Genomic DNA, 56181 nt, shown 5'->3' with positions numbered 1-56181 from the left:
TGCGCCAGCGATGATCGCTACGCCGACGATGTCCACCACATGGGCGGCTGCCTTTTGGGCGACAACATCTCCTGGGCATCGGTCATGTTCGCCTACAACACCTTGCCACCAGATCCGGAACTGGTTGGCGAGCGCTGGCGTGAAATGTGGTTCGAGCGATTGCAGGGCAGCGGCCTGTGGTTGGACAAGTGGCTGCGACGACAGCGCCGGGATGCCTACTGGCGACACGGCTCGGTGAACGAAGACTATGCGGCGATCCGCTGTCCTGTGTACTCGGTCAGTGGCTGGACCGACGGTTACTCGAATGCTGTTTTTCGCCTGATGAGAAATCTGCAGTGCCCTCGCAAGGGCCTGATCGGCCCTTGGAGTCACATGTATCCGCATCTTGGCGTGCCCGGTCCGGCGATCGGCTTTGTCCAGGAACTCTTGCGGTGGTGGGATTATTGGCTGAAAGGCCGCGACACCGGAATCATGGATGAACCGAGGCTGCGCGTGTGGATGCAAGACAGCGTCCGGCCGACAACGCATTATCCCGAGCGGCCCGGTCGATGGGTAGCCGAAAACACCTGGCCAAGCCCCGATCTGCGGGACCGGAGTTATCGTTTCTCGCGCCATCTTCTGGTCGACGGCAACGAGGAGCCGACGCCGCTCCACCATACCGTGCAGTCACCGCTGACGGTGGGATTGTTCGCGGGGAAGTGGTGCGCCTATGGAGCCGGGCCCGATCTGGCCCACGACCAGCGCGAGGAGGACGGCGGGGCGCTGGTGTTCCAGAGCGAGCCGCTTGCCGAGGATCTTGAAATCATGGGGTCACCGCTGGTCGATCTGGAAGTCAGTGCCGAGCGGCCGGTCGCGATGGTGGCGGTCCGCTTGTCGGACGTCTCTCCCGATGATCGAGCGACGCGTGTCACCTACGGCTTGTTGAACCTGACCCATCGCTACGGCAGTGAAGATCCGCAACCGCTGGAGCCGGGCAAACAATACCGGGTGCGGGTCGAAATGAACGGTATCGCCCACGCGTTTCCGCGCGGTCATCGACTGCGTTTGTCTGTTTCGACCTCGTACTGGCCGCTGGCCTGGCCGCCGCCCGAACCGGTGCGGTTGAACGTCTTTACCGAGCACTGTCGTCTGACGCTGCCGGAACGGCCGCCGCGGGAGAGTGATCAGGCCCTTGCGCCGTTCAAGGAGCCGGAAGCGAGTGCCCCGGCGCCGGTGTCCACGCTGATCGCGCCGGACAACAACTGGCTGGTGCACCGGGACCTGGCCGCCGACCGATCGACGCTGGAAGTGATCGACGATCGCGGTAGCATGCGTTTCGACGACATTGATCTCGAGGTGCGCTCGCGCGCCGTGGAACGTTATTCCTCGACCGCCGACGATTTCCGAACGCCGCGGGCCGAGACGTTCTGGGAGCGCAGCCTGGCGCGCGGCGATTGGCGCATCCGCACGGTAACCCGCATGGTGCTCACCTCCACCGCCAGCGAGTTTCTCCTGCATGCGACGCTGGACGCCTACGAGATGACGCCCGATGGTGAAAAGCGCGTCTGTTCCCTCAATTGGGATGAGACCATACCGCGTCTGTTGATCTGACTGTTCGGCGTGGCCGAATGCACGCCGCGTTCATTGCGACTCTGCTGCAATCGCGGCGATGAAGAAATCAGACCTTCCGCACAAGACCTGTCCCGTTTGTCGGCGACCGTTTATCTGGCGCAAGAAGTGGCGCGCCTGCTGGGATGAGGTCCGCTATTGTTCGGAACGCTGCCGGCGTCAACGCTTGCGCGCTGGGGGTTAATTCAGCTGGCCCGTACACGATTGCGCCCGCGCGCCTTGCACCAGTACATGTTCTGGTCGGCCCGGCGCAGCAGCGTGTCGAAGCTTTCCTCGGGCGCGGTCATCTGGGTCACGCCGATGCTGGCCGTCAGCGGGGCAGACTGATCATTAAAGCGCAGGTCAAGGGCCTCGATGCGGCCGCGAAGATTCTCGGCCAGCGCAGCGGCCTGGTCGAGGCTGGTATCGGGCATCATCACCAGGAATTCCTCACCGCCCATGCGATAGACCTGGTCGGACCGGCGCAGCCGCTTGCGGAGCAGATCCGCGACTTCGCGCAGCACCTGGTCTCCGGCGTCATGACCGTGTTGATCGTTGATCTGCTTGAAGTGGTCCAGATCCATCAACAGCAGACTCAGCGGCTTGTCCTGCCGAAGCGCCAGCGCTTTCATTCCGGCAAAGTTCTCGTAAACGAGCGTGCGGTTGGGCAGGTCGGTGAGGGTGTCGGTCACCGCCAGATAGCGCAGGTCCAGTTCCGCCTTTTCCCGGGCCCGCTCATAGACATAAGAGAGCACCAGAATCGCGAGCGCAGCAATGATCAGGTTGGCGGTGTAGGCGATCTGATCCGGGTTGCGCGGCAGGCCGAAGCGGTGAAGGGCGACGGCCATTGCCCCGAGTAGTGAAACCACCGACAGGCCGAGACCGATGCGGCGACCCAGCAGAAACATCAGCAGAATCGGCAGGACCAGCGCCCAGATGAAGACCGAGGAAGCGGCGGCTGGCAGGGCCACCACCACCCAGACTGAAACAATCCAGGGCAGGGCCACGGCCAGGGCCCAGACGTGAATGCGCCGTGTCCTGCGCACAAACGGATAGGCAACGACGCAAAAGGCTGCGAACGCGAACTCGATCACGGCCGCGGCCACGATGCCGCGCATCCAGTTCAGCGTGCCGAAGAACAGCCCGCCGAGAAACGTAATGACCAACAGCGCCAGAAGCACCTGCCTTCGCTGCCGATCCCGGTGATGCACGGCGAGCAGGGATTCAGTCGTTGATTTCTGAGCCGGTTCGATCACTTTCCGTCAATGTAATCGCGGTCGTCGAAGCTGCGCACCCAGGCAGGCCGGAGCAGCGTCAGCATGGTCAGCACTGCGCCGTTGAGAAAACCCTCCGGCAGCATGATCATCGGCAAAAACAGCAGGTAGTCGTTGCCGACCCGGCTCCAGGGCTGGGCGCCCAGCAAGAGTAACACCAGCACCATGGCGGTCAGGTCTTTTGTCGCAGCGCGTGGGCCGGCAGTGTACAGCGAACCAGGTCGAGAAGATCCGGACTTGCCTTGGCGCGGGCGGCCGTGGAAGATGACGGCCGAGCATCACGGAGAATGCGAATGTCGAGGAAATGGATCGCCGCCTGGCTGCTGCTGGTCTTGCCGATGCCGGGTGCGGCGGACGGACCGGCAACCTGGGAGCAAGTGATGGCTCAGCAGGCGTCTGCGGCCGACCTGACCGTCGCCTACGGAGGGCGGCGCGAGCAGTTCGCGGAGCTGCGGTTGCCTGAAGGAGGCGGGCCCCATCCCGTGGTGGTGATACTCCACGGCGGTTGCTGGCTTCCGGAATTCGATCTGGCCCATATCCGGCCCCTGGCCGACGCCATCACCGGTCTTGGATACGCCACCTGGAACGTGGAATATCGACGTCCGGCCGAGCAGGAGCACGGCTGGCCGAAGACCTTTCTGGATGCCGCCGCGGCCCTGGATGCTCTGCCGGAGGTGGCCGGACAGTTCGATCTTGACCTCGCCGGGATCACGCTCCTCGGTCATTCCGCCGGCGGGCAGCTGGCGCTGTGGCTGGCGGCACGGCCGACTTTTGAGCCCGGGCATCTTTTGTACGCTTCGAATCCGCTGCCGGTCGAGCGCGTGCTGGCGCTGGCGCCGATCACCGACCTGGCTGCCTACGCGAGTGAAGAGGACGGCTGTCCGGCCGGCGCCCGTCGCGTGCTGGGCGGTGCGCCCGGCGAGCAGCCGGAGAGGTATCGCGCGGTCAGCCCGGTCGACAACCTTCCCGGCCCGGTCGGGGTTGAACTGATCCATGCCGACAGCGATCGCATCGTGCCGCTGGATCAAAGCGAGCTGTTCGCGAGCCGGATGAAGGCAGCCGGTGGTAAAGCTCGGGTCCATCGACTGGCCCCACCGGCGGGGCACTTCGAAGTGTTGTTGACCGATGGCGCGGCCTGGCGGCTGCTGCAGGCCCTTTTGACCGACTAAAGCCAGTACTCGTCGATCAACTCCAGGAGTTCGTCGCGGGTGATGGCGTTGTCGTGGTTGTGGTCGAACTGCTCGAAAATGCGCGAGCTGATGCGAATACCGTGCTCACCGATCAGATATTTGACCAGTTCGCGAAATTCGCCGCGCGACAGCACGCCGTCGCCCTTGCGGTCGAATTCCTTCATCAGGACATCAACCAGTTCCTCTCGCTTCATGATCAAAAACTCTCGATTCGGATTCGGCCCCTTCTGGCGGGGTAGCGTTCGGCCCCAGATTATAGGGCTGGGACAGGAACCGGGGGTGGACTGTCTGGATATTGGGCGATGAAAAACTTTTCACGCCGCTGCGTGCCAGAATAAGTCTGGCTTGATCACGGCAGCCCCAGGATGATTTACGACGATATTCTCCAGACCATCGGCCGCACCCCGGTGGTGCGCATCAATCAGCTCGGCCCCGACCACGTCGATCTCTACGGCAAGCTCGAGTTTTTCAACCCGATGGCTTCGGTCAAGGATCGCCTGGCGCTCGCGATCATCGATGAGGCCACGCGCAGCGGCCAGCTCAAGCCCGGCCAGACGGTGATCGAGGCGACGTCCGGCAACACCGGTATCGCCCTGGCCATGGCCTGCGCCGCGCGCGGCCACCCGTTCGTGGCGGTGATGGTCGAGACCTTTTCGGTCGAGCGCCGGAAGCTGATGCGCGCGCTGGGGGCCAAGGTCATCCTGACCCCGGCGGCCGAGCGCGGATCGGGCATGGTGCAAAAGGCCCGGGAGTTGTCCGAGCAGCACGGCTGGTTCCTGGCCCGGCAGTTCGAGAACCCGGCCAACCCCGCGTATCACCGCAACACCACCGGTCCGGAAATCCTGCGCGACTTCGCCAACCGCCGGCTGGATTACTTCGTCACCGCCTGGGGCACCGGCGGCACGCTCACCGGCGCCGGGCAGATGCTCAAGCTGGCCCGACCCGAACTGCAGGTCATCGCCACCGAGCCGGCCGGCGCCTCACTGCTGGCGGGCAAGGAGTGGAGCCCGCACAAGATCCAGGGCTGGACGCCGGACTTCGTCCCCGAGGTGCTCGATCGCGAGGTCGCCGATCAGATCGTGCCGGTGACCGATGAACAGGCGCGTGAAACCGCCCTGGCCCTGGCCGCCAAAGAAGGCATCTTTACCGGGATTTCCGGCGGCGGCTCCGTCGCTGCAGCCCTCAAGGTGGCCGAGACTGCGCCGGAAGGTGCTTCCATCCTGGCCATGGTCGCCGACACCGGCGAGCGCTACCTGTCGACCTTCCTGTTCGAAGACATCGCCGAAGGCTCCGACGACGACTGGCTGGCTGGTCTGGGCGAGGACAACTCGGCCTGAGCGGATTTCAAGCACCGGCTGCTTCATCGGCCGGGTTTCTGGACAACCTGACGGCCGGCAAGGCCCTGGCGCATTGCTGTCGCATGCGACAACGGCACGCCATGGCAGCTGGCTGTCGTTGGCCAGGCCGCACAAAACGCTTGTAATCGGTTCCGCGCAATACGGCGCGATCACGAGGAACCGAAATGAGCAACAATAATTACCCAGGCGGCTCAGCGCCGGCTAACGGGAATACCAGAATGCAAATCACCGCGCGCAGCGGCATCGAGTGCTGGTTTGATGTGGACGGTATCGTCGTTCGCTACTGGGCTTCGGCCTGGACCGGCCGCGAGATTGTCTCGGTGGTCGAAGGCGAGACCGAGCGCGTGGTCTCCGACAAGCGCAGCTTTGGCTTCCACACCCCGCACGATTTCGACGTCGCGGGGCATCGCTACCGACTTGAGCTTCAGATGAAGCTGGGGTCTGCGGAGTTGCGGCTGTTTCGAGACGGTGAATTGATCGACTCGGATCTCTATGCTGACGAGACGATTCGCCTTGATCCGGCCACCGGGCGTCTGGATTGGCACTTTGCCTTAAGGAAGCTGTTCGTGCCCATGCTGGCTGGGCTGGTTGTCGGACTTGGCTTCGGATACCTGGTGGGAGGGCTGCTGAAATGAGCGTCTCCTGGATCCCGGTCCGCGATATTCTGGCCTGGCTGTTGCCCCGCTGCATGCCGGTGACCTGGGCCTGGCTGGTCTTCACTCAGCAGGCCCTGGCGACGCTGGCTGAGGGAGGTGCCTGATGGAGATCTCCAGCGAGCGCGTACGCCAGGAGCGCCAGCGGCGCGGCTGGACCCAGCAGCAGCTGGCCGAAATTGCCGATCTGAGCCTGCGCACCGTCCAGCGGGTGGAAAACCAGGCCGCGGCTTCCAACGAAACGATCTCGTCGCTGTGCGCGGTGCTGGAAATTCCGCGAGAGGAGCTGCTGCGCCAGGATGTCGATGCACTGGCCTACCAGAAAGCGTTGCGCCGCATGCGCTGGCTGTTGTCGGCAGCCGTGGTTGCCGGGGCGGCGATGGGATCAGGTGGCATGCTGCTGATGAGCTATCTGCTCGGGAGCGGCTGAACAGCGCGAATCGGCGCTGGTTCGGGATCGGAATGATCGCCTTGTGAAACGCCGATGCGGCCACGGCCGGCCGCCGGAAACCGATAACCCGCCGAACCCCGTCGGCCTTTCGGGCGCTGAACCGAAATCAGATCAGAACCACATAATGTGAAAGTGATGTGAAGTTCTGCTAGTCTTTTCTCCTTGTAACGTACGTTGAGGGCGTACAAGGGAGGAGCAATCAGACGCTTCTGGCGCAGGTATCCGGCAGTGTGGATCGGCTGTCTGGTGGGGATTTCGAGCCTGCTCGTGTGGGCCCTGCTATGGTTTCAGTTCCAGCAGGCACGCGAGTCGCTGACCGGTCGCGAGCTGGCCCGGCACGAACTGGCCTGGCAGTCGCTGCTGGCCAACATCGACAGCCGTGCCCGGATCTGGTTCAAGGTCTTTGCCGACGTCCCGCAGGTCCACGAACTGATGGTTCAGGCGCAGGACCCGGGCTTGCGCGATCAGGCCCGGACCGATCTGGTCGCTTGGCTGGAACCCTATTTAGGGCAGATGCAGGCCGCCGGTGCCAGCATCGTCCACTTTCACCTGTCCGACGGCGAAAGCTTCTATCGCACCTACCAGCCCGACCGTTTCGGCGACAATGTCTTCGAACACCGCCACACCGTCCGCCGGGCCAACCAGACCCGCCAGCCGGTTGCCGCGATCGAGGCGGGTCGTCTGCGCACGGCCTACCGTCATGTCTTTCCCATCATCGATCCCGCGGACCGCCACCTTGGCAGCGTGGAGTTTTCCGTGCCACTGTCTCGCCTGCAGGCAGAACTTGACGCCAAGGTGCCGGGACGCGATCCGGAACTCTTGCTGCTGCCCCGTGGATTGCCGCGTGATCTGGACCGGCGGGCGCCGATCAGCGCGTGGTTTGGTCTGTCGGCGTTGTCGGTCCAGGAACCGCTGGCCGATGATCCGCCCCTGCCGGCGCGCAGTGCGAACGGCGAGCGGGTCTATCAGCGCCTGGCTGCCGATCCAGAGATCGCGGCTGCCATCGGCACAGGACAGCGCGGCTGGCGCGAGGTGGAACTCGACGGACGGATTCACCTGGCGGTGTTTTCGCCGCTGACCGGTGCCCGTGGAGAGACGCTGGGAATTTTGCTCAGCCAGGCGGACGAGCCCGGGCTGTCGCGGCTGTGGCGAACCCTTTGGCTGAACAGCTTTATGGCGATTTCGTCCTTGGTCCTGCTTGGCGCCGGCACGCTCTTGCTGGTGCGCAGCCAGGCGGCCAAGCTCGAAGAGCGCCGGCGCGTCGAGCGCGATCTGCGCCTGGCCGCCAGCGTGTTCACCCACGCTCGTGAGGGCATCATTGTGCTGGCCCCTGACCGAACCGTGCGCGATGTCAACGAGGCCGCTTGCCGAATCTCCGGCTACCAGCGCGAACAGATCCTGGGTCAGCGCCCGGAAATGCTGCTCACGCCCGAAGCTAAGAAATCTCGCCAGGAAAATTTCTGGGTCAGCCTGCACGCCAATGATTTCTGGAGCGGCGAACTGTGGGCCCGGCGTAGCACCGGCCAGCGCTATCCGGCCATGGCCGTGGCTTCGGCGGTGCGCTCCGACAGCGGTGAACTGTCGCACCATATCGTCCTGTTTTCCGACATCAGCCGGCAGAAACAGCACCAGGAAGAGCTGTACCGGATCGCCTATTACGATGCGCTGACCGGTCTGCCCAATCGGGCGCTGCTGGTCGAGCGGGTCGAGCGTGCCATGAACGAAGTGATCACCTCACCAGATGACATGCTGGCGCTGGGTGTGCTGGACCTGGATGGCTTTAAGTCGATCAACGAGGAACACGGTCAGGCCGTCGGTGATCGGGTCTTGGCCGGCGTGGCCCGGCGCCTGCGCCAGGCCCTGCCCGACAAATCGATGCTCGGCCGCCTCGGGGGCGACGAGTTCTGTCTGATCATCCCGGCACTCACTGCTCTTAACGAAGTCCACGAGGTTGTGGACACGCTGCTGCGCAAGCTGGCCAGACCGCTGGCGATTCCGAGTCACGAGCTGCAGCTCAATATATCGGCCAGCATCGGGCTGACGCTGTTCCCGCAGAACAGTCCGGTCAATGCCGATCAGCTGCTGCGCCAGGCCGGCCAGGCCATGTACCGGGCCAAGCAGGGCGGCAAGAACCGCTACGAGATTTTCGACCTGGATTCCGACACCGATCAGCGCGAGCGACTTCGACAGATCGCGGAGGTTTCTGAAGGTCTCAAAGCCGGCCAACTACAGCTGTACTACCAGCCCAAGGTCAACCTGCGCAACGGCGAAGTCCGCGGGGTCGAGGCGCTGGTGCGATGGCAGCACCCGGAGCGCGGGCTGCTGGGCCCGGGCGTTTTCCTGCCGGTAATCGAGCACCACGTCACCGAAATCGAGCTCGGCCGCTGGGTGCTGCGCGAGGCATGCCAGCAGCTCAGCCTGTGGCAATCGCAGGGTCTTGTCATGCCGATCGCGGTCAATATCGCCGCCGACCACCTGCAGCATCCGCGCTTTGTCGCCGATCTTGAGACCCTGATCAAGGAGTGCGGTGATCTGGCAGTCGGCATGCTGAGCCTGGAGGTGGTTGAAACCTCCGCCCTGGAAGATATCGAGCGCGTCAGCGAAGTCATGGAGGCCTGCCACCGTCTGGGCATCCGCTTTGATCTGGACGATTTCGGAACCGGCTATTCGTCGCTGACCTATCTGAAAAAGCTGCCGGTCGAGCGGCTGAAGATCGATCAGTCCTTCGTGCGCGACATGCTCGATGATCCGGAGGATCTCGCAATTCTGGAGGGGATCCTGGGACTGGCGCGCGCGTTTGGGCGAGGGGTGATCGCAGAGGGGGTGGAAACCGAGGAAGAAGGGCGCATGCTGCTGCGCCTGGGTTGTGAAGACGGGCAAGGCTATGCCATCGCCCGGCCGATGCCGGCAGCCGATCTGCCGCAGTGGGTTAACGATTGGACGCCGCCGGTCAGCTGGCGGGCGACCCCGACGGCCGGTGCCGCCGGCAAGCTGCTGATTTCAGCCATGAGCGAGCATCGCGCCTGGGTCCAGGGCCTGGATCAATGGTGTCGGGGCAGTCGCCATGAGCCACCGGAAATGAATTCACAAGCTTGCCGTTTCGGACAGCGCCTGAGAGCCGGCGAGCTCGATCGGGCTTTACGGCCCGAGCTTCTGGCCGAGGTCTTAGCGCTTCACGATGAAGTTCACGCGCTGGCCGAAAGGGTCGTGGCGTTGCGTGAATCGGCCATGTTCGACAAACTGCCGCCGGCGATGGCTGAACTATGCGCCAGGCGCGATCAACTGGTACAGCGCATGGAGCAGGGCCTAGACCAACCCGGCTGAAAGCCGCGCCGACCCGACGCGAGCCCGCGTCTGCTAGATTTGCACGCCTGTCGATTTCAAAGGGAAGATCCGCATGAACCGATCCATGCCTCGCGCCGCGCTGCTGGTCCTGTTGACTGCGCTGTGCTGGATACACCTGGCCTGGGCCGTATCGCCGATCATCCAGCCCGGCGAGCCGGGACAACCCAGCCGCCAGATCGAGGCCGCCGCGGCGGTGGAGCTGGCTGGGCTTCGTTACTCGGCGGCCGATGTGCGTTTCATGCGCGACATGATCCCGCACCATCAGCAGGCGCTGGACATGTCGGCCCTGGCGCCCGAGCGCAGTCAGAACCGAGAATTACTCGACCTGGCCCGGCGCATCGAGACCACCCAGATCGATGAGATCGAGCTCATGGAGCAGTGGCTGGTCGATCGGGGCGAGGCTCGGCCTGATCGTGACTGGCGCCCACACGTGTCCGCGCCCGAGGATGATGGTCATGACCATCATCCCCATCATGTCGAGCATGGCATGGAGGGTATGGCAACGCCGGCGCAGATGACCGATTTGGAGGCCGCCAGCACCGAGGCCTTTGATCGGCTCTACCTCGAGTTGATGATTGAGCACCACCGCGGCGCGCTGGTCATGGTCGACGACCTGATGGACCAGGCCGGTTCGGCCCAGGACCCGGCCCTGTACGAGTTTGCCACCGACATCAAGAACGACCAGGCCGCCGAGATCGACCGCATGACCATCCTGCTGGCCAGCTACAGCGCCGACCCCCGCGTCGGTCTGAGCGCCGGTTTCGGCGACGCCGGCTCGGCGATTCGGCATCTCCGGCCGACCGCCTCGCTGGCCAAGCCGGACGGCTTCTTCGATCCGGCCAACCCGGCTGCCCTGCCGCCGGCCCGCCTGCGCGAACTGGCCGGGGAAACCGAAGGGGAAGACAACGGCGATACGGCGGCCAGCGACCGCGCCCGCCCGGCCCTGCTGGACTTCGCCAATACCGACCTGGCTTTTGCCGGCGATCTGATGGTGGTTGGCAACTACCACGGTTTCAAGCTCTATGACATCGTCGATCCCGACGACCCTCAGCTGATCTCGGCGGTGGTCTGCCCCGGCGGCCAGGGGGATGTCTCGGTGGTCGGGGATTTGCTGATCATGTCGGTCGAGCAGGTCCGCGGCCGGGTCGACTGCGGCCTCAAGGGCGTGGCCCAGCCGGTCAGCGATGAACGCTTTCGCGGCCTGCGCATCTTCGATATCAGTGACCGCGCCATGCCGGTCCAGGTCGGCCAGGTCCAGACCTGTCGCGGTTCGCACACCCACAGCGTGGTCGCCGGTCCGGATCCCGAGGGTCGGATCATCGTCTACAACTCCGGCATCGGGCCGGTGCGCGAGGAGGACGAACTGCCCGGCTGCATCGACGAATCACCCTGGCGCGATGAGGGCACGGCGCTGTTTCGGATCGATGTCATCGAGATTCCAGTCGAGCGGCCGCAGCAGGCACGCATCATCCATAGCCCGGCGGTGTTTGCCGATCCCGACACCGGGATTCTGGCCGGGCTTTGGGAGCGCGGCGATCACGGCCCTGGCACCCAGACTTCGGCCGAGACCAACCACTGCCACGACATCACGGTCTTTCCGGAAATGAATCTGGCCGCCGGCGCCTGTTCGGGCAACGGCATCCTGTTCGACATCTCCGATCCCGTCAACCCGGTCCGGATCGACGCGGTCGTGGATCCGGGGTTCGCTTACTGGCACTCTGCGACCTTCAACAACGACGGTACCAAGGTGATCTTCACCGACGAATGGGGTGGCGGCATGCGCCCGCGCTGCCGGGCCTCGGACCCTTCCAACTGGGGTGCGAACGCGATCTACGACATCGTCGACGGCCGGCTGGAGTTTCGCAGCTATTACAAGCTGCCCGCCCCCCAGACCGAGCAGGAAAACTGCGTGGCCCACAACGGCTCGCTGATCCCGGTGCCCGGGCGCGACATCATGGTCCAGTCCTGGTACCAGGGCGGGATCTCGGTATTCGATTTCACCGACTCGGCCAATCCCGTCGAGATTGCCTTTTTCGATCGCGGCCCGATCGACGCAGAGGCTCTGGTCACCGGCGGTTACTGGTCGTCATACTGGCATCGTGGACGGATCTTTGGCACCGAGATCGTGCGCGGCCTGGACGTGTTCGCCCTGCGTCCCAGCGAGTTTATGAGCGAAAGTGAAATCGCGGCTGCGGCCTTGCCGTTCGGGGACGAAGTGTTCAACCCGCAGCAGCAGTTCCAGGTGCGGTGGGCGGCCCAGACGGCGGTCGCGCGCGCCTATCTGGACCAGCTCGAGCGCGGTCGGCACCTGGACGAGCCGCAGAACCGGGCCATTCGCGCGCTGCTTGACGCGTTCGACCAGGGCCGCATCGACGCGACCGAAGCCGACGCCTTGGTCAAGCAGTCCGAGGCGATGGCGATGCTGGGACAGAGCCGGACGGGTCTGACCGCCGACCGGCTGCTGGGCCTGGCCAACGTGCTGGCGCTTCTGGCCGAGAACAACAACTGAGGAGCAGACATGCAGGAACTGTCAGACAATCGCCGCTTCGGCCCGCAGGACTACAACGCCAAGGGCAAGTTGAAAAAGAAGGTGTATGTGCGGGAACTGCGCCGCCTGCAGCTGGAGCTGGTCAAGCTTCAGCACAGCGTGGTCGAGTCAGGCCGGCGCGTGGTGATTCTGTTCGAGGGCCGCGATGCCGCCGGCAAGGGGGGTGTGATCAAGCGCATCACCGACATGACCAATCCGCGCGTGGTTCGCACCGTTGCCCTGGGCGTGCCCTCGGATCGCGAAAAGACCCAATGGTACTTCCAGCGCTACGTCGAGCACCTGCCGGCGGCCGGCGAGATCGTGCTGTTCGACCGCTCCTGGTACAACCGGCCTAACGTCGAGCGGGTGATGGGCTTTGCCACCGAGGAACAGGTTCAGCGTTTTATGCACTCGTGCCCGGAGTTCGAAGACATGCTGATCAGCGAGGGTATCCAGTTGATCAAGTACTGGTTCTCGGTCAGCGAACGCGAGCAGGAAGCGCGCCTGAAGGCCCGGGTCGAGGACCCGGCCAAGCGCTGGAAGCTGTCGATGATGGACATCAAGGCGCGCGACCTGTGGGCTGACTATTCCAAGGCCAAGGACGAGATGTTGAAGTACACCGATACCGAGGTCTCGCCCTGGTATTTCGTCGATGCCGACGTCAAGCGCCACGCCCGCCTCAATTGCATCGCCCACATTCTCAAGAAAGTCCCTTACGAAGACCAGCCGCCGCCGGCCCCGGAACTGCCGCCGCGCAAGTGGGCCAATGACGAAGAAGACCGGGTGCGCAAGCCGATCGAGTCGTACGTCGAGCGACTGTACTGAGACGCTTTCTCGGCTAGGAGTCTGATTCGGCTTTTCCGCCGATGACCCGATCCAGGTACATCTTCAGTCGTTCCCAGGCATGAGCTGCGGCCGGGCGGTTGTTGGCCGGGTCGCGTTCGGTGTAGAGCCAGAAGCCGTGGTCGACGTCGTCGTAGATGTGGACGTCGTTGTCGATGCCGGCTGAGCGCAGCGCGTCGACGAAGGACTCGACTTCGGCGACCGGGATGCCGCGGTCGTTTTCGGCGAACGTGCCATAGACCTCGTGGTGGATGTGCGACATCGCTTCCGGGTCGTCCAAGAGCGAGCCGTAGAAGATCGCCGTGCCCTCGTGACGCTCGCCGCCCAGGGCATACGACAGCGCCAGGCCGCCGCCGAAGCACCAGCCCACGGTGGCGACCTTGCCGGTGGCCGGCGTGTTCTCGCGCACCCAGCTCACCGCCGCATCGAGGTTGCGGATGATGGTGTCCTCATCGGCCCGGGCTTCTCGCATCAGGGCGATGTTCTCGTCGCGATTCGATCCCGTCTGTCCGCGGTAGAGGTCAGCGGCGAAAGCGATATAGCCGTGGGCGGCGAAGGCGTCGGCGGTTTGGCGGATGCGCTCGACCACGCCGTTCCACTCGTGGATCAGGATCACCGCCGGAAATGGCCCGTCACCTTCGGGCACGGCCAGGTAGCCGCGCGTGGCCGGGTCTTCGTCGAAGTAGGCCACTTCACGGCCTTCGATCGATTCGGACTGGCCGGAGATGGCGCGCATCATCACGTCCTCGGGTGCTGCGGCCGCCAGGGACAGCGCCGAGGTGGTCAGCACGATGGCCAGCAGTCGCGTCAAGCGGGTCAGGGTTGGCATCTTTGTTTTCCTCGAACTGGGTCGGGTCAGGACGGGACTATAACGTCTGGGTCGTGCAACTTTGGTCGGGTTACTCGTAATGCGTCCACAGGCGCAGGATCTTGATGACGCGTTCTTCCTCAAGCACCTGGTAGACCAGACGATACTGGATGTTAATGCGTCGCGAGTAGGCGCCGGCTCGGTCTAGGTGCCGTCCCGCTCACGAAGCTTTGGCTGGCTGGTCTGACAATGGGGCACGCTTAATCCGCACCCCTTTGTCGTGAAGAGTTGTCCTGTGCCGCTGGATCTATTCCCGCCGAGCCGCTCAGCCGCCCTGGCCCGCCTGGCCGATTTCGTCCCGCGCGCCGGGCGCGCTTACGCCGCCGAGCGCAACGCCGATCCCGGTCCCGGGTTCAAGTCCAACGTTTCCATGCTTTCGCCTTATCTGCGCCATCGCATCCTGACCGAGCGCGAGGTCATTGCCGCGGTTGTCGAACAGCACAGCCCCAGCCAGGCCGAGAAGTTCATCCAGGAGGTCTTCTGGCGAACCTAATGGAAAGGCTGGCTGCAGATGCGGCCGCAGGTCTGGCGGGATTTCCTCGCCGAGCGTGATACTGAGCGCGGGCGGGCCGAGGCCAGCAGCGGTCTGGCGCGCGCCCTGGCCGAGGCCGAGTCCGGCCGCACCGGCATTGAGTGCTTCGACGACTGGGCGCAGGAACTCATCGCCACCGGCTACCTGCACAACCACGTGCGCATGTGGTTTGCCTCGATCTGGATTTTTACCCTGAAGCTGCCCTGGACGCTGGGCGCGGACTTCTTTTTGCGTCATCTGCTCGATGCCGATCCAGCCTCGAACACCCTCAGTTGGCGCTGGGTGGCCGGCATCCAGACCGCGGGCAAGACCTACCTGGCCCGGCCGGACAATATCGAGAAATACACCGGTGGCCGCTACCGGCCAACCGGCCTGGCCGAAACCGCCGATCCTGTTCGCGACGAAGCGCCGTATTCGCGCCAAGCCCTGGAAGAACCGCCCGCCGTGGCCCGCGACAAGCCGGCGCTTTTACTGGTGCACGGGGATGATCTGAGCGCGTCGGCTTGTCTGAGCGGTGAATTCGATCTGCGCGGTGCGGTCGTTGTCGGTGGCGGTCATCAGCAACACCCCTGGCCGTTCGGCGACAAGGCCGAGGCTTTCGTCCAAGCAGCGGCTGCCGATGCCGCCGAATCGCTGCGCAAAGAACAGGACTTCGAACTGGTAATCCGGGACAATCTTGACGCCGGGGCGATCTGTCGCCAGGCGCAGGCTGCCGGCGTCGCGACCGTCGTCACTTCCGAAGCCCCGGTCGGACCGCTGGCCGACGGGCTCGAGCGGCTGGCGCGCGAGCTGGATCAGCGCGCTATCACGCTGTACCGGGTCCGCAACGTCTGGGACGCGTGCGCCTGGCCGCACGCGGTCAAGGGCTTTTTCCCCTTCAAACGCAAGATTCCCAAGCTGCTTCAGAAAGCCGGCTTGATCTGAGTCTCGGCGCTGGCGCCGCTCCTTTAAAGCTGGCACAGTTCCAACCTTTTCCGCCGCAAAGGCGTCCCTTATGGATATGGATGCCCGATGCCAGAACGCTGCCGCGGCACAGACGCCTGACGAACTTCTCGTCCAGCGCTGCAAGCGAGGCTGCCAGCAATCCTTTGCTGAGCTCTACCAGCGCCACGCCGGTCGGCTGATGCCGATGCTGTGGCGTCTGGGCGGCGGCCGTTTGGCGCTGGCCGAGGATTGGCTGCAGGACAGCTTTCTTCTCGCCTGGCGCAAGCTGGATCAACTCAATGAACCGGCGCGCTTTGGTGCCTGGCTCAAGCGCCTGAGCATCAACCTGGCCCTGTCGGACCGTCGGCGCGTGGCCCTGGTGACCGACGCCTTGGTGCTTGAGGCACAGACCATGCCCGAGCCGCCCTGGCCGGCAGCCGATCTGGATCTGGAGCGAGCGGTTGCCGCTTTGCCACGACGCGCGCGCGCAGTCCTGGTGCTGTTCTGCTTGGAAGGTTTGAGTCACGCTGAAATCGCCGCAGCCATGGGCATTGATCCCGGCACCTCCAAAGCCCAGCTCCACCGTGCCCGCCAAATTCTCAAGGAGTCTCTGTCATGAGCATTTCCGACCACGAGCTGGACCGCCGGCTCGAGTCGCTGCCCCGATCCTGCCAGCCGCCTGATGCGGTCTGGCAACGGCTGCAAGAAGTTCTGCCCGACCGAATGCAGGCACTGCCAGCCGACCAGAGTGGCCGCACGCCGAGCCGACTCGGCACGCGCCGAATGGCGCTGGCGGCGGCTGTCGCCGGCCTTGCTCTGATCGGTACGCTGCTGCTGTTGCCGATGCGGCCGTTGCAGGATTCGGCGCTGGTGGCGGTGCCCCCACAGCAGACCGTGCGGGAAGCTGCTGCCCCTGCTGTTGGCCTGCAGCGCTCATGCCAGACGGTGGAGGCTGCGACCGCAGAAAACGAAGCCGCCATGCGCGCGCTTGAGGCTGCGCTGAAACATGAGCCCGGTAACCAGCTGCTGCTGGAGTTTCTGGCCGAAGCCCGTTTGCGCCAGGCCGATCTGAACTCAACGGCGACGCGTCTGGCAGCTCGCCACAACCATGATCTGTAAGGAGCCTTATTGATGAAGACACCGCCCATTGCGCTCGCGCTGGCCTGGATGATGCTGGCTGCAAGCGACCCCTTGCCCGCTGAAGTCTTCATGACCAGGAGCATGCATCCGGATGGTCGTTTGAGTCTGACCGCGCCCAACGGCGAGTTTGTGATTGCCGGACATGACCAAGACCATCTGATCGTTGGTCCGACGGACGGTTTGCTGGCAGAACCCGCCATCAGTGGCGATGCCAGCCACTGGTCCGTCGAGTTCGGTTCGCCGGCACAGCGGGGCAGCGGAGCCGTTGAGATTGGTTTGCCGCGGCACGCCGAACTGGAGGTGGACCTGGGCGATGGCCTGCTGACGATCAGCGGACTGCAGGGTCCTTTGGTCCGGGTGCAAACAGGCAGCGGTTCGGTCAGCATCCACGGTTCCCGTCCGGCCCGACTGTTTGTAGAAAGCATTGATGCCGCGCTGGATCTGGCCGGACTGGCCCGCAACGAGACCCGCCTCAGCTCCATCGACGGCAGAATTCGCGTGCGCGGGCAGGGCCAGCGACTGACGGTGCAGACCGTTTCCGGGCCGGTTCGGCTGGACCTCTCCGCGCTCTCTGATCTGGATCTGGAAAGTCTTTCGGGTGAGACTCGAGTGCGCGTCCAGCCCAGCGAGGGCGCGGTATTGCGCGCTCGCAGCCACTCCGGCCCGTTGGTTTTTCAGCTGCCGGCACAGACGCCGCTTGAAGTGCGCGCCGAGGCCCATCGGGGCTCGATCGAAAGCGCCTTCGGGGGTGCGGTCGAGACGGGACACAGCGGCAACCGTCAACTCTTTCATGGTCGCGGTCCGGGCCGGGTTCTTGTTGAATTGCGCTCGGTGGAGGGGTCGATCAGCATTCAAGAATACAAGCCACCAGCGCGTGTCCTGGTCTACCGCGAGCCTTTGTCGGACGGGTCACTCAGGGCCATGGCCTGGGGTCAGCCGAACATGCCGGTACGGGATGCGCCGATCGAGGTGGGCATCGATGGCCAGACACTCATGGCCCTGCAACCAGGCCAGTACGGTTTGCTTGATCTGCCGCTAGACAGCGCCGGCATCTTCGCTCGGCAGGAAGGACTCAAAGCCGTGGAACTGGAAGTCGTCGATCTTGAGCCGTTGCTGTACTGCTTCCGGCTGCAACAGCTTGAACAGATTCACGGGGGCGGGCGGGTGGCCCCGGTGCTACGGCTGGGGTTTGAGTTCGAGCAGGTCGAGTGCCCCGATGCAGATCGGTTGTCGGCATACGACCCGGTGGCGTTTGGCCGCACTCAGCCAGCTAAAGCACCACCAACAGCAGGATCAGCGGCAGACTGACCAGCGCCACCACGACCTGAAACAGGCAGGCCAGGATGGCCAGGCTGATCAGCAGCAGCAACGGCAGCGTGAACAGCCGAACGGCGCCGGCGTAGCGGATCAGCGCAAGCCGGTGACCGAGGATCTCGCGGCGTATCGACCACAGTTTGCGCAGTAGCGCGACCGGGCCGCGCCTCGTGGCGGCAGGGGCGCTGGGCGGCGCGGAGCTGCCTGCACCGAGGCGCTGCGGCAGGCGGCCCAGGCTGTCCAGCCCCAGCGTGGTCAGCAGCACCACCGCGCCCGGTAGCAGCAGGATCAGTCCGATCACCGCAGCCGGAACGGCCAGCAGGAAATGCGGAATCGAACCCAGAATCACGAACAGCACCAGCCACAGCCAGGCCGCCGAGACCAGCCCCAACCAGCCCAGCAGGCGAATCCGGCGCACCAGCGTTTGCGCCAGCGCTGCGATCCGGGCCGCGCGCGCGGCAAGACTGCTGTCGGTGGTCGTTCTGTTCATCAATAAAGCATGGTGCAGATCGCTAATGAGCACAAGCCGCGATCCGGACATTAATCATCCATCTCGGGATGGGTTTGCGTCTGGATGAAGTTCTGATGTCGGCTGTTGACGGACAGTCGATCAGCCGCTGTTCAAGCATCTACCAGGTCATGGCCTGATAGATCACCAGCGCGATCACTGCGGCCGTCGTTCCGAGCGAAAAAATCGCCAGGTAGCCATCGCGCGCGATCAGCGACAGGCCAAAAGCGGTCAGTGCGGCTCCGGCCAGGGTCGCGCTGAACGGGATGAACTCCAGCATCGGCATGATCAGCGCCACCAGCAGCGCCGAGCTTCCGATCACATGGCTGCCGGGCCCCATGACCAGAAAACTCAGGCGGGGACGGAAGAACCGGTCGATGAACCGGGCCGGGCGTTCCAGCCGATCCAGGGTTTTCTCAAGCGCCGGTCGCGTGATCGAGCGCTCGCGCAGGAACCGAGGCAGCCAGATACGCCGCCGCCCGGCCAGCAGCTGTACCGAAACGACGATCACCAGCAGTGCCATCAGCGTCGGCACACCCGGAATGTCGCCGATCAGGGGCGCGAGCGTCACCAGCCCGGCAACCAGCAGGATCGGCCCGAACGAACGCCGTCCCGTGACCTGAAGAATGTCGTCCAGATCTACTGGACTGTGATCCAGATCGATGGTGCGAAGCGTATTGAGCAACTGCCGCAGGCTTCTGATGTCAGGGTCCATGGCTGATCGCGGCCGAAGGCCTGTCTGAATGGGTTTTTTTCGGGCAAAAACAGAAAGCTTGGATCGGGCCATGATACGTTCAACGGGTACCGATCAAAAAAGGAACTCGCATGACGACCGCAACCGACAAGGAACTCAAGGAACTCAGGGAAGAATTCGCCAGCCTTAAATCTGATGTCTCCGAGATCGGTAAGTCGATTTCCAAGATGGCAAAAGATAGCGCCAGCGAAGGGAGCCATAAAATCCGAGACGCTGCCGAAGAAGGCCGCGAGCGCTTGAGCAATGCGGCCCACCGGTCGGGCCAGCAGGTTCGCCGCGGCTGGGATTCGTTCGAAAGCGAAATCGAGGACCGGCCGATGACCAGCCTGGCCATTGCCCTGGGCCTGGGCTTCATTCTCGGTAAATTACTGGACCGCTGAGCCGGTCAGCCTTGACTGACCCGCCTGCCGGAACTGCAGCATGTTTGAGCGTCTGAAAAAGAAAGCCGAGACCGGCGCGATCACGGCCTTGATCGTGATCCCGCTGGTGGTTTGCGTGATCGCCTTTTTGGCGCTGGCGTGCTATTTCAGCCTGCTGCCAATGCTGTCGCCGGCGCTGGCGGCGCTGGTGACCGCTGCTGCGGGCATTGTTCTGATCGCCTTCGTACTGTTGATCGCCAAATTATCGGCGCCTTCGGCCAAGAAGCGTCCGCCCCCAGAGGCGCTGGATCCCGGCGAAGAATTCGAGGCCTTTCTGCGCAAGCAGGCCAAGCAGGCCGACCCGATGCTGACCCAGTGGGTGCGCGACCATCCGGACAAGGCGGCGCTGACGACGCTGGTGCTCGGCGTGGCCGCCGGCTATAGCCAGGCGGTGCGAAGGGTGCTGCTGGATACCTATCTGCAGCGCGCCGAGTCCGAAGACCGCAAGCGCGGCAGTCGGGTCGACGAGTAGTGGCCCACTAGCAAAAGCCCCGAGACGCTCAGGCCAGGTACAGCGCAAGCTGGCCGATCAACGCGCCTGCGCAGACGAAGCCCCCGATCCACGGAATGAGGATGGGGACGTCGGGCACCTCCGCCGGCTGTTCGCGGCGCTTGAACACGATCAGCGAAGCGTTGACGCCGATAAAGACCACGAGAATGGCAAAACCCGTTCCCGTGGCAAGCTGTTTGAGCGGCACCAACAGCGCCAGCCCCAGGACAACGCCGCCCACCGTCAGCGTCGCCGCCAGCGGGGTGTCGGTCATCGCGCTGACTTTCCCCAGGATCGCCGGCGCACCGCGGCCGTCGCGGCCGGCATCGAACAACAGCCGGGCCGAGGCGATCACCTGAGTAAGGGCGCCGTTGACGATCACGGCCAGGCTGGCCAGGGCGATCGGCAGTTCCGGCCAGCCTTCGCGCCCGGCTGCCACCACCAGCGGCGCCTTGGCCGCGGCCAGTTCCTCGAGTCCGCCGACTCCGACGAGCGCGGCCGATACGCTCAGGTAGAACAGAAAAACCACGGCCAGCGACAGAACCATGGCCTTGGGCATAACGCGCTTGACGTCGCGTACTTCTTCGGCCGCCTGGGCCATGTCGCCAAAGCCGATGAACGAATAGATCGCCAGGAAGGCGCCACCCAGCAACGCTGCCCCGGCCGAGCCGTCGATCTGCGCCGGTGCCGCGGCGATGGCTTGTGGTGCCGCCACAAAGCCGTCGCGCAATGCCCAGAGCACGACCAGGAGCGTGCCGATCCCGATCAACGTCGTGGCGCTCATCAGCCAGGCGCTTTCCTTCATCCCGGCCGCGGCCACACCCACCACCGCGACTGCAACCAAGATCGTTGCCAGCCAGTCGCTGACCGCGATGAAGCTCGACAGGTAGGCCACAAACCCCGTGATGATGGTCGCGGCTGAGACGACGTTGGCCACGATCAGCGCCCAGCCGGCGAGCGAACCCAGCCAGCGCCGACCGAACGCGCGCTCCACGTAGTCGACGGGACCGCCGGCCGTGGGCACCCGCGCCGCCATTTCCGAGTAGCTCAGCGCCGTGGTCAGCGCGACGACGGCGGCCAGCAAATAGGCCAGCGGCGCCAGTCCACCCGCCTCCCCCAGGACTTCGCCGATGACAACGAAAATGCCGGCGCCGAGGATGGTCCCGGTGCCGTAGAAGGTCAGCTGAACCAGGCCGACCTCGCGCTTCAGGGCACTTTTTCTGGTCTCACCGCTCATGCCGATCTACGGTAGCGCGAAAGCGCCGCTGGCGGGCCGGCGACGGCCAACTGGCGCAGAAAACCCTGCCCACCACGATTTTCTGACCCAAATTGGCGACTTCGGCGGCTTGTGGCGGATGAATGTCGTAGCCTTTCTTAACGGGGTGGCGCCAAGCATGGCTGACGCCCATGGGACGGAGATCAATGGTGATGCAGGCGCGACTGAAAAACATCGGGATCGTCGATGACGATGACATCGCGATCCTGGAAAAGCTGCAAAGACGCACGCGCGACTACCTGGCCGGATGCACCGTCCAGGCGGAGCGAAGCCGGTTCGAGTGCACCCGGATTCTGCTGTCCGGCTGGGCGGTGCGCTTTCGCTCGGGGCCGAACGGAGCGCGACAGATCGTCAACTTTCTGCTGCCCGGAGACAGCATCGGGCTGTATGGTGCGCTGTTCGACCAAAGCGATGCCGGGGTCGAGATGATTACCGACGGCTCGCTGGCGGAGATCCCTTGTACCGAGCTGATGGAGACGTTTCGCCAATCGGGCAAGCTGGCCGTTGCGCTGTGCTGGATCGGCGCTCAGGACGAGCGCGTCCTGGAGCAGCAGATCTTTCGCATCGGCGCGCTCAACGCCACGCGTCGCATTGCCCATTTGCTGGTCGAGCTGCAGCAGCGCATGCTCGCCGCAGGCACGCCGCCGGCCGAGGCGATGACGATGCCGATTACCCAGAAGCAGATCGCAGATGCGCTGGGAATTTCCCATGTCCACGCCAATCGCTGCTGCCGCAAGCTGGAAAAACGGGGGCTGGTGGAAACGGGAGCCGACGGCCTGACCGTACTTGAGCCGCTTGAGCTGCAGCAGCTGTGCGGGTTTAGCAAGAACGCGCTCCCGCCCAAGCAGTACCTCCAGAAGGCGTCAACATTAACCTAGGTTGATGTGTGGCCTCGCCAGTTCTGTTGTGATGGGGTTGTTCGCAGGCGAGTCGTTCGCCGCGGAAAGACTTTTCACTCCCAACCGGAGGTCGAATCATGAAATATCCAAACAATCCAAATACAACCAAGGTTTTTACCAAGAAGGCGCTGGCGGTTGCGCTGATGGCCGGTGGTCTGGCATTTTCGGTCCAGGCTCAGGATCCGAGAGAGCAGCCGGATGAATCGTGGATCAGCCTGGCGGGTACCGTCACCTCGACCACGCCCGACAGCTTCCGGCTGGACTACGGCGACGGCATGATCACCGTCGAAATGGACGACTGGGATACCTTCGGCGACGCTTGGCCGCTGATGGATGGCGATCGCGTCACTGTCTACGGCAAGGTCGACCAGAACCTGTTTGCCAACACGACTATCGAGGCCGGAAGCGTCTACGTCGAAGATCTCAACACCTTCTTCTACGCCAGCCCGGCTGACGAAGAAGAATACGGCGCATGGGTGGTCACAACCGATGTGGTTCCCGGTGATTTGACCTATATCGGTACCGTTGAGTCGGCAAGCCCAATGACCAACACCTTTACCATCGATACCGGTGCGACGGAATTGAGCGTGGACACCACCGCGCTGCCCTACGATCCGCTCGATGATGAAGGATTCCAGCAGATCGACGTCGGCGATCGGGTCAGTGTCGACGCCGTCATCGACGCCGACTTTATCGGCGATCAGGACCTGCTGGCTGAAAGCGTGGTCACGCTGTCGGGTTGATCCAGCCGGGATCAATCTTCAAGAAATGCACAATAATCTGTTCGGGCCTGCAAGCGCAGGCCCTTTTGCTCTTTCTAAGCGCAGCCTGCCGGCCTTAGCGCGGCACGGTGCAGGACTGAATGCAACCGATCAGCCGGCAGGCCAGCGTTTCGGCCTCATCGGTACCCGCCACCTCCGGCAGATAGACTTCAAGACCGACATAGACCGGTCGCCCCCCGGCCCAGATGCTTGGCGGAATGCTGGTTCGCGCCTCGGCATCAATGACGGTTTGGGGGCCGGCAGCGACGGCGCGCTCGTGCGCATCGACGATGCGGACCAGGCGCACGCGGTCGCCGGGTTCCCGTTCATTAAGACGCAAGCCGATGCATTCAAGGAGTTCAGCATCGCGGCAATAGATGTCGGCGCCGGGCCCGGCCTCGTCGGTTCCGCTGTGCAGATCGATCAACAGGCGATAGCGCCCTTTGACCTGCTGGCGCAGCTGTAAATAGAGCTCGCGCTGGCGGGTTTCGTGATAGAACTGCTGGTCGACATCGCGACAGCGCTGGGATACCCCTTCGGGAATGCGCAGCACATCGATCTCGTCCGAGGCGCAGCGCTTGGTGACGCGGTCGCCGAAGTTAAGCTCCTCGCGGTGGATACCCGTGACCAGCACCGTTTCGGCCGCACCGGGCGCTTTCACCCGCGCCATTCGTAGATTTCGATCGATTGCGGATCGCAGCGGCAACATCCGCCGCCGCACGCCGTACCGGAAGGCAGTTTTTGCACTCGGCCCTTCGAGATCCACTTGGAAAGCATCCCTCGCAAGGCATCGGGGTCGGTGCGAAAACGCATGGCCATATCCGCGAGCGCGGCCCGCTTGTTGCGCTTCAAGTAGTCCCGAAGCTCAGACAGTATCACGGTACTTCACCGACGACTTTCAAAGGAATAGCGTGTGCGGTTTTGCGTTGTCCGTGATAGCGCATGGCGCCGATTACGACGGCACAAATGGCAAGCATGCCAGCAATCCAGGCCGCCGAACTCGCGGGGTCGCGGCTGAATATGGCTGCCTGGTAAAAGATTGTCGCGCTTACATAGGCCAAACCCGTCGTCCAGCCGGCAACAAACAGCGCCCAGCGTCGTCCGGCCTCACGGTAGACGGCTGCGATGGCAGCGATGCAGGGGAAGTACAGGAGAACAAACAGCAGGTAGGCAAAAGCTCCCGCCTGGCCGTCGAAGCGTTGCGCCATGGCCCCGTAGGTGTCGACGGATACTTCCTGGCTTTCGGCGGCCATTTCCTGGTCTTCGACATCGCCGATGTTCAGGCCTAGCGGATCAAGCCAGGTACCCATGGCGTCGGCCAGGTTGGCCGGAACAGTGGCCAGGCCTTCGCCAATGGCGCCGAACAGATCAAAGGCATCTTCATCGGCGCCCTCTGACGGGAGGACGGCCTCGCTGCCGTCGGCTCGCCAGCTCAGCGGGTTGGGGCTAACCTGCCTGGAAGCGGCGACCGTGTCCTGTTCGCCCAGATCGCTGTAAAGCGAGTCCAGGGTGCCGACCACTGCTTCCTTGGCCAGCAGGCCCGTAAAGATGCCGACCGATGCCGGCCAATTTTCCTCGTTTAGTCCGAACGGCGAAAACAGCGGTGAGATGGTTCGACCAATTTCGGACAGTACCGAGCGATCGCTGTCTTCATTGTTGAAGCTGCCGTCGGTGCCAATGCTGTTGAGGACATTGAGCACAAGAACCATGGGTACGATGACCCGCCCGGCCCGGAACATGAACCCCTTGGTGCGCTCCCAGGTCCGTAGCCCAATGCCCTTGATGGTCGGCAAGTGGTAAGGCGGCAATTCCATGACAAAAGGAGTGACCGATCCTCGCAGAAGAGTGTTCTTCAGGACCAGTCCGGTCAGGATGGCAGCGATCAGACCAATCAGGTAGAGCAGGAAGACGACGTGCTGCGCCCAGGCGGCGAAGAAGGCCGCGGCAAAAAGAGCATAGACGGGCAGCCGTGCCCCACAGGACATGAAGTGCGCCATGGTCATCGTCATAAGCCGGTCACGTTCGTTTTCCAGTGTCCGGGTGGCCATCACGGCAGGGACCGTGCAGCCAAAGCCGACGATCATGGGGACAAACGACTTGCCCGGCAGGCCGATACTGCGCAAAAAGCGATCCATCACAAATGCCGCTCTGGCCATGTAGCCGGAGTCTTCAAGGATGGACAGGAATAAAAACAGGAAAGCGACGATGGGCACGAAGGTCGCCACGACCTGAATACCGCCGCCCGCCCCGTTGGCCAACAGAACGGTCAACCATTCCGGAGAACCAATCATGCCCAGCACGTGGGCAAAACCGTCCACGAAGATCGCTCCACTGATGATATCGAAAACGTCGATGAAGGCGCCGCCAATGTTGATTGTGAACATGAACATCAAGTGCATCGCCAGCAGAAATATCGGGATGCCCAGCGCCCGATTCAGCACAATCCGATCAATCCGGTCCGAGGCGCTTCGGGCCACCTCTCCCTTGCGCGAAACAACACCGTTGGTCACCTTGCTGACAAAGCCATAACGGGTGTCGGCCAGGCTGATATCAATATCATCGCCCAGGGTCTCTTCTGTTTCGGTTTGTAACTGGAGCAGTTCGTCTTCTGCGATACCGTTTCCGGCGATCTGGCGGGCCAGCGAGTCGCCCTCGAGCAGTCGAACGGCGAGCCACCGGGGTTCCACCCTGGCTGCTTTCGCCTGTTTTTCGAGTCGGGGCATAAGACGGCCGACGGCCGTTTCGACAGGCGCTGGATAGGACAGGTTGATGTTCGGCGTGGCCTTGCTGCGGGCCGATGCCAGGATTTGCTTTTTAAGCTCCGGCAGACCTTGGCCGCTGGTGCCGACCACCGGCACGACCGGGCAGCCCAGGCGTTTGGAAAGTTCGGCTGCATTGATTTCCACGCCGCGCTCCTGGGCGGCATCCATCATGTTCATGGCCACCAGCACCGGGATGTTCATTTCCAGCAGCTGCGAGGTCAGATAGAGGTTACGTTCCAAGTTGGACGCGTCGACGATATTGACGATGAGATCCGCCTCGCGGCCGGCCACGTAGTCGCGCGCAATGGTTTCGTCGACCGAGACTTCTTCGTCCGAGACTTCCAGCGAATAAGTGCCGGGCAGGTCGACCAACTCAATGGCCACCTCATCGAAGTTGTAAAGTCCGATCTTGCGTTCAACGGTCACGCCCGGCCAGTTGCCGACCCGCTGTTTAGCACCGGTCAGGGCATTGAATAAAGTGGTTTTTCCGCAGTTTGGGTTGCCGACAACGCCGACGACGTATTTCTCAGTCATATTGAATATGCTCTAGCTAGATTTTTCGACCAGGACGCTGGCCGCTTCTTCCTTGCGCAGGCTTAAGGAAAAGCCGCGCACCTTGATTTCAACCGGATCACCCATGGGCGCATACCGGGTCACGCTGAATTCGGTGCCCCGTGTCAGCCCCAAAGACAGGAGTTTTCTCCGATACGTCTTCGAGCCCGCTGCATAGCCGGCTATTGTTCCAATATCGCCGACGGCCAGATCTTTCAGATTCATTGCCATTTGTTTTTTCTCGGTGTTGGTTGCGGTGGATACGCCTAGCGCTCAACCACCAGAATCTTGTGAGCCATGCCGGCACCCAGCGCAAGCCGCGTTTCTTCGCGCAAGACGACCAGCTTGCCGCCCTGATGCAGCGCAACGACGATCTCGCTGCCCACGTTCAGACCCAGAGACGTCAGACGCATCTCAAGGCCTTTGCCGCCAACCAGCTTATGTATGCGCACGCGCGTGCCTTCTCTGGCCATAGCCAACGGAAAGGCAGAGCTTGCCGAAGCGTCAGTTCCGGATTTCATGATTGCACTTTATCAAAATGGGAATGAGTCTGATTTGCGCTAGATCAAATACTGGCACAAGATTTTTCGCTAGCCTGTATTCGGGAGTCGCAGATATGTCGGTCGCTCGAGCGGTCTGCGGCCGATGTCAACCAAAGGAATACATGTGCAATGATCAACGAGAAACCACTGGCTTGTCGATGGCCAGCCTTGCTGGGAGCCAGCCTGTTAATAGCTTCACATGCATCGGCCGAAGAACCTTTTGAAGGGACACTGACCGGCGATTGGGCAGGCACGCGATCGGATTTGGCCGAACAGGGGCTGCTGATTGAGGCGGCCAACACGACGGACTTCTTTTTCAGCGCCGACGGCGGTGTTTCCAGTGACGACACGGTCGCCAATTTGTTTGAGCTGGCTATGACTGCGGATATGGAGGCACTGGCCGGCATCCGGGGCGGGACTTTGTTTTTCCTGGGGCTGGGTACTCACGGAGAGGATCCAGGAGGATCGTCAGGCACAATCCACGCGCCGAGCAACCTGGCGGCCGATGACGCCTGGCGTTTGCTCGAGCTCTGGTACGAGCAGTCTCTGTTGCAGGACCAGTTCGGCATCCTGGCCGGGCTGTATGCCGTTGACTCGGAGTTCGATGCCAAAGAAACGGCAGGCGTGTTCCTCAACGGCGGATTCGGCACCGGACTGGACCTTTCCGAGACCGGCATCAACGGTCCTTCGGTTTACCCGGTCACCGGGCTCGCGCTGAGAGCGCGCTATCAGATCACACCTGAATTTGGCCTGCGCGCGGCGTTGACCGACGGCATCCCGGGAGATCCTGAAGACTCCACGGCCTTCGAGTACGATCTTGACGATGGCGGCGGGAGCTTCCTGATCGCAGAAGCTGACTGGCAGCCGGCGGGGTTCGAATTCCTGCGCCTCGGTCTGGGGGCCTGGCGTTATACGACCCAGTTCGAACGCCAGGACGGCAACGGTACGAAAGACGGAACTGACGGCTTCTACGGGTTTGTCGAAGGTGTGCTGTATTCCGAAGCCGGTACCGATGACCAGGGATTGAGCGGCTTTATCCGGGCCGGGCGTGCCGATGAAACGGTCAATCAGTTTGGCAGTTACCAGGGTGCGGGGCTTGTTTATACGGGTCTGCTGCCCGGGCGAGATTCGGACGTTCTGGGTCTCGGCGTGTCCTCGGTTGTTAACGGCGATGACTTTGTGAACCTGGTCAATAGCGAAGGTGGCCGCGTCAACCGCCGTGAGACTGTCATTGAGTTGACCTACTGGGTCGATGCGCTGCCGTGGCTGAGTGTGCAGCCGTCGCTGCAATATACAATCAACCCGGGCACTGATCCGGCGATCGACAATCATCTTGCCGTGGCTGTTCGTCTCGGCATCACGCTTTAAAGTGAAACGGGAGACGACAATGAGCAAGTATTTCCTACCAATCGCGATCGCCTGCGGTCTGGCCCTGGTGCTGAGTGGCTGCGCCCGGACGCCGGAAAGCCAGATGACAACCATGGCTGACCCCGATTGTCAGCCGGATCCTGCGACACCCCAGGCGCCAGCAGATATTCGTTCACTGAACAATCCGCTCGACATGACGCCCGATCAGCTGGCCGCAGGGCGTGATCTTTACCAGGACAGTGCCCGACCGGTCGCTTGTGCTCAATGCCATGGTAAGCAGGGTGATGGTACTGGACCGCTTGGCAGGCATCTTGATCCTTCGCCGCCCGATCTGACCTGTGACTTCTATCGCGATATACCCGATGGTCAATTGTTCTGGATCACCCGCGAAGGCTCAAATTTCATGAGCAATGAACCCGGACATACCGACGTCCGTCGCCCGGGCCGCCGCGATCGCGCCAGCGCGATGCGCCCGCACCGCTATTTCCTGACCGAGGAAGAAACCTGGCAGGTGATAGGCTATATGCGGACTTTCCACTCCGAATAAAGACCGCTCAGTCAGCGACTGTCGCGGTTCGAGGTTCTAGTCAGCCGGCAAACGCCGGCTGACCAGTTTGTTTTGAACCTGATCCAGGATAGGACCAATCACGATCAGCAACCAGTACACCCAGGTCGATAAATGCAGCAGGCGGTCGGGAAGAAGCCAGGCCAGCGTGATCGAGAAAAGACCAAACGACCCGATAAAAATCCACACCAAAGACTCCGCCGCATGCATCTTCGGTTCATCACGTTTGAGCCAAGCGTAACCATATAAAGCGGCTGTCAGCCCACTCAGAGGTAAAGCTTTCAAGCCGAGTGATCTGGCGGCCTCGCTGCGGCAAGAGCGGACTCGACTTCATTTTCGGCGGTTCCCTTGCAGATCGTTAATAATGATCATGACTCCTTCCATCCCAGCGCAATAAAGTGTCATGGTTAAAAAAAACAGAAAACTCCGGCATCTGGCTGTCAAGACTGGAAGCCCGATTTCGGCCATCTTTATTGCCCTGAGTCCGAGTCAGGCTGTTTGTCACTGACGACCACATAGACACCCTGTCTCTAAAGTATGGCTATGCTAAATCACCGCTCAGAAAACCTCCTTGAGCGCGGCATCCGTTCAGATAGCGATCGCGCTGCTTTTTTTAGATTTGCGCTGGTCGGCGTCACCATTTCAATCATTGATGCCGGTCTGGTTTACGTGCTGAAAGACCTGCCGGGCATGAATGTCTATCTGGCCCGTATTTTTTCCTACTCCGCCGCCATGGCTACGGGCTATGTTTTAAACCGCTACTTCACTTTTCACCATGTTGATTTCGGACGCAAGTTGTTCGATCAGCTCATTCGTTTTTTCAGCGTTCATTCCGTTGGCGGACTAATCAACTTCGGCGTGTTTTCTGCGGTGGTTTATCTTGGTGATCGCGCCGGTCTGAACTCTTTCTGGCACAGCCTCATGCCGCTGCTCGGCGTATGGCTGGGCGGTGTGGTCGGGATGAGTTTCAATTTTCTGGTTTCGCGCAAGCTGGTGTTTGATGCCTGATCCCGGATCATGCCTGCACGGGGTTCGGGTAGACTTCGGCCTCGCTTTTTAAGGAGCACTGACATGCTCAACATGCAATTCGGTGAGCGCGTTGTCCTTGATGCCAATGCCCTGGACTGGCTGCCCAGCCCGTCCAGCGGGGTACTGCGCAAGCCGCTGGCCCGTGAGGATGCCGAGCGCGGTCATGCGACCAGTTTCGTGCGCTACGAGGCCGGGGCCGCTTTTGACCGGCACGAGCATCCACTGGGTGAGGAAATCCTGGTGCTGGACGGCATCTTTTCGGACGAAACTGGCGACTACGGTCCCGGCACCTACCTGCGCAATCCGCCTGGCAGCAGCCATGCACCGTTCAGCGAAAGCGGCTGCACGCTGTTCGTCAAACTCCATCAAATGCAGCCCGAAGATCAGGCCACGGTTCGCATCGATACTAAAAATAAAACCTGGCAGCCCGGCATCGGTGGGCTGGAGGTGATGTCCCTGCACGCCTTCAGGACCGAGCACGTGGCTCTGGTGAAATGGCCGGCCGGCGAGCATTTCCAGGCCCATCGCCACCACGGTGGCGAAGAGATCCTGGTGATATCAGGCGAATTCATTGATGAACACGGCCGCTACCCGGCCGGCAGCTGGATTCGCTCACCGCACGGCAGCGTTCACCAGCCCTGGGTGGAGCAGGAAACGCTGATCTGGGTCAAGACCGGTCATCTGGCTTAAGCAGTAGAGGCCGGGCCGGGTGACTGAAGGTAAAGCTGATGGACTGCGGCTCCGGACGGTCCAGGCGACTTCCGGTTGATGGCTGATTCTTTTGATCCCAACTCGCCCCGAATGTCAGTGAATGCGGTCCTGCCAAGGTTCGCCATCGCCGTGCCCCTGCCATTAGTCCCATTTACCTTTGCCGTTCGCCCGTGGCAGATTAAGACAATCGACCTCGACTTCGGAACATGACATGGGCCAGACACGAAGAGACCTTTTGAAACTCAGTGGCCTGGGACTGGGCGCGGTGGCGCTGTCCAGCCTGGGATCGCGCGTGATGGCGAAGGAGCAAGGCGCGATCGCCAAAGCCGATCGGCCGCTGAGTATCCTGATTCTGGGCGGTACCGGTTTCACCGGCCCCTTCCAGGTCCGATATGCCCTGGCCCGCGGGCACCGGGTCACGATCTTCAACCGCGGCAACCGCTCGCTGGACTGGCCGGGTCCGGTCGAAGAGCTGGTGGGTGATCGCAACGAAGGCAATCTTGACGCGCTAAAGGACCGGCAGTGGGATGTCTGCATCGACAATCCAACCACCCTGCCGTTCTGGGTGCGCGATGCGGGACAGGTGTTGCAGGGCAATGTCGGGCACTACGTCTTTACCTCGACTTTATCGGTGTATGCCTCCAATGCCTTGCCCGGAGCGGATGAAACGGCAGCGATCCTCCCCTACACCGGCGAGGACGCGATGGCCGAGACCATGGAAACGCTGCGCGCCAATATGGGTCTTTACGGACCGCTCAAGGCGGAGTCCGAGCGCGAGGTCGCGCGCTGGTTCCCGGACCAGCACACCATCATCCGGCCGACCCTGATCGTCGGGCCGGGCGACCAGACCGATCGCTTCACCTACTGGCCGCAGCGCTTAGCCCGTGGCGGCCAGGTGCTGGCGCCCGGCGACGGCAGTGATCCGGTCCAGATCATCGATGCGCGCGATCTCGCGGAGTTCACGATCCGCATGGCCGAAGCGCAGGCCGGCGGGGCGTTCAACGCCGCCGGGCCGGACTATACGTTGAGCTTCGATGCCATGCTCCACGGCATTCGTGCCGTGACCGGCGTGGCCGCCGAACTCAACTGGGCCCCGGCTGAGTTCCTGGCCGAGCAGGGCATCAATCCGTGGTCGGACATGCCGGTCTGGATCCCGAGCCAGGGCGAGTACGCGGGTTTCAGTACCTGGTCCAACGCCAAAGCCATCGCCGCTGGCATGACCTTCCGTCCCTTCGCCGACACCGTCGCCGCCACGCTGGAGTGGTTCCGCGCACAGCCCCGGGAACGCCAGGCCGAAATCCGGGCCGGTATCAGCGCCGAGCGCGAAGCCGAAGCCCTGGCCGCCCTGCGAGCCTGGTCATGAAGACCTTTGGCCTGTTGATTGGCTGGTGCATCCTGTTTGTGCTGGCCTGGCCGCTGGCCTTGCTGGTGCTGATGATCTGGCCCCTGGTCTGGCTGATCAGCCTGCCGTTCCGTCTCATCGGCATTGCTTTTGAGGGCGTATTCGCCTTCCTGCGCGGGCTGATCTTGCTGCCGGCGCGTTTGCTGGGTGAGCGCCCCAGAATGGGCTGATAAACGGGCGCTTGGCCCAGCTGGCTGCGGCGGCGTGCCATCCGGTGCTGGGCACCATCAAGGCGCTGGTTGCCACCGCCGCGTTGCACAATGATTCTTCCCAGCCACACGGGTTGTCATGGAAAAAGTGGACCATGCAGATAGCGTTCGCCCATTGCTCACCGCCGGGTCTTCGTCAGCCTATTCGGAGTACATGACTTGACCAACGCCAATGACATTGACAAGCGCGATGCGTTCTATCGCTACCGCCCTCGGGATGGCTCTGATGATGGCCGCGGTGGTCGTGATTCTGGGTATCAGCGACTCCGAAGCCTGGCATGCGATCCTCGAGCAAGTGATGGGGCCGCGCGGCTGGCTGCAGGACTGAGGCATGCCATCATGGCAAGGTTTGCGGGAACCGTCAGATGGAATGGTCGCCGGATTCCTGCACCGCGCCGCGGGCGCTTTAGGGAAGTCGGCATGTCGTTCATCAAGCTTGCTTAATCGTGCTGTTCGCGACGCTGCAAAACTTCCTCAAGCAATTCGACAGCCGCGCTGTCTTTGGTCCGCCCCATCCGCTTTTTTTCCGCGATCAGTGCCTCCAGTCCAAGTACCATCAACGACCCGACATTCATTCTGACTTCCAACGAAGCATCGAGCAGATCCTCGTAGCGCTGGTTCTCGCCGATAAACCCCAGAATATCCAGAGGCCCCGCACGCGTCATCAACAAAAGGTGACCGCCAGCAAGAATGTCTTCGGTTGAGGGACGAATGACCTCCCGGTGCTCACGAAATCGAGCTTCGAGGAGGGCCAAGGCCTTGGACAGTCTTTCGGCGTTGTCCCTGTTCACCCGGACCAAGGTGTCAAGGTCGAAAGTCGTTGTAGGCGCACCGTGAATCACGGCGGCCACTCCGCCAACAACGATGAACTCAACCTGATGTTGGTTGAGAACTTCCAGAATCTCGCGAAAGCTCGGGGTCATGACTTACCTTGAGGGCGTGGAAGAAGGCAACGCGCGATTCCAGTTCCGCCAAGCGCTGGTCCGGCGACAGGCTGGAAAACCATCGAATCAGCGATGGGTCATGCTCCTGCTCAGGGCGGGCGTTAGTGCGTAGGTCTTGCATCAGGCCAGTGTAGCGAAATCAGGATGGCGGCGGAGAGAAACCCCGCAGCAAGGAAGATGCGATGGCCAAATTCGACGACCAAGCCTGCCCACTTCGCACTCGGCGCTTGACGCTGGTTCCCGAAATTTGCTGGTCTGAATGGGGCACCTCATCCGTTCAGGGGCCGAATCGATCGCGGAAAATCCGGTTGGTCCGGCGTTCAACTGCGCCCATGTCGCACCAGGCGATGCCGTCGTCATTACCGTCGCGGGGCCGGGTAATGCCGCGGGCATCAGCGGCCAGGCAACTGGCGTCATTAAACGCATCGACGAGCGGGCTGTCGACACGCGGTCGTCTGACCGGCAGGCCGTCCAGGCCGGCGGCCAGCGGTTCGAGTTCAGCAGAGGCTATCAGCAGGTCGCTTGCCAGCGGCGTGAGGTCGCAGCCGGTCAGATCGGCGAAGGCGTTGTTGCCGAGTGAGACCAGGTTGGCATTCGACGACACCGCACAATTGACGGCGTTGCCGGTGGCGTAGTTGTCGGCCAGCACCGAATTGGCGATGGTGACGTTCATGTCGTCGTAGACGTGCAGTGCCGCGCCGAAGGGCGATTCCCAGCCGGAGCCGCCGCCGGTGCCGACGATGGTCAGGTGTTTCAGTCCGACCTCGCCACTGCCGGTGAAGGTCAGGCCGCCGCCGCTGCCGCCGGTGACGGTGACGTTTTCCATCACACCGCTGCAGGATAAGCACATCAGCGTCCCGCCATCGACCGTACTCAAGTTGTTGTCGAAGGTGGTGTCGCGAATATCGATGGTGGCGGCATTGGTCTGGATCGCCCCGCCGAAGCTCGAGATGATCTCGTTGCCGGTGAACCGCATCCGGCGCAAGGTCAGCGAATCAGCCGGCGCGGCCCTGAGCCCGCCACCCGAGACACTGATTCCTTCCATTCTCAGGTTGGTGCCGGTCACGGTAAACAGACGCGCACCATGGATGAAGCTCTTGTCCGGACCATTGCCGAGCAGGACGACATCACCCGCGATCCGAAGGGGGTCGTCGAGCACGAAGCGACCGTTCCCAAGGGCAATGACCTTCGGTATGGCCGAGGCATCCGCCTCCTCCAGGGCCGCACGCAGCGTACAGACGCCATCGGCACTCGCGCAGACCCCGTCGCCCGGATTGGCGTCCGGCAGGTCCTTGAGCGCATCGCCGGCAGCCCCGACCTGGAAATCGGCCGGGCGCGAGACCGGCGTGGTCAGCAGCAGCTCCAGCCTGGGATTGATCGACGTCTGGTCAAGCACCGCTTCGGCCTCGCTCACCAGCAGCGTGCCGGAGGGCGTGTCGGCGCCGACCTGGGCGGTGATGCTGAAGCTGGTCGTCTGGCCCGGCGACAGATTGCCGATGCTGCAGTCGAGCCAATAACGATCCCGAACACAGCCGGCCGGCGTCATGATGCTGGCCTCATCGAAGCCTGAGCCTAAGCGAATGGCCAGCTGCATGCCGGTCGCAGTGAGCCCCAGACCTGCATCCGGCAGGCGGTTTTCAACCTGGAACTGGTAGCTGACGAACTGGGTCGGCAAGGCCGCATCGGCGGACGGCGTGGCGCTCAAGGCCAGATCGATACCGTCGGCAATCGTGAAAGCAATGTCCTCGCAGGTCATCAGCGACAGCCCCGGTGTCGGGATCTCGGTGTCGCCGGGTCCGGGCTGCAGGCGATCGGTTACGCAGACCTCGGCGGTCCTGTTGCCGGCGCTCAGGTAGATGTGATCGGCGGTGATTCGTCCCGAGTCGGTGCCGCCGTGACTGAGGATCGGCCCGGTCGGTTGGCCGTCGGCATCGAAGTCGCCCTCGGTCTCGACCGTGCCGTCGCCCCAGTCGATGACCACGGTGTGGTTTTCGTCCGGGTCGGGGTCGCGGAAGGCCAGGTCGAGTTGAACCCGGTAGCCTGTACCGCCCTCGATGGGCGCGTCGGGCAGGCTGATGATCGGCGCGTCGTTGATTTCGATGATCTCAAGCTGGACGGTCTCGGGCGCGGAGGTCTCGACGCCGTCGCTGACGGCGAAGCTGAAGCTGTCCGCACCGAAGGCGTCGGCCCTCGGCACGTAGCTCGCATTCTGGCCGTTGATCACGACCTCGCCCTTTTCCGGCGCCTCGACGACGACATAGCTCAGGGTATCCAGCGGATCCGGATCGCTGCCGTCCAGCGGAACGGGCGTCGGCTGGTCTTCCATCACCACCACGCTGAGACCTGAGTTGGCAAACGGCGCGCGGAAGTTGCGGCTGACCTCGACCTCGACCTCGGCCGGCGCGCTGACTTCGGGCTGATCGGTGAGCGGATCGCGCACGCCGTCACTGACCCGGAAGCTGAAGCGGTCGATGCAGTCGGCGCTGTTTTCGCAGGCGAACTGGTTGGTCGATTGGTAGACCAGATCGGCATAGTCGTCGCCGATCTCGACAAAGGGCGTCAGCAGCGAGATATGCAGCAGATTGGTGGTCGGGTCGAGAATGTAGAAGCGGCTGGAATTGACCGAGACATTGCGTGGGCTGCCGAAGTCGCCGACGACGAAACCCGAACCCGTGCCGGTGGACCTGGCCTGACCGGCGAAGAAGCCGTCGGTGGAGAAGCGCTGGATCCGCGCATTGCCGCCATCGGCCACGTAGATCGTACCGTCGGGGGCGATGTCCAGCGCCGGCGTGCCTCGGAACTGGCCGGGGCGACAGCCCCAGCTCGGCCAGCCGCCGATCCCGAGATCCCCGCAGATGGCCTGTTCTTCGGGGGAGAAGCTCTCGTCGACCTGGCAAATGTCGTCGGTGCAGGAGAAGCCCAGTGTCCGGCGATTGGCGACATTACAGACCGCCTGATCACCCGGCGCCAGATCGATATCGCAGCGGCCCAGCCAGCCCTCCAACTCGCCCGGATAGGCCAGACCATCGCCGCCAATGTAAGACGGCGTGTAGCGATACAGGCGGCTGTTGCGTCCGGCCACGATACGCCCATCGGCGTCCACGGCCAGCTCGTTGCCCTGCCCATTGAAGCTCGGATCATCATTGAGCGTGCCGAGGCAGGTCGGTGTGTGCGAGCAGTTGGGCGTGACCGCGCAATCGAAGTCAGGCGGCAGGGTGCCATCCAGCACCAGAATGGCGCCCGCGTTGTTGAGGATGTAGATCAGCGAATTGCCGTCAACGACGATGCTGTTGGCATTGTAGATATCGTTGCCGGCCTGCGGGACCTGCGGCAGGCTGCAGTTGCCACCGTCGCGGAAATCCATGTTCTGCAGCCGATACTGGACCTGCAGCTGGAGGTCGAGGTCGTAGACTCGGAACCCGGACTGCCCGCTGCTGGCACGTGAGGTCAGATAGACCCGATCGCGGCCGGGATCGAGGATCACATCGCGCAACTGATCGGCGTCGATGTTGCGGGCGTTGAGCAGAGCGCCGTCGTTGCTGAACACCGCGATCCGGCCTTTGCGCTGGAGCGTGACCGGCGACCCGGCCCTGCAGTCGATATAGCCTTTGTCGACCACATAGGTGCGGCCGTCGTCGGTGACGCTCAGGTACTCCGGCTCGGACGGGAACTCGAGGTGGAAATTGCGATCGTTTCCCTCGCCGTTGGTGCAGATGGCCAGCAGTTCGGCATCCGTGATCGACTGCTCGACGCGGAAATCCTCGATGAAGTACGGATACAGCGGCGCGACAAAGAAGCCATTCTCGGGCCGGTCCTCGATCTTGAAACGCAGCAGGTCGCCGTCGGGGTCATTCCCCTGCAAGCGAATCGGCGTCGGCTCGAACGAGATCGCATCGGGGCGGGATGGTCCGGTCTGGGCCAGGGCCACGGGCGGGATGTTGGATGCCTTGATATTGACGATCTGGACCGCCTGCGATGAATTCCCAGCCGCATCCAAGGCGGTCCAGGTCACTTCATGCAGCCCCAGGCCCAGCGGCAGATCGGCATCGTTGCTCACCTGCGGACTCAGATCCACAAGATCGAAAAGCGCCGGCTGGCCGAGATCGCTGACCTGGGTCGAATCGATCTCGACGATATCCGGTGGCGGCACCAGGGTCGGCGGCTGGCGGTCCAGCACCTCGATGCGCATCGTGGTCACGGTTTCGTTGGGGTTGCCGGCCAGGTTCGGGCCTGGATCTCGCGCGGTCCAGGTCACGAAGAACGCGTTGTCCTCCGTGTCGGTGCTGACCGGCCAGAAGGTTCTGAGCTCCGGGTTCGGGAAGCTGACGCCGAGGGTGGTGTCGCGATCGCAGGCATCCGTGACATTCAGGAACGAGCGCAGGATGTTCTCATAGCGCCGCCGCGATACTCCGCCGATCTCATCGGCTTCGATGGTTACGTGCAGCACGCCGCCGACCGGCTCGGCGACGGCATTGCCGTTGCTGCCGGGCATAGGCGTGATGGTCGGCGGGATCTCGTCGAAGATCCGCACCCGCTGCAGGTCCGTCTGGGCATTGGGCAAACGCCAGCCGTCGATCTGTACATCCAGCACCTGCAGCCAGGTCTCGCGCCAGATGTTGAACAGGATCGTCACCCAGGGATCGGTCTTGGCGCCCGGCGGAATGCCGGGAATCGCGATATCGAGCAGATCGACCGGGCTGACCCGCGGACTGGCCCGCCAGACCACGGTGTTGTCGCCGACCGGGAAAGAGAGCGTCCGGCCGATGTTGTACGGGCACTCGTACAGCGGGCCTGCGCCCTCGAACTGGCTGTAGCGCACGCTGCCGTCATCTTGGCAACGCTCGTAGATCCTGTCGCTGGCATCGAAGGAGGCGCTGGAGAGGAAGAAATCGAGATCGGTGAATCGGGCTGCCGGCGGACGCGGATTGCCGGCCAGCAGCACGACGTCGACATCGGTGTTGTGGTGGGTCATGCGTGGCGTGCCGAGCTCACCCCAGTCGCTCTGGGTCTCGATCGGGATGCCCAACGCATCGGAGTACTTGAAGGCCATGTGTGGCTGCTCGAATTCGACCTCGCATTGCCCGGCCGACGCACGGCGCTCAATGTCGTTGGGTGCATTGAGGCTGGGTTTGCAGAACTTCAGTCCCAGGTTGGCCGCATAGGCCGCGCGCCCGGCGGCCACCGCTGCGGGGAACGGCGTCAGGCTGATGAAGAAACTCAGGTTGTAGGCCACGCCCAGCGGAATGATGCAGGCCAGGGCGCCGGTGTTGCTGCGGGCGATTGCGCTGGCGCGCAGGGAAAAGTCGGTCTCGGGCAGACCCAGTGAGAGCACGCGCAGCTGCGGGGCATCGGGATTGGGATCGATGCGGCGCAGTTCGATGCGGTTGAAGGGTTCATCGGAGGCGAGCGCGATGCGCCCGTTTTCGATCACCGCCACGCGGCTGCCGCGCACGGCCCGATGCGCGAAGACTTGTCGACCGACCTCGTGGTCGTCAAAGTAAAGGTTCAGAACCAGCACGGCCATGCCTGCGGGATCTTCCACGTCGATCGCCAGTCGATCCTGTGGCTCGGAGAATCGCAGCGCCAGGGGTTGCTGCTGATCGACCACGACGGTGCTGCGGTCGACGGCCACCTGATCGAGCGTGAAGGCATCCAGGGGTGAGTCCAGGCGAGTGCCATAAGCCTGGAGTTCGAGCAGATCCAAGCTTCGGAACGAACGGACTTCGTCGCCGGCCAGCACCCGGATCGTGGCCTGCGGCTGTGTGGGAAACAGCAGCAGGCCTAAAAAGAAAGCGGCAATCGTCAAGCGCATGGCGGGTATCCAGCTCAGTCAATAGTCTCCCGCCATGCTGATTCACATCGGCGCGCGAGGGAATGAACCCAGGTTGCAGATTCTTGCCCGGAGGTTGCATCTCGATGATTTTTATGAAGAACTTTGACGCTTTGGGCCCGGCGCGTCAGCCTGACAGGGCCTGGCCAAGGAAATATGGCCACAGAACAACCGCCAGCACGCCCTTGAGAAATCCGAGGTCGAGGTAACCCAGCGTAAACAGCCAGGCGGCGAACCAGGCTCCGCCCCACAGGGAATGATGTTCGACGCGAATGTTTTCCATGCTGTTTTCTCCTGTAATGCGGTCAGCTATGACCGGCTGATTGTAAATGCCTGCAGGAGCGCTGCCCGCCGACGAGTATTCAAGATCGATGCAATGATCGCGGTGGTGGCCGTCCCTGGCCAGGCGAAAGTCATGAGCCTGAACAGCCCAGGCTTAGAGCTATTTTCACCGATGGCCTTGAGGCGCGTGGATTGCCGTCAACGGGGATGGTCGCGGCTGTAGGTCGCCGGCGTGGATTCAAAGCGCTTCCGGAATCGGCGCGAGAAGTGGGAAACGCTGGCAAAGCCGACCGCTTCGGCTACTTCTGCGACGTTGCCCGCGCGCTCGGCCAACAGGCGGGCGGCGGTCTGAAGGCGCATCTCGCGCAAGTACTCTTCCGGTGACTGGCCGGTTTCGTTCTTGAGTCGTCGGAACAGGGTGGAGCGGTCCATGTGCAGCAGTTCGGCCCAGTCGCGGATTGAGAAGCCCGGGTCGGGAAGGTTGGCCTCGAGCAGTTGGTTGACCCTGGCCATGAACGGCGATTCGCTGACCTCTGCATTGCTGGGGCCGGCTTCTTCCAGATGTGCCTTGAGGCGTCGGCGCGAGGCAATCAGGCCGGCCACGCGCGCGGCCAGCTCGGCGCTGTCGAAGGGCTTGGACAGGTAGTCATCGGCCCCCGACTCCAGCCCGCGCACGGTGTCTTCGGGTGCGGCACGGGAGGTCAGCATCAGTACCGGCACAAAAGCCAGTTCCGGATCGGCCTTGATTTCGCGGGTCATGGCCAGCCCGTCCATGACCGGCATCAGCCCGTCAGTGATGATGGCATCCGGGGTGATCGCGCGCGCTTTTGCCAGGCCTTCGGCCCCGTCGGCGGCCTCTTCGATGCGATAGCTGCGACCCAGCCGCAGGCGCAGAAAGGCTCTAAGTTCGGCGTTGTCGTCGACCAGCAGCACGCAGGGCACGTCTTCGGACGTCATGTCTTCGATCGCTGCGTGCCCGGACACAAGATCGCTGGACGAATTCGTCGGCGTGTCATTGGTCGGCTCACCCGGCGTCGCATTGGCCCGCAGATCGGCCGGCAGAACCAGGCGGAAACAGGCCCCATGACCCGGCGTCGAGGCCACCTCGACTTGGCCGCCGTGCAGTTCGGCCAGCTCGCGGACCAGGGCCAGGCCGATTCCCGTGCCCGGGCTGCTGGCCGAGCTGGCTTCGCCCTGGCGGTAGCGCTCGAAGATGGCCTGCTGATCGGCCGGGTCGATGCCCGGCCCGGTGTCGCTGACCGTCACCTCCACTTTCTTGTCGCAGGTCTTCAGCTCAACCGTGATCCGGCCGCCGGCCGGGGTGAACTTGAGCGCGTTGGACAACAGATTGCTCAGCATGGTGTCGATATGGGCCTGATCGCAGACCCATTGGCGTGGCTGGTCAGTGCCCTGGCAAACCAGCTCAACCTGGCGCAGTCGGGCCTGCACGGCAAAGCGATCGACGATGCCGCGCACGATCTGGGCCGGATCGGCCTTGATCAGCCTCAGTGGCATGCGCCCGGCGTCCAGGCGCTGCAGGTCGAGAACCTGGCCGATCAGGGATTGCATGGCTTCGCTGTTGCGCAGCGCCACGTCCAGGTACTGCTTGGCCTCGGCGTCCAACTGCTCACCGCTGATTCGGGCCAGCTCCTGCAGCGGCCCGCGGGTCAGGGTCAGCGGGGTGCGCAATTCATGCGAGACGTTGGCGAAGAACCGGGCACGGGCATCGCTGATCTGGCGAATCTCGCGCGACCGGGCGCGCAGCTCGGCGGTGCGCTCGGCGACCTGCTCAGAGAGAACGCGCTGCTGGGCGATCAGTCGGGTTTCGCGGGCGCGCTGACCGAAGCGCGCGGCCAAGGCAAGCAGGCTCAAGCCTGCCAGCACATACATCCCCCAGGCCAGCGGGCTTGCGTAAAATGGCGGCAGCACGCGAAACCCTAAAGGCTCTGATTCAAACACCTGTCCGGCCGCATTGCGCGCTTGAGCGCGGAAGACGTAGTGGCCACCGGGCAGGTTGGTGTAGTCCCGTCGGGTCTCATCGCTCCAGCGCGACCAGTCGCTCTCCAGCCCCTCCAGGCGAACCCGGTACTCGGTCAGGTCGGGGGCAATATAGCTGCTCAGCGCGTACTCAAAGCGCAGCGATTCTGTACCGGCCGGCAGCGCCTGCTCGAGGGGTCGGTTGCCCGGACCCTGGATCAACCACTGGCCGCTGTCGGGAAACCCGGCCCGTACCACCTGCAGACGACTGGGCTCGATGTCGATGTCGACCGGCGGCCAGTCCAGTCGAAGCAGACCCGGATGGCGCCCGATCCAAAGATGATCGCCACGCTCGCCGATGAACCAGTTGACCGCGGGCGCCAGCTCGCTCAGCCAGCGGCCCTGCCAGTCGAAGCGGCCGTCGTCCGACCGCTGCCCGCGCCAAAGCGCTCCGCCGGGCCCGATGCCGCCGACCAGTTGCCCATTGCTGGTCTGGTACAGGCGGTAGATGCCACGCGGTTCGCCCAGCGTCTGGTTGCCGAAGTCGGGATCAGGTTCGATGCGCGTGGCTTCGGGCTCGACCGGGCGATAGCCGCCGTTGCTGGTACCCAGGACCAGGCGTTCGCCGAGATTGAAGGCCCAGGCATAACCCTCCGGCACGCCCTCGTCGGCACCCAGTTGGGCTTCCACCGCCAGCGCATCGTCTTGCCAGGCCAGGCGGTAGTAGCGCCCGGCCACGGTCCCGACCCAGACCCGGCCCTGATCGTCCTCGGCGATGGTGTGGGCGCGATGATCCACGCCCCCGATCCGGCCCAGCGAGCGCCAGCCCTGGTCGGTTCGAATCAGGGCGCCCAGACCGGTCTCCAGCTCGGCGTACACCGCATCGCGCAGGCGCGAGCGCACCAGGCCGTAGGAATAGGTATCGGCCAGCAGCTGTTCATGCTCGCTCAAGCCCAGACCGTCCAGGTCCGGGACCATCCGATGGACGCCTTCCGAGCCGGCCACAAGCAGCCCGTCGCCATCGGCGAGGAGGCCGAATACCTCCAGAATGGGCGCGTCGATGGTGTCAAGCCGGCTGGCATCGTTGCCGTCGGCAGCCAGCACGCTCAAGCCCGCATCACCGCCCACCATCCAGCGCCCCTGGAACGGGACCAGTGCATTGGTGGTCGCCAAGCCGAAGTCGGCGTCATAGAACCGCCGCCCGCCGAACAGATCGACTCTTGCGATCGCCCCGCCCTGGGCCAGCCACACGCCGTTTTCGTGATCGATGATCAGGTCGTAGATGCTGTTGACAGCCAGGCCATTGCGATGGGTGATCTGCTCCAGCGCCTTGCCATCCGCGCGCAAATGAAACAGCCCGGCCTGCTGGGTGGCCAGCAGGATGCCGCCGTCGGGCGCGGGAATGGCCTGGTAGGGCCAGGTGCCTGCCAGCTCGAAATCGGTTTCGATCGCCACCGGCGCGTCTTCGGACAACCAGAACAGGCCATCGTCGACGCTGCCCATCAGGATGCGCCCGTCCGGCCAGGAGGCGAGCATGCTCAGGCGCGGGCCCTCGGGCATTGACCAGCCGTCCTCGGCGGGCGGCGCCTGGCCGTCGGCGGGGAAATCGGTGTAGTCGTGGAAGCGATTGCGAACCAGCACCAGAAAACGGCCCTGGTGATTGACGGTGATGCGAAATACCCCATCACCGGCCTGAACGATGTCGAGATTATCGTCCTGCCAGCGGAACAGGTGGCGCAAGGCATGGAAATAGATGGCCCCACCGATCTGATGAAGACCGCGAATCTCGCCGAAATCGCGCAGTTCCTCGGGCAGTTGGTCGCTCAAGGAATGGTAGACCAGGCCGCCGTCCTGACCGGGATCGAAGTAACCGAATTCGTCCGATGAGCCGATCCAGATCCGTCCCGATGGATCGATCTCCATCACCCGGATTCGATTGCGGTGACGCGAGTGAATGCTTTGCCAGTTGGCGCCGTCGAAGATCACCAGCCCGGCGCCACCGCCGACCACGATGCGCTGGTCCGGCGCCTGGCGGACCACCCAGTTGGTCAGATGACCACCGTATTCGTCCATCCCGTAAGAACGGACCGGCGGCTTGCCTGGCGGGGGCGGCAACGCAGGGCTGATCGTGGCGGAAAAAGCCAGCGCGAGAAAGACCAAGCACCGAAATGTCAACATGCTTGCTGCATTGGGCTTGCCTTGGAATGCGTTGCCGCATAATAAGGGAACGACCGAGTATGGTCATTCACGATGGAGGGCCTATGCCAATGAAACATGTTTTCACCCTCGCCTTGACGGGGTTGTTGCTGCTGGCTGTAGCCGGTTCGGTTCAGGCCCAGCAGAATTACTATGTCGATGTTACCAATCAGACCGGTTTTACCATCTTCTACCTCTATGTCAGTCCGGCTGATGCCAAGGACTGGGAGGAAGACGTTCTGGGCAGCGAGGTCATGCTCCATGGTCAGACCAGGCGGGTGACCTTGAACAATTACTTCAGCCCGATCTTCGACATTCGGCTGGTCGACGAAGATGGCGACACCTACACCTTCTGGAACGTGGATGTCTCACTGCGCGATATTGTGGTCACCCTGGCTGATCTTGATTGATCGGCAACAGGACTGGTGCCAATTCAAACGGGAAACTCATTGATGATCCGACGCTTGCTGCTTCTCCTGGCCGTGCTTTCCGCCGGCCAGCCGGCCCTGGCCGACAACCCGCGGGTGTGGCTGGACACCGACCGCGGTCCCATCGTGCTCGAACTTGATCCGGAGCGCGCGCCGCGCCATGTCGAAAATTTCCTGGCCTACGTCAATGAGGGTTTCTACGACGGGCTGATCTTTCATCGCAGCATCGAGGGTTTTGTCGTTCAGGGTGGCGGCTACGATCGCGAGTTCCGCCTGCGCCAGCCGACCCGTGATCCGGTTCCGGGCGCGCCCAACAATGGTCTGGACAACGAGATCGGTACCGTGGCCCTGGCCCAGGCTCCGAACAACATCGACTCCGGCCAGAGCCAGTTTTTCATCAACCTGGCGCGCAACGATTTCCTGGATGCCGAGTTCACCGTGTTCGGTCGGGTGGTGAGCGGACTGGAAGTTCTGCGCGACATGAATGCCGACCGGGTACTCAGCAAACTGGTCGGACTCAATCGATTCGATGATGTCCCGGTGCGCCCGCCGCTGGTGCGCCGGGCGGTCGAAACGCGCGGCTTCCCGCTCATGCCGCTGCACACCGGGTCATGGTTCGATCCGGCCACCAACGGCACCGGCTTCAATATCGAAGTGGCCAACGACGCCTCGAACGAGGAAGGGCCGCTGCTGCTGGTCTACTGGTACGACTTCCGCGACGGCCGCCAGATCTGGGCCACCGGCGTCGAGCGCTTCGACTACGGGGCCGCGGAAGTCACCGTCGAGCTGATCTCGGTCGATGAGCCCGGTCAGGCGGTCGATTTTCGCAATCCGCCGGAATTCGACGCCTTCGAGACCTGGGGCAGCCTGACTGTGCGCTTCAACGATTGCCGCAGCGGCGTGTTCAGCTATGACACGGTGGCCCTGGGCAGCGGCGAGATCGAGGTGATCCGCCTGACCCTGCCCGACCAGGCGAGCTGCAGCGTGCTGGATTGATCCGGTCGAGGTAGACCCCGATCGATCGTCTCGGCCGCCAGATCTCGCATCGATCGGTCCGGGGCTCCAACGCGGGCGAACAGCCTGGGGATCGTGGGCTTGCCTTAACGAGCTTCAGCCGACCAGTGGATTGCGGGTCTTCAAGCCGGGGAAGGCAGAGAAATCACGATCTGCGGTCCAGAGCTCGCTGACGCCATGCTGCAAGCAGATCGCTGCAATACGGGCATCGTGCACACGCGGGCCAGCGATCCGGGCCGACTCCAGTAGAGGGCGGAGTTCGCACCAGTGCTGGTGGCTCTCACCGATACAGTTCAGAGTTGGGCACTCCAGCCAGGCTTCGATCTGATCGATCGCTGCGCTAGGGGGCGTCGGCGGGTCGAAAACTCTGGGGTGAGTGGCGATGCTGAAAAACTCGTGCAGGCAGGGCCAGGGCACTGCCCAAGCGGCACGAGAGTTCGCCAAGGATTCGATTTGTCGGTAGGCCGGATGATGAAAGGGACTGTCTTCGCGGTGCGCGTAAATCAGAATGTTGGTGTCGACAGCGATCAAGCGGGTGAGTCCTCGTAGGCCAGCTCTCGCAGGCGATCCCATCTCAGGTCGGGGCTATCCGTTCTCAGTCCTTTGCCGCCGAACGTCGCGCGCCGAAGCTGGAATTCAGGTTTTCTTTCGGCTTCGGCCAGTTCGTGCCGAAGACCACGCTCGATCAGTGCTTTGACGGTGGTCTGCTCACGCCTTGCAAGATCACGGGCGGCGCTGAGCACGGAATCAGAAATCTCAACCGTGGTTTTCATATGGGCACCCATATTCAAATAACAATATCGCAATATTCTAGCGGAAAGCCATCCCTGTGTTGCATCCCTTATCATGATGCACCGCCGATAGCGCGCGATCAGCACCTTGACCTTGGCCTGATCGCGACGCTTGCACCCCGGGTGGTGGGCGACCGGTGAGACAATGGCTGACCAAATCCTCTAAACCGCCCAGCGGCTTTTGAATAGCCCGATTCAAGCATGTTGAAAGAGCACACCGACGTGGTCGTGATCGGCGCCGGCGCGGCCGGGCTGATGTGCGCGATCGCGGCCGGCGAGCGTGGGCGCTCCGTGCGCGTGCTGGATCACGCCAACAAGGTCGGCAAGAAGATCCTGATGTCCGGCGGCGGGCGCTGCAATTTCACCAACCTGCACACCGCCCCGGAAAACTTTCTCTCGGCCAACCCGCATTTCTGCAAGTCGGCGCTCAGTCGCTACACCCAGTGGGACTTCATCGCGCTGGTCGAAAAACACCGCATCGCTTACCACGAAAAAACGCTGGGTCAGCTGTTTTGCGATGGCTCGTCGAAGCAGATCGTGGCCATGCTGCTGGCCGAGTGCGAGCGGGTCGGGGCGCAGGTGCAGACCCATACGCCGGTGACCATTGAGCAGCTGGGGCCACCGCACCGCCTGTCCACGCCGGCAGGGACCATCACCTGCGATTCGCTGGTCATCGCCACCGGCGGTTATTCGATTCCGCGCATGGGCGCGACCGGTTTTGGCTTCGATTTCGCCCGCGATCAGGGGCTGAAGGTCCTGCCCACGCGCGCAGCGCTGGTGCCGTTCGTGTTCGAAGGCCGCAAGCTCGAGCAGATCGACGGGCTGGCCGGGATCTCGCTCGATTGCCTGGCCGAAGCCGGCGCCGGGCAGTTCCGCGAGGGTACTTTGTTCACCCACCGGGGCTTGAGCGGCCCGGCCATGCTCCAGGTTTCGTCCTACTGGCAGCCGGGCGAGCCGGTGCGGATCGACCTGTTGCCCGAGCTGGACCTGAATGAGACCCTGCGTCGGCTGCGCGCCGAGCGACCGCGCGCGCAGCTGAAAACGGTGCTTGCCGAGCATCTGCCGCGCCGCCTGGTCGAGCGCTGGTGCGAGCTGTGGCTGGGCAACCCCAGGCTGGCCGAACTGGGTGATGCGGCGATCGCCGACATCGTCCGTCGCTGTCAGCCGTGGACGGTCTGGCCGGCCGATACGGAAGGCTACCGCACCGCCGAGGTCACGATCGGTGGCGTGGACACCGATGAGCTGTCATCAAAGACCATGGAGGCCTTCAAGCTGCCCGGGGTGTTTTTCATCGGCGAGGTGGTCGATGTCACCGGCCACCTCGGCGGGCACAATTTCCAGTGGGCCTGGGCTTCCGGTCGGGCCGCCGGTCAGTTCGTCTAGCGGGCAGACTCAGCAGGGCATATCGTTGCCGGTGTACTCGTCCAGCGGAACGACCGTCGCGGTGCCGCTGACCGGGGCGCGGGCCTTGGCCAGGCTGCCGTAGGACAGTTCCAGCTGCATCTCGAAGTGGTCGAAGAAACGATCGAGGATGTCTTCGCTGGTGATGCCGACGGCGTGGATCTCGTCGGCTTCCTCGTCGTAGTCGAGCAGGATGCCGGTCAGCGGGCTGGGCGCCGGCCCGGAGGTCACCGCAGCGCCGCGGGCCGGGTCGTAGCTGGAGTACTCCATGCAGCACACGATGCGGTTGGCTGCCGGATCAGCCTCCGGGTTGCGGCTTTGGCGATAGGCGATGAAGTTGACGTGCTCGGTCGGGTGGGTCAGCCGGTGGGTGCAGATCGCGGCATAGGCGACGATGGAACGCTTCGGCCCGACGCCGCCGCGCCAGACGTAGTCCGCGCCGTTCTCCGTTTTCAGCCGGACATTGGCCTCGGTCGGCCGGTTCAGGTCGAGCAGGAAGCACGGCGTGCATTCGTAGGGGTAGCGGAAAACGTAGTTGACGTGCGGCTGCAGATCGCCCGGTCGGATGGGGTTGCCCTCAAAATCGACCAGGCGAACCGGCTCATGCAGATGGCTGCGGTTGCGGTCATTGGCCAGCAGCATCGGATTGTGGTGGACGAGAATGGCGGTGGCGGCACAGGCCTTGACGAAATCCCGGCGTTTCATGCGCTCTCCCTGATGCTTGGTTTGACTCGAGTATAAGCACCCGTTCGCGGCTTGTTTTCACCGTTTCGCGGATGCATCGCCGGATTCGGCGTCCTGCAGCATTTGCAGCAGGTCGTCCCGGCCCAGTTCGCTTGCGATGGACTGCGGCGTATGGCCATTGACGTCGCTTGCCTGGGGCAGGCCGCTTGCGAGCAAGCGCTCGACCATCCCGGCGCGGCCGGCGATCACCGCCAGATGCAGCGCGTTCTGACCGTTGCGGTTGCGGTGATCCAGATCGAGCTCGGGTCGCTCCAGCAGCGCCTCGGCTGCGGCCCGATGCCCCTCGTATGAGGCCCGCATCAGCGGGGTCCAGCCGTAAATGTCGGGCAGGTTGGGGTCGGCCCCGGCCCCGGCCAGCAGCGTGATCAGCTCGCCCAGGTCCTTGGCTGCGGCCATCATGAGCGCGCTCCATCCGTTGCTGGCCTGACCATCCAGCCCGACTCCGGCGGTCAGCAATCGCTCCACGATCTGCCGGTCGCCGCCGCCGACGGCGTACATCAGCACGGTCCCGTCCAGCTTGTTGCTTGCCGTGGGATCGGCGCCTGCGGCGAGCAATTCTTCCACCAGTTGGGCATCGCCGGCGGCGGCCGCTGCCATCAGCGCGGTCTTGCCGTGCTCGTTGGCCTGATCGACGTCCGAGCGCTCGGGGTAAAGCGACCGTATCGCGTCGAGTTCGTTGGTTCGAATCGCGTCCTCCCAACTGCCGGCGGCGGTGTCCGTAGCGACAATACAGCCGACCAGCAGCAGGCCGGCAAAGGTCAGGATCGGCGTGGCTGAGTTCTGCATCCGGCGGCGCTTAGTCTTCTGGATCAGCGTCTTCTGGATCAGTCATCCCGAACTGCTGTTCCAGAAACTCCGCCTCGCGCCGGGCGTAGAACAGGCGGTTGGACAATTGCCGCCAGCCGTGACCCTCGTCGCGGAAACGGATGTAGGGCGCGTCGATGCCGTTGGCGCGCAGCGTGCGCACCATCACTTCGGTCTCGTAGATTTCGACCCGGCGATCGTTGACCCCATGCGAGTACAGCACCGGGACCTTGATCTGGTCGGCCTGGCGGATCGGCGAGTAGGTGGTGTAGAACGCCTGCCAGCGCTCCTCGCGGATATCGCCGTATTCGATGATGTCGGAGGCCTTGAGGGCCGGCGAGGCGACTTCCAGTCCGGTCACCCAGTCGGCCACGCCGAACAGTGAGACCCCGGCCATGAAGCTGTCGGGGTGGTTGGCGAGCACGGCGTTGACCGCGTAACCGCCGTAGGAGCCGCCGCGTACGATGGCACGGCTGGCATCGACGCGGTCGTCCTGTTCGAAAAAGGCCAGCATGTCGACCAGGTCGCGAATGCTGTCGAGTCGGCGCTCCTGATCGTCCAGAGTCAAATAGGTATGACCAAAACCGGTCGAGCCGCGAATGTTGGGCCGAAACACGGCGATGCCGCGGTTGACCAGGTATTGCACCGGCCCATTGAAGCTGGCTACCGACTGCGAGGTCGGCCCGCCATGGACATCGAACACCACCGGTGGCGGGCCGTCTCCAGCGCGAGCGTCGGCGCGCGGCAGGTACAGCAGGCCCTGCAGCGTCACCCCGTCGCGGGCCGGCATCCGAATCGACTCGGGCGTGACCAGACGGTCGGGGTCAAGCCCGGCCAGGTTGGACGCCCACAGCGTTTCTGCGGTGCCTTCGGCCAGGTCCCACAGCAGCAGATCACCCGGCGTGCTCGGACCGTTGACCACCAGCGCGGCCAGCGCGCTGCCGCTCGGGCACGACAGCGAGTACACCCCGTCAGGAAGCGCCGGGATGTCCAGCGCGCGATCTTCGGCCAGGTCGCGCCCGTGCAGTCGGAAAAAGCCTTCTTCGTTGCTGGTCCAGAGCAGGTAGCGATCTTCGTCGCCGCACAGGCGCACGTTGTCGATGTCATGCTCGGGCGCGGCCATCACCGTGACCTTGTTGCTTTCGATTTCGCGGCGGACCAGGGCACGAAACTCGCGGCCCTCGTTGGAGGCGTGAAAGACGGTTTTGCCGTCAGCCGTCCAGGCAAAGCCGCCGTCTTCGGTGTTGGCCCGGCGCTCGGGCTCGGCAAGCGTGGTGACGTCGGCCGACTCGATGTCGACCAGGAACAGGTTGTTGGAGTCCTCGCCGACCGCCTGGGTCATGAGCAGGGACTTGCCGTCCGGCGAGATCGAGCGCGGCCAGAAGGCGAATTCGCCCTCGTAGAGCATGCGCTGCTCGTCGCTTTCCAGGTCACGGACGTAAATGTCGAAATCCAGCCCGTTGCGCTCGGTCGAGGCGAACACGATGCGCTGGTTGTCCGGCAGCACGCCGCCAAAAGAGCGGAAGGCGCCGGCCAGGGCGGGGACGACCTCGGTCTCGCTTTGACCGTCGACGCTGATGCGGAAATAGGCCTCCTGTTCATCGCCGGCGTTGTCGGCGCCGTAGATCAGGCTTTGCCCGTCCGGCGCCCAGCGAAAGAAGGTGATGCCATTGCCGAAGGTCAGCTGGCGGGCCTGCGACCCGTCGGTGGGAATCAGCCAAAGCTGCGGCTCGCCGGTGATCGACTTGGAGACCGCAACATAGTCCCCGTCGGGCGAAAGCCGGGCGCCGGAAACGCCCTGGACCAGCAGAAAGCGGGCGATGTCGGCCGGATACTCGCCGGCCAGACCGATCCGGATGGGCTCGGGGCTGGGTTCGATGGCTTCCAGATTTTCATCCGGGCCCTCGCCAGGCCCAGGTTGGGCCAAAGCCAGCAATGGGCAAAGTACAAGTGAGGTAAAAAGGGCGCAGCGAGTTCTGAGCTTGTGCATTTGGATTCTCACGGGCTTTTGTATATCGATCTGCGGGGGTATCGTCGGTTTCTTGATCTACTGACGATCCTTCTTTCGAATCAGCAGAGAAGTCTGTATCCCCCAGAAGTATAGCCAACAGCAGTTAACTACATTTCCTACCCGGCGCTTTGCCACGGATTGGCAAGGCCAATCCCGCACAGTTCGAAATCGCTGGTATTCCGGGTTGCCAGTGTTGCCCCTGCTGACTTCACGATCGCTGCGATCATCATGTCGACAGCATCGGCATGCAGCCCTTTTCGTTCGCGGGCCGCCGAAACCTCGCCGCAGGCATCGGCTGCAGACTGGTCGAAAACGAGCAAGCGACCGGCGAAAGCTTCTTCGACAAATGCCGAGAACTTCTCCTCCAGGCGCTCGCGCTGGCGGCCATTCGGCAGGCGCACGATGCCACGGCGGATCTCGGCCACCGTGATCGTGGTGATGGCCAGATCCAGCGGTTCCTTGGCGGCGATCCACGCCTTGACACCGTCATCGGGCGCTGGCCGCATCAATTCCGAAATGACGTTGGTATCCAGAACAATCATGTCAGCCAAGCGCGACCGGTTTGCGCTGTGTCGAGCGTGACGGCAGATCGAGTTCGATGCCGTGAACGGCACCAAAATATTTTTCCGCCAGCTCGACCAGCGGTTTCGGCTGCTCGCCATTGGCCAATGCGGCCCTGGTCAGCGCACGGCGCGCATAGGCCTCCAGCGACATGCCGGCCTTTGCCGCGCGCACCCTGAGCGCCTCTTTCGTTTGATCGGACAGTCCCCGAACATTCACGTTTGCCATGTGGACACCTCGAATTCGACTAGAATGAGTCCATTGTATCCATTGAGTCCAATGGGCGTGTCAATTTCTTAATCGATAGCGAGCCATTGACCGACTGACAGTGTGCCCGCTGCTTGCGATCCTGCCGTTTTGCAAGCGGCCGAGGCGCGGGCAGTCTGGGCATGGGCAGTGTTGGGTTCCAGCGCCACCGACCCGAACAAACACTGCTCTACCAGATCGTCGAGCGGTAGCGCCGGCGAGAGCGACCGCACGTCTTGCGCGAAGCGCGAGCAGTAAGGGAGCGAAGCCGTCAAGCGCGTATCCGGCTTTTGCATGCTGTTTCTCGATGGGGTCTACGTGGTGGATTCGCCCCACGACAACCGACCCCGATTCCATTGGGTACGCGAACCGACGTCGGCCCAGTTGACGCAATTGGCTCACACCATCGCCGGTCGGGTGGGGCGACTGCTGGAACGCGAAGGCTTACTGGAGCGCGACAGCGAGCGGCGTGACTTTAGCGGTGTGCTGGACGAAGAGGACCCAGCGCAGGCAATGGAGGCTTTGCGGCTTTCCGCGCCAGCGGAATGAAGCGAAGCCGGAATGCCGTTGCGCGTGCCGGATTTGGTGGGCCACTCCATCACCTATCGCATCGCCGTCGGTCCGCACCGCGGCCGCAAGGTATTTACGCTGCAGACCCTGCCCGACAGCGGTTGGGAGAACGGGTCGGCCGACGCCCCGGGTAACATCGCCGGCTTTTCGCTACACGCCGATGTCGCGGTTAAACGCAATCAACGCGAGAAACTCGAACGGCTGTGCCGCTACATCTGCCGCCCGCCGGTGTCGGAAAAGCGGCTGTTCGTAACCCCGCGTGGCGACATCGGCTACTCGCTGAAAACGCCCTACCGCGACGGAACAACCCACGTGATCTTCGAGCCGCTCGACTTCATCGCGCGGCTCGCCACACTAGCGCCGGCTAAGCCGGCACGGCGGTTTGCGAGCTTGCTCGTAAGAAGCCTTGCCGGTGTGCCTATTAGCGCGTGCCACCGCCGCGCCTGAATCCCGGATCAAGTCCGGGACAAGTTCTGACTCGCTTCCACGGGGTGTTCGCACCCAACAGCCCCTATCGGGGCCGGATCACGCCGGCCCGGCGGGGTCGAGGTGCCAGGCCGGTTGAGCCGGCGCGAGAAGAGGAACGCACGCCGGCCGAGCAACGGGCGGCGATGCGCTGGGCGCAGAGACTCAAGCGGGTCTTCAAGTTGGATGTCGAAACCTGCCCGGCCTGTGGCGGCACCGTCAAGATCATCGCCTGCATCGAAGACCCGCCGGCATCGAGCGAATCCTGAATCACTTGGCCGGCAAGGACATCCCCGGTCTGTGGCCGGAAAGCCGGGCGCCTCCGGCCCGGCCGTTCGGCTTGCTTCACTGAATCGCAGGAAACCAACTTCAGGCCGCGTTCCATCCGTGCGCGGCCCGGCGGCGCTCGTGTTGGATAGGCCCGCGCCGGCAGAAACGGGGGTACAGGCGCTGCTTGATTGCCGCCGACAGGGCGGAATCGGACGGAATTCGGCGTGCTCGGGCCTTTGGTAAGGGTCCGGGTCCGGTCTGGCACGGCTCCGGATACCACTGGAAATCAGGAAATAGGGCGCTTACACTTCCGCCAGTGCAACGTCGACTGATCAACACCGGCAAGAGTGTTCAGATCGAAGCCATCCTCGATGGAAGCGAGCATGACGAAGCCGTGATCTTCGTACCCGGCCTTGGCGCTCGTGCTGATCAGTTCATCGACCAGGTCGCTTTCTTCTCCGACCTGTACAGGACGGTGGCCGTGTCGCTCCGGGGGCACGGGCGATCCACTTACCCGATACCGCCCGAGCCTTCGGATTTCAGTCTCGAGAGCCTCGCACTCGACCTGCAGCGGCTTACCGATCAGATTGGCGTCACCTCGGCTCACATCGTAGGGAACTCGACCGGAGGCTTGGCAGGCTACGCGCTGCTGGCAACCGCTCCCGAAAAAGTCCGCTCGCTGACGACTTTCGGAACCGCCGCCGAACTCCATACCGGTCCCCTTGGCCGGGTGGTCGTCTGGGTCGATCGGCTTTTGGGCCCCGGCGGTGATGCCTGGCTCGCGGCGCGGACGGTCTCGAAGAACCCGGCCACCGCAGCCAAGGTCGCCGAGATGATCCGCAGCACCCCGAAGCCTGCGTTGGTGAACCTCCGCCGCAATCTGCTCGACTATGACTTTCTTCCCGTTCTCCGGGGTCACCCGGACGTGCCGGTCCTTCTTCTGCAGGGCGAGGAGGACCACGGGATCAACCGGGTGCTCAAGACAACACTCGATGCTCTCGAAGACCGGGCCAACGGTAAGATCGAGCGTATTTCGGAAGCCGGTCATTTTCTGAATCTCGACCAGCCCGATGCATTCAACGGAACACTTTTGAATTTTCTCAGAACCGTGACCGGAAAAGATACGACATCGTGAGCCGGATCAACGAACCGGAAAGGAAAGCACCAGGAGAACAGAATGACCGCTGCGGAAGAATCGGGCAAGACGCCCGGGCGTTTGGCTTCAGATCCAGAGGCGACCGAGAAAGGCTTACCCCGAAACCCTCGCATCAAGTTCCACTTCAAGCGGGAGGAGTTCGATTTCTTCTTTCAGTGGCTCGCTGGCATGCAGAGCCACGGTGGAGTCTCGATTGGTGAGGCATACTATGCCGCTTCAAGGATCAGAGAAGGCGACATAGAAAGTTGGGAGAGGGAATGGACGGAACTCGCTCGACGCGTCGAGAGACGGGCAGAAGCTTCCGAGGCATCCGGCCACAGGGTTAGCGCCCGAGAAAGCCTGTTGCGCGCGTACACCTACTACCGCGCTCCGTTGGCCTTCATCAGCCCCCTGGCTGAGCCGGACCGCTATCGGTCGACCTATGAGCATGCGCGTGATCGGTTCAGACGGGCGACGAGCTACTTCGATGCACCGATAGAGGCGGTCGAAATCCCGTTTCGCGACGCGGCTTTGCCCGGGTACTTCTTGAAGCCGGATGCTGCGGCCGTTCGTCGAAAGACGCTCCTGATGATCGGTGGTGGGGACACCTTTGCCGAGGACCTCTACTATTATCTCGGCCCTGCGGCGTTGAACCGAAACTACAACTACATCTTCGTTGATCTGCCCGGGCAAGGGCTTCTGCCGTTTCAAGGACTGGTATGGCCGGAGCGGGCCGAGGAGCCGGTTGGAGCCGTACTCGATTACCTTTGCGATCGGCCGGATGTGGATACTGACCGTGTAGCGATCTTCGGTCTGAGTGGCGGCGGCCATCTGGCGCCGCGAGCCGCGACCGGCGAGAAAAGGATCAAGGCCTGTGTCGCCTGCGCGCTCATCCTCGACTTCAGCGCGGTGTGGAACCGGAGGTTTGTTGAGCTGAACCAAAAGGCACAGAGGTCTTTGCCGTATCGGCTTTTGAAATCGTTCTTTGCATGGAAACGGCGCGCATACTTCAACATGGTCGATACGTATGTCTGGCGATTTGGGCTGCAGTCAGCCGCGGACCTGATCGACGCGACGCGGAATTACACCGTAGACCCGGCGAAGATATCCTGCCCCTTTTTCAATATCGTGGCGCAGCAGGAATACGAGCAGTCGAGCGGCATGATGATAGCAGCGCGTGAGGCGCAGAGACACATATCGCATGAGACGAACGATCTGGTGATCATGCCGGCCGACGAGGGGGCTGACAGTCATGGCGTCGGAACCAACCTTGGCCTTCTGAGCCAGGTTACTTTCGACTGGCTGGACACGGCTCTTCAGTAACGGGAGCGACAGCCGGCTGCGCGCCGACCGATCTATTGGACGAGTGATCCCCTATGGTGCCTTTTCAGCGATCAGACCTGAAGATCCGTCGGGCCGTCGAGGACGACGCAGACAGCTTTCTGGAGGCTCGGCCGCTGGCCGCTACCAGCGCCACCGGCCCGAGCGCACACTTCTCTACCAGCTCGTCGAGCGCCACTACCCGGTCTTTGTCGAACACCTGGCCAATGCGGGTATACAGTTGCCCGGCCATGTGCGGCAGGCGTTCGATGGCTACCTGCAAGGCGGGCGGCTTGAACATGATTTCCTGCGGCTTCGATGCGACACCTGCCACGCCGAGCACCTGCTGGCGTTCAGCTGCAAGCGCCGCGGGTTCTGCCCTAGCTGTGGAGCCCGGCGCATGGCCGATGGTGCCGCTTGGCTGGTCGACCAGGTGTTGCCTGAGCGGCCGATTCGTCAGCGCAGGCGAGAGCGACCGCACGTCTTTCGCGAAGCGCATGCAGTAAGAGAGCGGAGCCGTCGCGCGTGGGTATTGAGTCTCCCGTATCCGCTACGGTTTCTTCTGGCCACCCACCCGGCACTCATGGGTCGCGTGCTGGGTATCGTCTATCGGGTCATTGCCGGCCACCTGATCCGGCAGGCCGGCTTTACGCAGCAGTCGGCCCGCACGGGTTCGGTCACGCTCATCCAGAGGTTCGGCTCAGCGCTGAATCTCAACATCCACTTCCACATGCTGTTTCTCGATGGGGTCTACGTGGTGGATTCGCCCCACGACAACCGACCCCGATTCCAGTGGGTACGCGAGCCGACGTCGGCCCAGTTGACGCAATTGGCCCACACCATCGCCCGCCGGGTGGGGCGGATGCTGGAACGCGAAGGCTTACTGGAGCGCGACACCGAGCAGCTTGACTTTAGCGGTGTGCTGGACGAAGAGGACCC

Annotated in this window: 55 protein-coding genes and 3 pseudogenes (1 of these 58 only partly in view); 32 read left to right on the top strand and 26 right to left on the bottom strand. The window is 63.1% G+C overall.

The genetic code is table 11. The annotated features are described in order from the left end of the window. Together G3I74_RS05150 and G3I74_RS05145 are read left to right on the top strand one after the other, a co-directional pair. Positions 1-1590, top strand: partial view of a CocE/NonD family hydrolase gene (locus G3I74_RS05150; protein ID WP_164210513.1) — the 3' portion only. 444 nt of this gene lie to the left of the window's left edge; the window shows 1590 of its 2034 coding nt (coding positions 445-2034); the start codon falls outside the window, past its left edge; the stop codon is at positions 1588-1590. A 58-nt stretch (positions 1591-1648) separates the two neighbouring features. Beyond that, positions 1649-1792, top strand: a complete 144-nt coding sequence (locus tag G3I74_RS05145) for a DUF2256 domain-containing protein (RefSeq protein ID WP_164210512.1) — start codon at positions 1649-1651, stop codon at positions 1790-1792. 1 nt (position 1793) lies between these two features. Here the strand turns inward: G3I74_RS05145 and G3I74_RS16180 are convergent, their stop codons facing one another. Both G3I74_RS16180 and G3I74_RS05135 read right to left on the bottom strand, forming a co-directional pair. Continuing rightward, entirely contained in the window at positions 1794-2843 is a 1050-nt protein-coding gene (locus tag G3I74_RS16180) for a diguanylate cyclase (protein ID WP_164210511.1), read from the bottom strand. Next, on the bottom strand, positions 2840-3028 hold the full coding sequence (locus G3I74_RS05135) for a hypothetical protein (protein WP_164210510.1): 189 nt from the start codon (positions 3026-3028) through the stop codon (positions 2840-2842). Before G3I74_RS05135 ends, G3I74_RS16180 begins: the two co-directional genes overlap by 4 nt. Before the next feature lie 126 nt (positions 3029-3154). Between G3I74_RS05135 and G3I74_RS05130 the strand changes: the two genes are divergently transcribed. After that, on the top strand, positions 3155-4030 hold the full coding sequence (locus G3I74_RS05130; RefSeq protein ID WP_164210509.1) for an alpha/beta hydrolase family protein: 876 nt from the start codon (positions 3155-3157) through the stop codon (positions 4028-4030). Here the strand turns inward: G3I74_RS05130 and G3I74_RS05125 are convergent. Continuing rightward, positions 4027-4245: an EF-hand domain-containing protein gene (locus G3I74_RS05125; RefSeq protein WP_164210614.1), complete on the bottom strand. Its 219-nt coding sequence runs from the start codon at positions 4243-4245 to the stop codon at positions 4027-4029. The two genes, G3I74_RS05130 and G3I74_RS05125, sit on opposite strands and share 4 nt — an antisense overlap. Before the next feature lie 171 nt (positions 4246-4416). On the opposite strand from G3I74_RS05125, the gene cysK reads away from it, so the two are divergent. From cysK to ppk2, 7 genes are all read left to right on the top strand, one after another. After that, positions 4417-5388 carry a cysteine synthase A gene (gene cysK / locus G3I74_RS05120; RefSeq protein ID WP_164210508.1) on the top strand — a complete coding sequence of 324 codons (972 nt, stop codon included), beginning with the start codon at positions 4417-4419 and terminating at the stop codon, positions 5386-5388. A gap of 239 nt (positions 5389-5627) precedes the next feature. After that, complete coding sequence (locus G3I74_RS05115; RefSeq protein ID WP_164210507.1) at positions 5628-6044, top strand: hypothetical protein; 417 nt, start codon at positions 5628-5630, stop codon at positions 6042-6044. After that, a complete protein-coding gene (locus G3I74_RS16085; RefSeq protein WP_275401487.1) occupies positions 6041-6169 on the top strand; it encodes a hypothetical protein in 129 nt (42 codons plus the stop codon). Before G3I74_RS05115 ends, G3I74_RS16085 begins: the two co-directional genes overlap by 4 nt. After that, the gene (locus G3I74_RS05110; RefSeq protein WP_164210506.1) at positions 6169-6492 is read left to right on the top strand and encodes a helix-turn-helix domain-containing protein; all 324 of its coding nucleotides are present in this window, start codon (positions 6169-6171) and stop codon (positions 6490-6492) included. The genes G3I74_RS16085 and G3I74_RS05110 overlap by 1 nt, the downstream gene beginning before the upstream one ends. A gap of 267 nt (positions 6493-6759) precedes the next feature. Further along, positions 6760-9837, top strand: a complete 3078-nt coding sequence (locus G3I74_RS05105) for an EAL domain-containing protein (protein ID WP_164210505.1) — start codon at positions 6760-6762, stop codon at positions 9835-9837. Positions 9838-9910: 73 nt separating this feature from the next. After that, positions 9911-12367, top strand: a complete 2457-nt coding sequence (locus tag G3I74_RS05100; protein ID WP_203594560.1) for a DUF305 domain-containing protein — start codon at positions 9911-9913, stop codon at positions 12365-12367. 9 nt (positions 12368-12376) lie between these two features. Beyond that, entirely contained in the window at positions 12377-13210 is an 834-nt protein-coding gene (ppk2, locus tag G3I74_RS05095) for a polyphosphate kinase 2 (RefSeq protein ID WP_164210504.1), read from the top strand. Between the two features lie 13 nt (positions 13211-13223). Here ppk2 and G3I74_RS05090 read toward each other — a convergent pair whose 3' ends face one another. Both G3I74_RS05090 and G3I74_RS05085 read right to left on the bottom strand, forming a co-directional pair. Then, complete coding sequence (locus G3I74_RS05090; RefSeq protein WP_164210503.1) at positions 13224-14057, bottom strand: dienelactone hydrolase family protein; 834 nt, start codon at positions 14055-14057, stop codon at positions 13224-13226. Between the two features lie 70 nt (positions 14058-14127). Next, positions 14128-14241 (bottom strand): annotated as a pseudogene (locus G3I74_RS05085) (Txe/YoeB family addiction module toxin); the annotation flags it as partial. Positions 14242-14331: 90 nt separating this feature from the next. On the opposite strand from G3I74_RS05085, the pseudogene G3I74_RS05080 reads away from it, so the two are divergent. From G3I74_RS05080 to G3I74_RS05065, 4 genes and pseudogenes are all read left to right on the top strand, one after another. Continuing rightward, positions 14332-15552: pseudogene (locus G3I74_RS05080) on the top strand (FAD-binding domain-containing protein). Between the two features lie 70 nt (positions 15553-15622). Further along, positions 15623-16171 (top strand): RNA polymerase sigma factor, encoded by a 549-nt coding sequence (locus G3I74_RS05075; RefSeq protein WP_164210502.1) that lies wholly within the window; start codon positions 15623-15625, stop codon positions 16169-16171. Continuing rightward, positions 16168-16671 (top strand): hypothetical protein, encoded by a 504-nt coding sequence (locus G3I74_RS05070; protein WP_164210501.1) that lies wholly within the window; start codon positions 16168-16170, stop codon positions 16669-16671. Before G3I74_RS05075 ends, G3I74_RS05070 begins: the two co-directional genes overlap by 4 nt. A 12-nt stretch (positions 16672-16683) precedes the next feature. After that, positions 16684-18000, top strand: a complete 1317-nt coding sequence (locus G3I74_RS05065) for a DUF4097 family beta strand repeat-containing protein (RefSeq protein ID WP_164210500.1) — start codon at positions 16684-16686, stop codon at positions 17998-18000. On the opposite strand, the gene G3I74_RS05060 is transcribed toward G3I74_RS05065, so the two are convergent. Then, complete coding sequence (locus tag G3I74_RS05060; protein WP_164210499.1) at positions 17963-18496, bottom strand: hypothetical protein; 534 nt, start codon at positions 18494-18496, stop codon at positions 17963-17965. The genes G3I74_RS05065 and G3I74_RS05060 overlap by 38 nt on opposite strands. 139 nt (positions 18497-18635) lie before the next feature. After that, the gene (locus G3I74_RS05055; RefSeq protein ID WP_164210498.1) at positions 18636-19229 is read right to left on the bottom strand and encodes an exopolysaccharide biosynthesis protein; all 594 of its coding nucleotides are present in this window, start codon (positions 19227-19229) and stop codon (positions 18636-18638) included. Between the two features lie 110 nt (positions 19230-19339). Here G3I74_RS05055 and G3I74_RS05050 point away from each other — a divergent pair, with 110 nt between their 5' ends. Both G3I74_RS05050 and G3I74_RS05045 read left to right on the top strand, forming a co-directional pair. Then, entirely contained in the window at positions 19340-19648 is a 309-nt protein-coding gene (locus G3I74_RS05050) for an ElaB/YgaM/YqjD family protein (RefSeq protein WP_164210497.1), read from the top strand. A 40-nt stretch (positions 19649-19688) separates the two neighbouring features. Beyond that, the gene (locus tag G3I74_RS05045; protein ID WP_164210496.1) at positions 19689-20159 is read left to right on the top strand and encodes a hypothetical protein; all 471 of its coding nucleotides are present in this window, start codon (positions 19689-19691) and stop codon (positions 20157-20159) included. Between the two features lie 28 nt (positions 20160-20187). Here G3I74_RS05045 and G3I74_RS05040 read toward each other — a convergent pair whose 3' ends face one another. Further along, positions 20188-21414, bottom strand: coding sequence for an APC family permease (locus G3I74_RS05040; RefSeq protein ID WP_164210495.1), 1227 nt, complete (start codon positions 21412-21414; stop codon positions 20188-20190). 170 nt (positions 21415-21584) lie between these two features. Here G3I74_RS05040 and G3I74_RS05035 point away from each other — a divergent pair, with 170 nt between their 5' ends. Then, positions 21585-22331 carry a Crp/Fnr family transcriptional regulator gene (locus G3I74_RS05035; protein ID WP_164210494.1) on the top strand — a complete coding sequence of 249 codons (747 nt, stop codon included), beginning with the start codon at positions 21585-21587 and terminating at the stop codon, positions 22329-22331. Between the two features lie 98 nt (positions 22332-22429). Then, a complete protein-coding gene (locus tag G3I74_RS05030) occupies positions 22430-23095 on the top strand; it encodes a DUF5666 domain-containing protein (RefSeq protein WP_164210493.1) in 666 nt (221 codons plus the stop codon). A 94-nt stretch (positions 23096-23189) separates the two neighbouring features. Here the strand turns inward: G3I74_RS05030 and G3I74_RS05025 are convergent, their stop codons facing one another. The 5 genes from G3I74_RS05025 to G3I74_RS05005 are packed head-to-tail and all read right to left on the bottom strand — an operon-like array spanning position 23190 to position 26900. Further along, positions 23190-23783 carry a hypothetical protein gene (locus G3I74_RS05025; protein WP_164210492.1) on the bottom strand — a complete coding sequence of 198 codons (594 nt, stop codon included), beginning with the start codon at positions 23781-23783 and terminating at the stop codon, positions 23190-23192. Continuing rightward, a complete protein-coding gene (locus G3I74_RS05020; RefSeq protein WP_338063063.1) occupies positions 23771-23965 on the bottom strand; it encodes a FeoC-like transcriptional regulator in 195 nt (64 codons plus the stop codon). Before G3I74_RS05020 ends, G3I74_RS05025 begins: the two co-directional genes overlap by 13 nt. A 23-nt stretch (positions 23966-23988) precedes the next feature. Further along, on the bottom strand, positions 23989-26409 hold the full coding sequence (gene feoB / locus G3I74_RS05015; protein ID WP_164210490.1) for a Fe(2+) transporter permease subunit FeoB: 2421 nt from the start codon (positions 26407-26409) through the stop codon (positions 23989-23991). A gap of 12 nt (positions 26410-26421) precedes the next feature. Then, positions 26422-26652 carry a FeoA family protein gene (locus G3I74_RS05010; RefSeq protein WP_338063062.1) on the bottom strand — a complete coding sequence of 77 codons (231 nt, stop codon included), beginning with the start codon at positions 26650-26652 and terminating at the stop codon, positions 26422-26424. A gap of 41 nt (positions 26653-26693) precedes the next feature. After that, on the bottom strand, positions 26694-26900 hold the full coding sequence (locus tag G3I74_RS05005) for a FeoA family protein (protein ID WP_239056626.1): 207 nt from the start codon (positions 26898-26900) through the stop codon (positions 26694-26696). Between the two features lie 198 nt (positions 26901-27098). Between G3I74_RS05005 and G3I74_RS05000 the strand changes: the two genes are divergently transcribed. Together G3I74_RS05000 and G3I74_RS04995 are read left to right on the top strand one after the other, a co-directional pair. Then, a complete protein-coding gene (locus G3I74_RS05000) occupies positions 27099-28337 on the top strand; it encodes a carbohydrate porin (RefSeq protein ID WP_164210487.1) in 1239 nt (412 codons plus the stop codon). A gap of 19 nt (positions 28338-28356) precedes the next feature. Further along, positions 28357-28884 (top strand): c-type cytochrome, encoded by a 528-nt coding sequence (locus G3I74_RS04995; protein ID WP_164210486.1) that lies wholly within the window; start codon positions 28357-28359, stop codon positions 28882-28884. Between the two features lie 36 nt (positions 28885-28920). On the opposite strand, the gene G3I74_RS04990 is transcribed toward G3I74_RS04995, so the two are convergent. Then, on the bottom strand, positions 28921-29187 hold the full coding sequence (locus G3I74_RS04990) for a hypothetical protein (protein WP_164210485.1): 267 nt from the start codon (positions 29185-29187) through the stop codon (positions 28921-28923). Between the two features lie 258 nt (positions 29188-29445). On the opposite strand from G3I74_RS04990, the gene G3I74_RS04985 reads away from it, so the two are divergent. From G3I74_RS04985 to G3I74_RS04965, 5 genes are all read left to right on the top strand, one after another. Then, positions 29446-29910: a GtrA family protein gene (locus tag G3I74_RS04985; RefSeq protein WP_164210484.1), complete on the top strand. Its 465-nt coding sequence runs from the start codon at positions 29446-29448 to the stop codon at positions 29908-29910. Positions 29911-29982: 72 nt separating this feature from the next. Beyond that, positions 29983-30621 carry a cupin domain-containing protein gene (locus tag G3I74_RS04980; protein ID WP_420823066.1) on the top strand — a complete coding sequence of 213 codons (639 nt, stop codon included), beginning with the start codon at positions 29983-29985 and terminating at the stop codon, positions 30619-30621. Between the two features lie 256 nt (positions 30622-30877). After that, on the top strand, positions 30878-32005 hold the full coding sequence (locus tag G3I74_RS04975) for an NAD-dependent epimerase/dehydratase family protein (RefSeq protein WP_203594559.1): 1128 nt from the start codon (positions 30878-30880) through the stop codon (positions 32003-32005). Next, positions 32002-32214, top strand: a complete 213-nt coding sequence (locus G3I74_RS04970) for a hypothetical protein (RefSeq protein ID WP_164210481.1) — start codon at positions 32002-32004, stop codon at positions 32212-32214. Before G3I74_RS04975 ends, G3I74_RS04970 begins: the two co-directional genes overlap by 4 nt. A 229-nt stretch (positions 32215-32443) precedes the next feature. Beyond that, the gene (locus G3I74_RS04965) at positions 32444-32581 is read left to right on the top strand and encodes a hypothetical protein (protein WP_164210480.1); all 138 of its coding nucleotides are present in this window, start codon (positions 32444-32446) and stop codon (positions 32579-32581) included. 112 nt (positions 32582-32693) lie between these two features. Here the strand turns inward: G3I74_RS04965 and G3I74_RS04960 are convergent, their stop codons facing one another. The 4 genes from G3I74_RS04960 to G3I74_RS04950 all read right to left on the bottom strand — a co-directional run bounded on the left by G3I74_RS04960 (position 32694) and on the right by G3I74_RS04950 (position 43464). Further along, positions 32694-33176: a hypothetical protein gene (locus G3I74_RS04960; protein WP_164210479.1), complete on the bottom strand. Its 483-nt coding sequence runs from the start codon at positions 33174-33176 to the stop codon at positions 32694-32696. 298 nt (positions 33177-33474) lie between these two features. Further along, positions 33475-39009: an Ig-like domain-containing protein gene (locus tag G3I74_RS04955; RefSeq protein ID WP_164210478.1), complete on the bottom strand. Its 5535-nt coding sequence runs from the start codon at positions 39007-39009 to the stop codon at positions 33475-33477. A 145-nt stretch (positions 39010-39154) separates the two neighbouring features. Then, complete coding sequence (locus tag G3I74_RS15680) at positions 39155-39310, bottom strand: hypothetical protein (protein ID WP_203594558.1); 156 nt, start codon at positions 39308-39310, stop codon at positions 39155-39157. A gap of 197 nt (positions 39311-39507) precedes the next feature. Further along, positions 39508-43464: a hybrid sensor histidine kinase/response regulator transcription factor gene (locus G3I74_RS04950; RefSeq protein WP_164210477.1), complete on the bottom strand. Its 3957-nt coding sequence runs from the start codon at positions 43462-43464 to the stop codon at positions 39508-39510. A gap of 89 nt (positions 43465-43553) precedes the next feature. On the opposite strand from G3I74_RS04950, the gene G3I74_RS04945 reads away from it, so the two are divergent. Further along, a complete protein-coding gene (locus tag G3I74_RS04945) occupies positions 43554-43892 on the top strand; it encodes a hypothetical protein (RefSeq protein WP_239056611.1) in 339 nt (112 codons plus the stop codon). 42 nt (positions 43893-43934) lie between these two features. After that, positions 43935-44906: a peptidylprolyl isomerase gene (locus G3I74_RS04940; RefSeq protein WP_239056609.1), complete on the top strand. Its 972-nt coding sequence runs from the start codon at positions 43935-43937 to the stop codon at positions 44904-44906. Positions 44907-45020: 114 nt separating this feature from the next. Here the strand turns inward: G3I74_RS04940 and G3I74_RS04935 are convergent, their stop codons facing one another. Together G3I74_RS04935 and G3I74_RS04930 are read right to left on the bottom strand one after the other, a co-directional pair. Beyond that, on the bottom strand, positions 45021-45455 hold the full coding sequence (locus G3I74_RS04935) for a type II toxin-antitoxin system VapC family toxin (protein WP_164210475.1): 435 nt from the start codon (positions 45453-45455) through the stop codon (positions 45021-45023). Continuing rightward, positions 45452-45802 carry a hypothetical protein gene (locus tag G3I74_RS04930; RefSeq protein WP_203594557.1) on the bottom strand — a complete coding sequence of 117 codons (351 nt, stop codon included), beginning with the start codon at positions 45800-45802 and terminating at the stop codon, positions 45452-45454. Before G3I74_RS04930 ends, G3I74_RS04935 begins: the two co-directional genes overlap by 4 nt. Before the next feature lie 114 nt (positions 45803-45916). Between G3I74_RS04930 and G3I74_RS04925 the strand changes: the two genes are divergently transcribed. Then, on the top strand, positions 45917-47098 hold the full coding sequence (locus G3I74_RS04925; RefSeq protein WP_164210474.1) for a BaiN/RdsA family NAD(P)/FAD-dependent oxidoreductase: 1182 nt from the start codon (positions 45917-45919) through the stop codon (positions 47096-47098). Between the two features lie 9 nt (positions 47099-47107). On the opposite strand, the gene G3I74_RS04920 is transcribed toward G3I74_RS04925, so the two are convergent. The 6 genes from G3I74_RS04920 to G3I74_RS04895 all read right to left on the bottom strand — a co-directional run bounded on the left by G3I74_RS04920 (position 47108) and on the right by G3I74_RS04895 (position 51778). After that, positions 47108-47821, bottom strand: coding sequence for a Rieske (2Fe-2S) protein (locus tag G3I74_RS04920; RefSeq protein ID WP_164210473.1), 714 nt, complete (start codon positions 47819-47821; stop codon positions 47108-47110). A 57-nt stretch (positions 47822-47878) separates the two neighbouring features. Then, on the bottom strand, positions 47879-48646 hold the full coding sequence (locus tag G3I74_RS04915; RefSeq protein WP_164210472.1) for an ankyrin repeat domain-containing protein: 768 nt from the start codon (positions 48644-48646) through the stop codon (positions 47879-47881). A gap of 10 nt (positions 48647-48656) precedes the next feature. Then, entirely contained in the window at positions 48657-50591 is a 1935-nt protein-coding gene (locus G3I74_RS04910) for a S9 family peptidase (protein WP_203594556.1), read from the bottom strand. Positions 50592-50791: 200 nt separating this feature from the next. After that, positions 50792-51217 (bottom strand): type II toxin-antitoxin system VapC family toxin, encoded by a 426-nt coding sequence (locus tag G3I74_RS04905; protein ID WP_164210609.1) that lies wholly within the window; start codon positions 51215-51217, stop codon positions 50792-50794. 1 nt (position 51218) lies between these two features. Next, positions 51219-51464 (bottom strand): FitA-like ribbon-helix-helix domain-containing protein, encoded by a 246-nt coding sequence (locus G3I74_RS04900; RefSeq protein WP_420823064.1) that lies wholly within the window; start codon positions 51462-51464, stop codon positions 51219-51221. Between the two features lie 68 nt (positions 51465-51532). Then, complete coding sequence (locus tag G3I74_RS04895; RefSeq protein WP_164210470.1) at positions 51533-51778, bottom strand: hypothetical protein; 246 nt, start codon at positions 51776-51778, stop codon at positions 51533-51535. Here G3I74_RS04895 and G3I74_RS15845 point away from each other — a divergent pair. The 4 genes and pseudogenes from G3I74_RS15845 to G3I74_RS04875 form a co-directional block, all read left to right on the top strand. After that, positions 51771-52869 (top strand): annotated as a pseudogene (locus G3I74_RS15845) (transposase); the annotation flags it as partial. The gene G3I74_RS04895 and the pseudogene G3I74_RS15845 sit on opposite strands and share 8 nt — an antisense overlap. A 234-nt stretch (positions 52870-53103) precedes the next feature. Continuing rightward, positions 53104-53922 carry an alpha/beta fold hydrolase gene (locus tag G3I74_RS04885; protein ID WP_164210469.1) on the top strand — a complete coding sequence of 273 codons (819 nt, stop codon included), beginning with the start codon at positions 53104-53106 and terminating at the stop codon, positions 53920-53922. 42 nt (positions 53923-53964) lie between these two features. Then, the gene (locus tag G3I74_RS04880) at positions 53965-55245 is read left to right on the top strand and encodes an alpha/beta hydrolase (protein ID WP_164210468.1); all 1281 of its coding nucleotides are present in this window, start codon (positions 53965-53967) and stop codon (positions 55243-55245) included. A gap of 70 nt (positions 55246-55315) precedes the next feature. Then, the coding region (locus G3I74_RS04875; protein ID WP_420823065.1) for a transposase zinc-binding domain-containing protein at positions 55316-56181 on the top strand (866 nt) is incomplete at its 3' end.

Origin of the sequence: Wenzhouxiangella limi, assembly GCF_010499265.1 — a bacterium.
Lineage (GTDB): Bacteria > Pseudomonadota > Gammaproteobacteria > Xanthomonadales > Wenzhouxiangellaceae > Wenzhouxiangella > Wenzhouxiangella limi.
Note: the sequence above shows the minus strand (reverse complement) of the source record. Positions and strands in the feature narration are given on the sequence as shown.

Coding starts and splice junctions, on each gene's coding strand:
- G3I74_RS05145 (WP_164210512.1), top strand. CDS start 1,649: ATGAAGAAATCAGACCTTCCGCACAAGACCTGTCCCGTTTGTCGGCGA.
- G3I74_RS05135 (WP_164210510.1), bottom strand. CDS start 3,028: ATGGTGCTGGTGTTACTCTTGCTGGGCGCCCAGCCCTGGAGCCGGGTC.
- G3I74_RS05130 (WP_164210509.1), top strand. CDS start 3,155: ATGTCGAGGAAATGGATCGCCGCCTGGCTGCTGCTGGTCTTGCCGATG.
- G3I74_RS05125 (WP_164210614.1), bottom strand. CDS start 4,245: ATGAAGCGAGAGGAACTGGTTGATGTCCTGATGAAGGAATTCGACCGC.
- cysK (WP_164210508.1), top strand. CDS start 4,417: ATGATTTACGACGATATTCTCCAGACCATCGGCCGCACCCCGGTGGTG.
- G3I74_RS05115 (WP_164210507.1), top strand. CDS start 5,628: ATGCAAATCACCGCGCGCAGCGGCATCGAGTGCTGGTTTGATGTGGAC.
- G3I74_RS16085 (WP_275401487.1), top strand. CDS start 6,041: ATGAGCGTCTCCTGGATCCCGGTCCGCGATATTCTGGCCTGGCTGTTG.
- G3I74_RS05110 (WP_164210506.1), top strand. CDS start 6,169: ATGGAGATCTCCAGCGAGCGCGTACGCCAGGAGCGCCAGCGGCGCGGC.
- G3I74_RS05100 (WP_203594560.1), top strand. CDS start 9,911: ATGAACCGATCCATGCCTCGCGCCGCGCTGCTGGTCCTGTTGACTGCG.
- ppk2 (WP_164210504.1), top strand. CDS start 12,377: ATGCAGGAACTGTCAGACAATCGCCGCTTCGGCCCGCAGGACTACAAC.
- G3I74_RS05090 (WP_164210503.1), bottom strand. CDS start 14,057: ATGCCAACCCTGACCCGCTTGACGCGACTGCTGGCCATCGTGCTGACC.
- G3I74_RS05075 (WP_164210502.1), top strand. CDS start 15,623: ATGGATATGGATGCCCGATGCCAGAACGCTGCCGCGGCACAGACGCCT.
- G3I74_RS05070 (WP_164210501.1), top strand. CDS start 16,168: ATGAGCATTTCCGACCACGAGCTGGACCGCCGGCTCGAGTCGCTGCCC.
- G3I74_RS05065 (WP_164210500.1), top strand. CDS start 16,684: ATGAAGACACCGCCCATTGCGCTCGCGCTGGCCTGGATGATGCTGGCT.
- G3I74_RS05060 (WP_164210499.1), bottom strand. CDS start 18,496: ATGAACAGAACGACCACCGACAGCAGTCTTGCCGCGCGCGCGGCCCGG.
- G3I74_RS05055 (WP_164210498.1), bottom strand. CDS start 19,229: ATGGACCCTGACATCAGAAGCCTGCGGCAGTTGCTCAATACGCTTCGC.
- G3I74_RS05050 (WP_164210497.1), top strand. CDS start 19,340: ATGACGACCGCAACCGACAAGGAACTCAAGGAACTCAGGGAAGAATTC.
- G3I74_RS05045 (WP_164210496.1), top strand. CDS start 19,689: ATGTTTGAGCGTCTGAAAAAGAAAGCCGAGACCGGCGCGATCACGGCC.
- G3I74_RS05040 (WP_164210495.1), bottom strand. CDS start 21,414: ATGAGCGGTGAGACCAGAAAAAGTGCCCTGAAGCGCGAGGTCGGCCTG.
- G3I74_RS05035 (WP_164210494.1), top strand. CDS start 21,585: ATGGGACGGAGATCAATGGTGATGCAGGCGCGACTGAAAAACATCGGG.
- G3I74_RS05030 (WP_164210493.1), top strand. CDS start 22,430: ATGAAATATCCAAACAATCCAAATACAACCAAGGTTTTTACCAAGAAG.
- G3I74_RS05025 (WP_164210492.1), bottom strand. CDS start 23,783: ATGGCGCGGGTGAAAGCGCCCGGTGCGGCCGAAACGGTGCTGGTCACG.
- feoB (WP_164210490.1), bottom strand. CDS start 26,409: ATGACTGAGAAATACGTCGTCGGCGTTGTCGGCAACCCAAACTGCGGA.
- G3I74_RS05010 (WP_338063062.1), bottom strand. CDS start 26,652: ATGAATCTGAAAGATCTGGCCGTCGGCGATATTGGAACAATAGCCGGC.
- G3I74_RS05005 (WP_239056626.1), bottom strand. CDS start 26,900: ATGGCCAGAGAAGGCACGCGCGTGCGCATACATAAGCTGGTTGGCGGC.
- G3I74_RS05000 (WP_164210487.1), top strand. CDS start 27,099: ATGATCAACGAGAAACCACTGGCTTGTCGATGGCCAGCCTTGCTGGGA.
- G3I74_RS04995 (WP_164210486.1), top strand. CDS start 28,357: ATGAGCAAGTATTTCCTACCAATCGCGATCGCCTGCGGTCTGGCCCTG.
- G3I74_RS04985 (WP_164210484.1), top strand. CDS start 29,446: ATGCTAAATCACCGCTCAGAAAACCTCCTTGAGCGCGGCATCCGTTCA.
- G3I74_RS04980 (WP_420823066.1), top strand. CDS start 29,983: ATGCAATTCGGTGAGCGCGTTGTCCTTGATGCCAATGCCCTGGACTGG.
- G3I74_RS04970 (WP_164210481.1), top strand. CDS start 32,002: ATGAAGACCTTTGGCCTGTTGATTGGCTGGTGCATCCTGTTTGTGCTG.
- G3I74_RS04965 (WP_164210480.1), top strand. CDS start 32,444: ATGCGTTCTATCGCTACCGCCCTCGGGATGGCTCTGATGATGGCCGCG.
- G3I74_RS04960 (WP_164210479.1), bottom strand. CDS start 33,176: ATGACCCCGAGCTTTCGCGAGATTCTGGAAGTTCTCAACCAACATCAG.
- G3I74_RS04955 (WP_164210478.1), bottom strand. CDS start 39,009: ATGCGCTTGACGATTGCCGCTTTCTTTTTAGGCCTGCTGCTGTTTCCC.
- G3I74_RS15680 (WP_203594558.1), bottom strand. CDS start 39,310: ATGGAAAACATTCGCGTCGAACATCATTCCCTGTGGGGCGGAGCCTGG.
- G3I74_RS04950 (WP_164210477.1), bottom strand. CDS start 43,464: ATGTTGACATTTCGGTGCTTGGTCTTTCTCGCGCTGGCTTTTTCCGCC.
- G3I74_RS04945 (WP_239056611.1), top strand. CDS start 43,554: ATGAAACATGTTTTCACCCTCGCCTTGACGGGGTTGTTGCTGCTGGCT.
- G3I74_RS04940 (WP_239056609.1), top strand. CDS start 43,935: ATGATCCGACGCTTGCTGCTTCTCCTGGCCGTGCTTTCCGCCGGCCAG.
- G3I74_RS04925 (WP_164210474.1), top strand. CDS start 45,917: ATGTTGAAAGAGCACACCGACGTGGTCGTGATCGGCGCCGGCGCGGCC.
- G3I74_RS04920 (WP_164210473.1), bottom strand. CDS start 47,821: ATGAAACGCCGGGATTTCGTCAAGGCCTGTGCCGCCACCGCCATTCTC.
- G3I74_RS04915 (WP_164210472.1), bottom strand. CDS start 48,646: ATGCAGAACTCAGCCACGCCGATCCTGACCTTTGCCGGCCTGCTGCTG.
- G3I74_RS04905 (WP_164210609.1), bottom strand. CDS start 51,217: ATGATTGTTCTGGATACCAACGTCATTTCGGAATTGATGCGGCCAGCG.
- G3I74_RS04900 (WP_420823064.1), bottom strand. CDS start 51,464: ATGGCAAACGTGAATGTTCGGGGACTGTCCGATCAAACGAAAGAGGCG.
- G3I74_RS04895 (WP_164210470.1), bottom strand. CDS start 51,778: ATGCAAAAGCCGGATACGCGCTTGACGGCTTCGCTCCCTTACTGCTCG.
- G3I74_RS04880 (WP_164210468.1), top strand. CDS start 53,965: ATGACCGCTGCGGAAGAATCGGGCAAGACGCCCGGGCGTTTGGCTTCA.